This is a genomic window from Peribacillus simplex, assembly GCF_001542915.1.
Lineage (GTDB): Bacteria > Bacillota > Bacilli > Bacillales > DSM-1321 > Peribacillus > Peribacillus simplex_B.
The window spans coordinates 1-57,671 of the sequence record NZ_LNNH01000023.1; the positions used below are offsets into that span (position 1 = coordinate 1).

The following is a 57,671-nucleotide window of genomic DNA, read 5'->3' on the forward strand; positions in this document are numbered from 1 at the left end:
CGTGAAAACCATGGAAAGAAGCCTTTTCCACCAGATAAATTTGATAAGGAAGAAACCAAAGCAATTAAAGAAAGTACTACGGATCCTGAGAGTGGCTACTGAAAGATGAACGAACAAAACAGTTTGCCTATTCATTCCATGCGGCCGCAGACGGCAACGGTTTGTATTGGGAACGATTGTAACACCTGGTAATACACATGACAGTCAGATTTTGGAGCCACTTGTTGAGCAAGTGATTGAGAAAGTTGGAAAACCAGAAGCAGTTGCCGCAGATGCAGCTTATAAAACACCAGCGATTACAAGCTACCTATTTAACAAAGAAATCACACCTGCCTTTACCCTATACACGTCCTCGTACAAAAGAAGGATTCTTTCGCAAACATGACTATGTTTACGATGAACACTTTGATTGTTACCTTGCCCTTCGGGAGAAACTTTAAAGTACTCAACAACAAATAAAGAGGGCTATCGCGAATACAAATCGCCCAAACAAATTTGTGCAACATGCTCATTTTTATCACGGTGTACGGAAAGCAAAGACCATCAAAAAGTAGTGACACGGCATATCTGGCAAGCATATGTGGAAGAAGCAGATCATCTGCGTCATCATCAAGAGGTAAAACCTATATATGCGAAACGCAAAGAAACGATTGAGCGTGTATTCGCAGATGCAAAAGAAAAGCATGGTATGCGTTGGACTACTTTAAGGGGACTTAAAAAATTGTCGATGCAGGCGATGCTTACTTTCGCTGCCATGAATGTAAAGAAGATGGCCACTTGGACATGGCAAGGTCCTAAAATGGCTTAACATAGTGGCTCGAAGAGCCCAAATCTCGTAACCTTTGATCAAAATTTCAAAGGAATTTCAAAAGGGGTTCGGAATTTTTTAATTCCGAACCCCTTTTGTCTACAAACTGGCCTGTCCTCGGTTGAGGGCAGGTTTTTTGGTTTTTATAATAAATTTGAAAGAAAATAGATATATTTAACAACGAAGAGAATCAGGAATCATTGAAAATGTAAAAGGGGATTATAAAAAGGGCCGGGCATGGGTGTAAGGTACGTATCCGGCAGTCGATATGGACTGGGTGCCAATGGGCTAAAAATCGTCCAAATTAGCCGCAAAAAAATAGTTTCTTCCTATTATAATGGAAACAGCCGAAAGGATCGATGTCTGTACGTAATATGTTCCATCGCAAACGCTTATTGACAATCCGTTTGGAAATTCAACCCTGGGATGGATTGAAAAATTCCTTCGTGAAATTTTCGTGACATTTTCGGTGTGTTAAAAAGTAATGAAAAGTAAATAGGATAATTGGATTTATCCTGGAATGATGTCGAAAAAAGGAGGCAGGGGGAAAAAAACATGCCGTTATTATTTTGTTATATTATGGAAGTTGTGAAGAGCGCTGACATATACGAATATAAGGGGGAGTAACAGTTGTAAAGAAATGGAAAACCAGGTGCCGCTGAATGGCCAAGCGAATTTTTACTTGTCGAAATATCTGGAAAGAAAGCGCGGACAATCCAATTGCATGCAAAAGAAACGAAGATTTATATCTTTACATATTTTGTAATGTACTGGTTTTTTTATTAAGAGTCGTTTATAATGGTAAAAGCCTGAAGGAAGTGAACGTAAATTGTGAAAGTCATCCATCGTCCCTGAAAAAGTTACGGTTATATTTATTGGAATAAGATCAGGGAATCTTATATATTTGTTATAGTTGTGTTGAACATTCAAGACGGATCCTGTTATTTTTTCGAAGGCTTGTTCATAAGCTAAAGAAGTGTTACATGAGGATAAGCAAATGAGTGACAAAAAGTGGTTTGTCATAATCTTGACTATCCGAGCGAAAGAATGCTATCATAAGTTCTGCGATTTTCCGTCTAATCCTTATGCAAAAGTTTATATAAATAAACCACTAGATTAATAGAGGTGAAAGCATGAATAATTTTCTTAAAAAAAGCCGGCATTTATTTGCAAATAACATACTAGGCTTTTTCTTTATTGCAGTAGTATTGTTTTGGATAAAAACTTATATTGGATATCGAGTCGAATTTAACTTAGGCCTTGAGAACGGCCTCCAGCAGTTCCTGCTGTTCATAAACCCGATTAGTTCAGCCATTTTATTCTTTGGCTTGGCACTATTGGCGAAAGGCAAAAAGTCGTTTAAATGGATTATCAGGCTGAACTTATTGATGTCTTTATGGTTGTTCTTCAATATCGTTTATTACCGTTCATTTACCGATTTCATCACATTGCCGACTTTGACACAAGTGCAGAATGCCGGGGATTTAGGGCCGAGTATTCTGGAATTATTTAAAGGACATGATGTATTTTATTTCCTTGATACGGTCCTGTTGATCGTGTTGTACCGATTCAGAAACTTTAAAATAGAAGAATTCAGAGTAAAACGCCGTACGATTGGATTGGTTTACTTGGCGGGACTTGCGATCTTTGCGATTAATTTGGGACTTGCCGAAAAGGATCGTCCGCAATTGCTATCAAGGACTTTCGACCGCAACTATATCGTCAAGTACTTGGGAATGTTCAACTATACGGTTTACGATGCTGTTCAAAATACAAAAACGTATGCGCAGCGGGCAACTGCAAATAGTACGGATATCGCAGAAGTGGTCAACTATACGAAGGCAACAAGCGCTGAACCGAATCCTAAGTATTTCGGAAAAGCTGAAGGCAAGAACGTCATTTACTTGCATTTGGAATCCATGCAGAATTTCATGATCGATTATAAATTGAATGGAGAAGAAGTAACGCCATTCTTAAACTCACTTGCACATGATAATTCAGATTTCATGTATTTTGATAACTTCTTCCATCAAGTGGGCCAGGGTAAAACAGCAGATGCCGAATTCATGCTTGAAAATTCCCTATTCGGTTTACCGCAGGGGGCAGCATTCACAAACAGATCGCAAAACACGTATCAAGCTGCACCAGCGATTTTAGGGCAAAAAGGGTATACCTCTGCCGTTTTCCATGGTAATTATAAATCCTTCTGGAACCGGGATAAGATGTATAAGTCCCTAGGCTTCAATCAGTTTTTCGATGCTAACCATTATAATATGGAAAACAAAGAAGAAGTGCTTAGTTATGGTTTGATGGATAAACCGTTCTTCAAAGAATCGATTCCGATGTTAGAAACGCTTAAACAGCCTTTCTATACAAAATTCATAACTGTATCTCATCACTTCCCATATGCGATGGATCAGGAAAAAGCAACAATCGGTAAACAAACGACCGGCGATGCTTCGGTCGATAATTACTTCCAAACAGCACGCTATGCCGATGAAGCATTAAGGGAGTTCTTCGATTATCTGAAAAAATCAGGTCTATATGACAACTCGGTAATCGTTATGTATGGTGATCATTATGGTATTTCCGAAAACCATAAAGAAGCCATGTCAAAAGTGCTTGGCAAGGATGTTGGCGCATTTGAAAATGCCCAATTGCAACGTGTACCATTATTGATTCATGCACCGGGTGTTAAAGGTGGGGAAATGCATCAGTACGGAGGACAGATTGACCTCCTTCCGACCTTATTGCATCTGTTAGGTGTTGAATCCAAGGACTATGTACAATTCGGTTCGGATTTATTGTCAAAAGATCATAATGAAGTAGTGCCTTTCAGGAATGGTGATTTTGTAACACCAGATGTCACCTCCATTAAAGGGAAATACTACGATACGAAAACAGGCGAATTGGTCGAGGAAAATGATGACATCCTCAATTATAAAAAGAGAGCTGAAACGATGCTCAATTTATCCGACCAAGTCGTGAACGGGGACTTACTCCGTTTCTACACGCCGAATGGCTTTAAACCAATAGACCCTACTGATTATGATTATACGTATGAAGAAGATGGTTCAAAGGAAGCCGAAACAGGCAAATAAAGCAAAACAAACGAAACAGGCAGGAAGCCATGGCTTCCTGCCTGTTTTTTTTTTGTTTGCGATCATGCTTTATTGGTCATCAAGGCGATATATTTTCTAATTTCTGCAGGCTTTCCTGCGTACTTTTCGGCCCGTTCCTCATCCTTTTTGATTTTATCTTTTGCGTGTACCAGGATTTCTTCTCCCCTTGCTTGAGGAATGACCACGACCCCATCTGCGTCCCCGACGATGATGTCCCCCGGGAATACGGCAACTCCGCCACAGGAAATGGGGACATTCGTTTCTCCAACGCCTGCCTTGCCACTTGAGGCAATGGTGCTCCCTTTGCAGAACACAGGGAATTTCAGGTCTTTGATCGCCTTAAGATCACGAATGACCCCGTCGACTACGAGCGCACCGATTTCCATCGTCTGCATCATGCCGACGACAAAATCTCCCGCTATCGCCCGGTATGTATCGCCTTTACTATCTACCACGATTATATCTCCAGGCCTTGCCTCAGCGATCGCTTTTAAGACTGCTGAATTATCACCTACAGGCACCTGTACCGTCAAAGCCCGTCCAGCAAAACGATAATCCCCATCCAACGGTTTGATAGCCGAATCCAGATTACTCATGCCCCCCATCGCATCCGAAATGGCCGTAGTGGGTAAATCCCTGAACTGTTGAATTAGCGCATCCATGAATAAGACTCCTCCTTGAAAATGCTTGATATAGCTTCATTATACACAATTTTTATAATTTTCCATTTTATTAGTTTATCAGCATTTCAAGTGGAATTAGGAAGAGGACTTTGGGACAAAATGGAATGTTTCTTACCCACGTCGGTAATGGGTCAATAATAGGAACGTTTTTTCTTTTAGATGAGGCGAATATTAAAGCTCCTTAACCTTCAAATGACGGGGTGCTTTCCATCTAGATGAGAGTACGAATGGGGAAATGGTTGGGGAGAAAGGTACTACTGTGCAGGGCTAATCTTTGTTTAATCAATCGTTTGATTAACCTTTTTTTGCGTGGATATCCATTGGCTCCTAAGCTTTTAACTGGCTGAAGGTCGTTATGTTACTGACGGCAGCCAGTGGAGTGGAGTTTTCCTGCCAGAGGTTTGTCGAGCGCGTCAAAGCAAGATCAATACAAGGACGGAGGCTGCGAGTGTGATCCAAATCGGGCTGAAGATTTCTGGATGAATGATCAAAAAAATGATTCCTGCTATAACGGCAGCCTGTTGTATGGTGATATGCCTGATGAAGTGCATCCCAGCCTTGAAGCAGGCTTTTAGTAGCGGCATCTGATTCATGTTCATTCCTCCTTTTTCTTTTAATAATATGACCAGGCATAGAAGAAAATACATGGGGATTCGTTTTCCGCCTATGATTAAGGGTATAGTAAAGATAAAACATGAAGGAGGAATTTAGGTGGTCATTGTCTACATCAGTCTTGCCCTCTTTATCGGAGCTCTTATTTATTTAGCTTTTTTTGCTTTCAAAACATTCAAGGATTCCAAGCCGACAATCGAGAATGTGAATGAAACGGTAACGCGCATCCAGGCAAAAACGGATCAGATCAAATCCGAAACCGATCAGCTCTCCATGACACAGAAGGAGATCACTGAAGATGTTCAATATAAAAAAGAGGCTGTCCAATATACGGTGGATGCAGCCAAACAATCACCAGAACCATTCAAGAATATTTGGTATACGATAAAAGGCGATAAGCTGAGCATCAGAAAAAGAAGTGATGGGTAATCCGTTAGCACTTTCAAGAGTGGAAGGAAAGCCTGGGAAAAGCAACTTAAAGGAGATACTGTCTGTATTTTGCAGACGGTATTTTTTTGTGTTCCCATTTAAGGGGATATCGAAGGCTAAGTGCCTGCAGTGCAATGAAACGGTCAAATTTTAACGCCGTACGAATGTATCGCACTTGATGATATCGATTTTTTCGAATAATTCACCTCCTCCATGCAAATAGTAACGTTAAACCATTAGAGAGGGGTGTAAGGATGAATTATAAAGCGATAATATCAAGTGCGATGGTGGCATTGGTGATAACAGGCTGTAATTCCAATACTAAAGAAGGAGCAAGTGAGAATCTTGGTCTGAATCGCACGAACCAAAATAATTATGAAAATCCAATGAATGTTAGTGACACGAGGCAAAATGTTAATAACATGCAAAATAATGCTAATGACGTAAGCGATATGAGGGTTTCCGATGATATCTCCAACCGTGTCGAGGCTCTAAAGGAAATAAAGAGCGCCAGGGTCATTGTGACGGATCATCATGCATATGTAGGAGCTGTACTCAATGACAATAGTGGAGCTAAAGATATCTCGAAGGACTTGAAGAATAAAGTGGCAGATGCAGTAAGAGGAGCCGATTCATCGGTGGATAAAGTATATGTATCGACGAATCCTGACTTTGTTCAAAGGATGGATGGGTATGCGAATGACATACAAAATGGAAAACCTGTTGCAGGATTCGCTGATGAATTCCGTGAGCTTGTAACCCGCATTTTTCCAAGTTCAAGGTAAGTAAATCGAGTGCAAGGGCCTATCCGTGATTTCATGCTTTTAAAAAGGCATGAAATCCGGGAGGCCTTTTCCTTTTTTAGGCAGCTTTGAGTAACTTTAGAGAGAGTGGTTACACTAACAGAAAACTGGAGGATCTGTAATTAGGGGGTGGGAGTGTGAGATTTTTTAAGGTCAAAAAAGAAAATGAGGTAGCCGCTTTTCAGGAAACACCCAAGGATTTTCAGCGATTGCGTAAGCTATTTGAAGCATCCAATGATTTTCTAACCTTCCAATTCCCCGATGAGGATGGCTATACGATTTCTTTTTTCGATTCACTGGTCAGTGATCAAAAGCTGCATGAACATATACTGGCTGTTATCAATAATCAGCCAATGAAGAGTCTTCAGCAATTAAAAAGCGACATTCCAATGGAAAATATGAAAGTGACCTCGGATATCGTCATCATCCAACGAATGGTCATGGCAGGATCAGTCATGATTCAATCAAGAAAGGCTGATGATTCGTGTTTGCTCATTCCTTGCGTTCAAAGTGTGAAGAGGCAAACCTCGATACCCGAGTCTGAGTATACGGTGGCTGGACCGAAGGAAGCCTTTGTTGAATCGCTCGATACGAATTTGAATCTGATTCGTAATCGATTACCCTCTCCCGAACTGCGCTCCAGGGAATTTCGGGTGGGGAGCATCTCGCAAACAAAGTTAGTTGTGCTCTATATGGACGGCATCGTTAATCAACAGATTGTAGAAACGGTGATGCAAAGAATCGCTGATATAGATTATGACACGATCGTCGACATTTCGTTTGTGAGCCAGATGATCACGGATAATCGGAATTCCATGTTTCCGCAGCTGATAGATACGGAGCGGCCGGATCATCTCGCCACCGTATTATCGGAAGGGAAAATAGGGATCATGCTTGATGGGTCGCCTCATGCATTGGTCGGTCCCAATACGATCATTTCGTTTTTTTCGTCATTCGAAGATTACTTGCAAATTTGGAACCTCGGCACTTCCTTTCGTTTGATCCGCCTATTTGCCGTTCTTTTTTCCATTTTTTCATCGTCCCTGTATGTTGCCGTCATCACCTATCATTATCAGGTGATACCAACTGATCTTTTGCCGATTTTAATATCGTCAAGGGGAGTGATTCCATTTCCTCCGATCTTGGAGGCGATCGTACTTGAAGGAACGATCGAGCTTCTCAGGGAAGCGGCGGTCAGGCTTCCTGCAAAGGTCGGTTCGACGATCGGCATTGTCGGCGGTATCGTCATTGGCACAGCTGCTGTGGAAGCAGGATTTGTCAGTAACGTCTTGTTGATGCTCGTTGCTTTGGCGGCCCTTGCATCCTTTACGGTACCGATTTATCAAATCAGCAATACGATTCGCCTCATCCGCTTCCCTTTCCTGCTTGCAGCCCAGTTATATGGACTGTTCGGCCTGGTTTTATGCAGTGCCTTCATTTTAAGCCATTTGTTGAAATTGACTTCGCTTGGCAGCCCCTATTTAGAGCCGCTTTACCCGATGCGATTTCATGACTTTAAAGATAGTTTAATTCGCCTGCCTTTTTCAAAGCAGAAAAAACGCCCGCAATTTCTGCGAACGGAAGATCGAGTCAGGATAAGGAAGAAGGTTGAATCCAAAAGTTCACAGAGGGATATTGATGAATAAGGTCCGGAAAGCGGTGAGAGGGTATGGAAATCAAACCAAATGAAACGAAGCTGATATCAACATTTTTTGTTTTCTTCCTTATGCCAGGCATGCAGATTGGCGTAGGGGTTTTGGGATTCGAACGGTTCATCGCGAAAGAGGCTGGCCAGGACGCATGGATTTCGATCATCATTTCAGGATTGACCATCAATATCCTGGTTTGGATGTGCTATAAGATGCTGGGCAGAGGTACACAAACGCTAGATTTGGTTGCCATCCATCACGATTTGTTTGGGAAGTGGGCAGGAAATGCCTTCAATATTATTTTCATCCTCTACTTTACCGCCATTACCATCATCATTGTCAGGACGTATTTGGAGGTGATTCAGGTTTGGATGTTCCCAGGGGTGAATATCCTCATGCTTTTAAGCATCATCCTGATACTCGTGTATAGCTTTGTTGTGGGAGGGTTCAGGGTCATTACTGGTTTATGTTTGATCGGACTCGTAATCACTTCGCCCTTAATCCTTTTGAACTATTTTCCGTTAAAACACGCCCATATTGAAAATTTGGGTCCCGTTTTTGATCATTCCTTTTTGGAAATCATGAAGGCCTGCAAGAATATGACGTTGAATTATCTTGGGTTTGAATTACTCCTGATTTATTATCCATTCATCAAAAAGCGTGACCATTCGCAAAAGTGGGCGCATTTAGGGGTGCTGTTCACCATGGCGGTATATCTAAACTCCTTTATCGTTTCCATTGCCTACTATCATCGGGATCAGCTGAAGGATGTCATTTGGGCAACCTTGACCTTATGGAAAATCGCCGACCTTCCGTTCATTGAGAGGTTTGAATACATCGGCGTTTCTCTATGGCTGTTCATGGTGCTGCCGAATATTTGTCTAGGAATCTGGGCAGCAAGCAGGACGGCAAAAAGGGCATTCGGGGTTAGGCAGAGGAAGTTGTTGGTTATGTTTTTGCTCGTCATTTTAGTTGCCTGCCTTTTCTTGGATAACCGTCATAAGATCGACTTGTTCAACACGATCAGTTCACGTATAGGATTTTATATCATTTATGTGTATCTTCCGCTTTTATTCTTATCACAGACGATCGTTTATAAAGTAAGGGGCCATAAACCATGAACTTCAAATTGCTCTTGATTGCATCATGCTGCATCATACTGTCGGCGTGCGGAGTGGAAAAGCAAATATTGGAGGATATTTTAATCGCTGAAATCGTCGGCTATGACGATGCTGGTGAGGATAAAATCAAAGGTACAGTCGTTGTCAGTGTGCCCCAGCCAGGAGAGGAAGCGGATCTAGGGAAAGAGGTATATGAAGCGATTTCCCATGATATAAACGCCACTCGGCAGCAAGAAAATGCCAAAACGCCATTTCCCATCGTCGGCGGGAGACTGACAGTCATCCTGTACGGTGATGAATTGGCTAGAAGAGGGCTGAATGATTATGTGGATACATATCGGCGTGACCCGATGGTGGGAAGGGACCTGTTTTTGGCGATCGTCGATGGCAAAGCGGAGGATGTCGTAAGGATGGAGCCGAAAATGGTCAGGACTCCAGGCGTTCAAGTAAAAGAGTTGATCGAACAGAATATGAGGACGAATTTGACTGATGTAGATTTACATAAGTATTTATATGCAAGTCATGGTAACGGCATCGATCCGGTCATGCCCTTATTGGAAAAGGCGGACGACCAAATAATCGTGAAAGGGATCGCCCTGTTTAAAAGGGATCAATATATTGGCAAATACATTCCTTATGAGGACGGTTTTTTATTCAAGATCCTTAGTGAAAATTTTAAATTGGGGAGTTATGAAATTAAATGGAAGGAAAATGATTATACAACTATCGATAATGTGGAATCACGTGTCCGTTATCGCATCACGAATGCCAATCGGAACCCGAAGGCCAGGATTGAAGTGGAATTGAAAGCAAATCTGCTGGAGGTTCAAGGCTTCGACTTGAACAAACCCGTCGACGTGAACAAGATAGAAGCCAAAGCGGAACGTATCCTCGGTAAGAAACTGAATGAGATGGTGACCATGTTTCAAAGGTATAATATAGATCCGCTGGCACTTGGTGATCATGCTAAAAGTAAAACGAGGAATTTCAATCGTAAACATTGGGAAGAGGTGTACCCTCATATTCCGATCGAAGTGGATTTGAATATCGAAATGATTCAAACGGGAATCTCGGAATGAACGAAGAATATCCGGAAGTTCCCCCTTTTAATAAGGTATTGCTGGATGGGGTGTGTCGATGCGTTTAAGGAACGGAGGAAGCGTTGGATAAAACATGGTGGAAAAACGCAGTGGTGTATCAAGCGTATCGCATGGGCGATTTAAATCGCTGGAGGGAAGCGGAATCGACCAATGAAATGAGAAAAGGACCCGGCTTCCCCCTAAATGGCGGAGACCGGGTCCTTTATATGGATCATTTCGTTTTAAGATCGCATTCCTCAAGGGGAATGACTTTCGTTTTATGCTTCCATTTATAACCCAACCATAGGGCGAAGAATAAAAACAAGCCGATGTAGGATACGAACATGGAATTCCAGTCGATCCCGTCGCTTGTGAAGGCTTGGTAGCCTTGTCCAATGATAATGATGATGCATAGAACAAGTGCAAAGATGGGACCGAATGGGAATCCTTTGGCCCTATACGGCAATGCATTCAAGTCAAGCCCTTGGGCTGAATATGCTTTGCGGAACCGATAGTGGGCAATCGCGATCCCTACCCATGTAACGAAGCCGGCCATTCCGGAAGCATTCAATAACCAGATATATACGACGCCATCCCCGAAAAATGAAGCAAGGAATGCAAGGCAACCAACTAAAGCAGTGACGATAAGTGCATTGACCGGAACTCCCCGTTTATCCAGCTTGCCAAGGAATTTCGGCGCTTTCCCGTCACGTGCCAAGTCCCAGAGCATACGGGTTGAGGCATACATGCCAGAGTTACCGGCAGAAAGTACGGATGATAAGATGATCGCGTTCATGATGGAGGCTGCAAAGGCAAGACCGGCACGCTCGAAGACTAGCGTGAAAGGACTGACGGCAACATCTTCACTAAGCAGACGTGAATCCGTAAACGGAATGATCATGCCAATGACGAAAATGGCAAGGATGTAGAATAAGATAATCCGCCAGAAAACGGATCTGATCGCTTTGGGAATGTTTTTTTCCGGATCTTCGCTTTCTCCTGCCGTCACTCCAAGCAATTCCGTTCCCTGGAATGAAAAACCGGCAGCCATGAAAACGCCTAAAATCGTGAAAAAGCCTCCATTAAAGGGCCCCTCGCCCATCGTGAAGTTGGAGAAACCGATGGGGTCCTTGCCGCCCATGATTCCAAGAATGATCAGAACACCTGTGATCAGAAAGATGATCACTGTTACGACTTTGATCATGGCAAACCAGAATTCGGCTTCGCCAAAACCTTTAACGGACATGTAGTTGATAAGGAACATCATGATAAGGGCAATGGCACTCCAGATAAACGAAGGCGTATCAGGAAACCAGAACTTCATGATCAGGACAACGGCTGCCAATTCGGCAGCAATGGTGATTGCCCAGTTATACCAATAGTTCCAACCGATTGCAAAACCGAAGGAAGGATCGACGAATTTGGATGCATAGACACGGAACGAACCGGCCACTGGCATGTATGCTGCCATTTCTGCAAGACTTGTCATTAAGTAATAAACCATGATGCCGATGACTGCATATGCCACAAGGGCACCGCCGGGACCGGCCGAATGGATGGCGCCGCCGCTTGCTAAGAATAAACCTGTTCCAATCGTGCCACCTAATGAAATCATCATTAAGTGTCGCGCTTTCAGGCTCCTTTTCAATTCAGTGGGGCTTGATGTTGGCTGAGAATTTGACAATTGATGTTACACTCCTTTTTTATTGGAAGGATACGGAAAAAACAAAAAACAGCAGTCGAAAAAGATCGACGGCTGTTTATAATAAACCCGTTTATCCTTCCGAAGATAGCTCCCCACGCTTTTAAAAAACGTGACAGTGATGTTCCTGTTCGGCAACACCGCCAGCGAGAATATACATGGAATATACCCTAACTTCGGCAACTTACCCTTTTTAACGGAGTCTTCAATTTTCCTGAATCTCGTCCGTTATACTCTTGTAAGCTGCAGCCTCTAACTCATCGGTAAATGAGGAAGTATTCAATTATGATGAATCGTTGCGTCTCTTTAATAGAAAACGTCGTACGATTTTTACTCATGCAATCGTTGATAGATTGCTAGTGCTTGAGTAAACTTTACTATATTGAAATTATAAAATAATCTCAAAGATATAGCAATGGTTAATTTTAGTGGTTATTTTTTCCTAGGTGGGCACAATCAGCTCCCTACTGCCGACATTACACGGTCTTTCTTTTAATAAGGGCGTAGTCCAATTTCACATGTTTAATGATACCGGGATTCTCGAATAGCTCCACCGCCATTTTTCCGATCCATTCCAGGGGTAAGGAAATGGTCGAGATATCGAGCATCTCACTGAGGCTATCATTATTGAAGCCGAGGATGGCTACATCTTCAGGCACCCTTATGCCGGATTTATTGGCGGTAAGGATGAATCCGGCCGCCGTGTCATCATTCGTGATGATGATGGCCTCCGGCTTGTTTGGCAGCGAACTCCAGTGCTGGAACAGCTGGACCCCGTCCTTGATATGGTAACTGCCCTCGAATAGCCACTCTTGATTGTTCATAAGCTGGTGCTTGGTCATGATGTCGTTGAAGGCCTTTGTCCGAAGATAACTGTTCCTGCTTTTCTTACGGCCGAGACTGTAGCCGATCTTCGTATATCCTTTAGCGATCACGTATTCAAGTGCACAGGAAAAGGCTGCATAATGGTCGATGCTGATGGATGACAATTCAGCCTGAGCCGTATCTTCGCATAAGATAATCGGTCCGTATTTTTGATAACTTAGGAGGACTTTCATTTCCGAAATCCGGGAGCAGACGATAATACCATCAAGTTGCTTCATTTGCAGCATATTCAAGGCTTGAATTTCCTTCTCTCTTTCATAATGGGTTTGAAAGATGACGATATGGTATCCGATTGCATTCGCCTGCTTCGTGATTCCATTCACGATAGCCCCGTAATACGGATGATTGGTGAAGGGGAGAATGATGCCCAAAAGGTTCGTTTTCCCCTTTGAAAGATGAATGGCATTGATATTTCGCGTATAATTCAATCGTTCAATCGCTTGTAAGACACTTTCTCTTTTATCTGGGCTAACATACGGATGATTATTCAATACACGAGATACCGTTGAGACGGATACACCGGCAAATTGGGCAATTTCTTTTATATTTGTCATGGGATCACCGTTTTTCTTTTATGATATTGTACCTTATGAAACCCATTTCAGGGCAAGATTGCAGTTGTTTCCGCTGGATATATTTTGGCATGGGGGGTTGTTATGATATGGGTTTCATCCTTTAAGATTGATTTAGGTCTTGAGGGAGGAGGAAATCGAAATGATTCAAACATTAATCACCCTGATCGCGCTTTGCGGAATCGAATTGGGATTGGCGTACTTGGCAATATCCTTGAAACCGGAAAAATGATGATCTTCAAATGCACAGCGCACCTCGGATAATCGGTTTTGAAAAAAGTCCTCTGCTTTATATTCACCTTTCACGCCCCGTTATATAACCCTGTCTCCATCGTTTCGTAAAAACACCATCTTTACTGCTGGGAATGAAGCATTCCGAGCAGTATTTGTGTTGGGGAAAATCATTGGAAAGTAAAAAAGTTGCACTCTTTTCGAATATTTGTGTATAGTATAAAATAAGTTGTGTGAAGGAAACTTTTTAGTATATAGGACAATATAAAAAAATTTACATTAAAATTTGCATTAGGTAAAAACTTTTAGAATGATAAAAAAGGGAGGGTATTTGGATGAGGTTTCTAAAAACGATCGGAGGGGTGCTTGCTGCAGTGCTGATCTTAACAGGATGCGGCAATGACACGGCCAAACAGGATAAAGGCAATGGCAAGTTGAAGGTCGTCGCCACAACAGGAATGATTGGGGACTTGGCTGAGAATATCGGCGGCAAACATGTTGAGGTCACTAGTTTAATGGGACCAGGTGTCGATCCCCATCTATATAAGGCGACTCAAGGTGATGTGAAGACTCTGGATTCGGCCGATATGATTTTTTATAACGGAGTCCATCTGGAGGGGAAGATGACCGATATTTTTGAAATGATGGGCAAGAATAAACCGACGATCGCCGTAACGGAGGATTTTAAGGAAAACCAGCTTCGTAAAGTAAGTGCAACGGAACATGATCCCCATGTTTGGTTTGATGTAAAGTTATGGATCGTTGCTGCAGGGGCGGTGAAGAAGGAATTGATTGCCAATGACCCAGATCATGAAGCGGACTATCTCTCGCATTATGAAAAATATGTTTCGCAGTTGGAGGAGCTGGATCGGTACGTTCAGGACGAAATAAATAAAATTCCGGAAGACCAACGGGTGCTTGTTACAGCGCATGATGCCTTCGGTTACTACGGGCAGTCATATGGTTTGGACGTAAGGGGGCTTCAGGGAATCAACACATTGTCGGAATATGGATCAAAAGATGTGACGGATATGCGGAATTACCTGGTGAAGAACGAAATAAAAGCGATTTTCATAGAGTCCAGCGTTCCGAGGAAGGCGATAGAGGCTGTCATTCAAGGAGCTGCCAAGCAGGGCCATAGCGTGAAAATCGGCGGTGAATTATTCTCGGATGCGATGGGTGAAAAAGGTACGGAGGAAGGAACCTATATAGGAATGGTCCGTCATAATACAGACACGATCGTCCATGCTTTGAAATAAGGGGGAGAAAAAATGGAGCAAGCGGCTTTGAAGGTTGAGAATTTAACGATCGCTTATCATAAAAAACCGGTTGTGGAGGATGTCTCATTCGAGGTGCCGGAAGGGAATTTAATCGGTATCATCGGCCCTAACGGAGCAGGGAAATCGACTTTGATCAAGGGGATACTCGAATTGGTTCCGAAATTATCCGGAGACATCACAATCAAGGGCTCTACGTATAAGTCGATGAGAAAGAGCATCGGCTATGTACCGCAGCGGGAATCAGTGGATTGGGATTTTCCGACCAATGCGCTCGATGTCGTGATGATGGGGAGATATGGCCACCTTGGCTGGCTGAAGCGTCCTGGAAAGGCTGAACGGCAAAAGGCGATGGAATGCCTCGATAAGGTGGGGATGGCCGAATATGCCAACCGTCAGATCAGCCAGCTCTCGGGCGGACAGCAGCAGCGGATTTTCCTGGCTCGTGCGTTGGCCCAGGAAGCGGATATCTACTTTATGGATGAACCGTTCGTGGGGGTCGATGCAGCAACCGAGAAAGCAATCATCCAATTGCTGATGGAATTGAAGGAAAAAGGAAAAACGGTTCTAGTCGTGCACCATGATCTATCGACAGTCAAGGAATATTTCGACTGGACGATGCTATTGAATAAAAGATTGATGAAAATTGGCCCGACTGGAGAAGTGTTCATTCCCGAATATTTGCAGGAAACCTATGGAGGCCGCTTAGCGATATTGCCAGATGCAAAGTCCGGCTTGTTATTGAAATGAGGTGTTCACGATGAATGTACTGGATATCATCACTGATCCAAATACGAGATGGATTTTACTTGGCACGATGTTCCTCGGGTTAAGCAGTGGGGTCATCGGAAGCTTTGCATATCTCAGAAAGCAGTCTTTGCTTGGAGACACGCTGGCGCATGCAGCGTTGCCCGGCATCTGCGTCGCTTTTCTGCTGACTGGGGTGAAATCGACTTCCTTCTTTCTTATTGGTGCGGCATTGGCAGGTTTAGTGGCTGTTTTTTTGATAAGTGTACTCACGAGGTACAGTAAGATTAAGCAGGATGCGGCTTTGGGAATCGTGTTATCCTCCTTCTTTGGCTTTGGGATCGTCATGCTCACGCAAATCCAGCAGAGCGAGTATGGAAACCAGAGCGGGCTGGATACGTTCCTGTTCGGGCAGACGGCCTCGATGGTCATGTCCGATGTATATATGATGATGACGGTTTCCTTTATACTAATTGTCACTTGTACGTTGTTTTTTAAAGAATTCAAATTACTATCCTTTGACCCAGGGTTTGCCAAAGGAATGGGATTACCGGTCGTTTTCCTTGATTATTTCATCATGATGCTGATTGTGGCAGCTGTCGTGATCGGCATCCAAGCCGTCGGTGTCGTATTGATGGCATCCTTACTGATCACACCTGCAGTTTCCGCCAGATATTGGACCGAGCGCCTGCATATCATGGTCATCCTGTCCGGAATATTCGGAATGCTGAGCGGTGTGTCAGGCACGCTTATCAGCACGTCCGTCAATAATTTGCCGACAGGCCCGTTGATCGTCTTATCGGCGACCGCATGGTTTTTCTTTTCCATGCTTTTTGCACCTAAACGTGGAGTGCTTTCATCTGTATGGAGAAGGGTATCCTTGAAAAAGAATTATTCCCTCGAACAGGATAGAAGGAAAGGGAGACATACATCATGAATGATTTTTGGATTATCTTAGTTGGAGCATTGGTGGCGAGCTCCTGCAGTGTTCTAGGTTGTTTTTTAATCGTGAGGAAAATGACTTTGATAGGTGATGCCATCAGTCATTCCGTGTTACCGGGAATCGTATTGGCCTTTTTGATAACCGGGACCCGTGACTCCATTCCGATGCTGATCGGGGCAGCGGCGCTAGGTTTGCTTACAGTATTCTTGATCCAGCTTTTCCAATCTTCCGGCGTTCAATCCGACGCGGCGATCGGCATCGTCTTCACTTCACTCTTCGCAGCGGGAATCGTACTGGTGAGCTTGTATACACAACAAATAGATTTTGACCTTGAGCACGTCCTGTATGGGGAAATCGCCTATACTCCGTGGAACACGATGACAATTGGCGGAATGGAGGCTGGGCCGAAAGCCGTTTGGATTGTGGGAAGCTGCTTTACCCTGAACCTCATCTTGATTTTCGTTTTCTTCAAACAATTCAAGCTTGTATCCTTCGATCCTGCACTTGCCGCCGCCATGGGGATTCCGGTTCTGCTGTTTCATTATTTATTGATGAGCCTCATTTCTATGACTACCGTAGCTTCTTTTGATAGTGTAGGTTCGATTTTAGTGGTTGGAATGCTCATCATTCCCGCTGCGACGGCATATTTATTGTCAGAGCGTTTAAGCGGGATGATCAAAGTCAGTATCGTGATCGGCGTGTTAAGCTCCGTCATCGGTTACTACTCAGCTACCATTTTGGATGCCTCGATATCCGGATGTATGGTGGGCGCAGCCGCTTCCTTATTCGGATTGGCCTTTCTCTTTTCCCCTAGCCATGGATTGGTGAGCAGACTCCTGAAACGAAGGAAATCGAAGGGAATTCATGCTTAATTTTCCTGTCTGAAAGGCTTCATGCGGATTGGCCCGTAAACTATTCTTCGATATAGTTGTGATTTTATTTGTTTAAAGTATAATGAATAAGTGTATTTGAAGATGTATCGCAGGAGCCTTTTTAAGGGAGAGTTAAGTATGGAAGAACAAAATAAATTTTCATCACGAATAGATTTTTCTTTAGTCACGATATTGCTGTTATTATGCGTTGGAAGCTGCTTAGCGATCTACAGTGCCCAAACGACTGGACAGTACGCGGAAAACTTTTTAATTAAACAAATTTTTTGGTATATAGTAGGAATTGGAATCGTTTTGGGTTTTATCACGCTTGATTCAGATCAGTTAAAAAAGATATCCTGGTATGCCTACGGCTTCGGATTGTTTTTGCTGTTTTTGCTGATCCTTATGCCAACCACCATCGTACCTAATATAAATGGTGCAAGAAGCTGGTTCGTCATTCCAGGAATCGGCTCGATTCAGCCCTCGGAATTCATGAAGGTTTTCCTGATTTTAGCCTTGGCGAATGTCATCTCGAACCATCATCTAAAAAACACGCTGAAAACCATTCAAACGGACTTTTGGCTGCTCATCAAGATTGGCATTGTCACCGGTGCCCCGCTCATGTTAATCATGCAACAGCCGGATTTGGGCACTGGACTTGTCATCCTGTCCATCATGATCGGCATGATTTTCATATCAGGGATATCCTGGAAAATCCTGCTGCCAATCATTTCAGGCGGGATCGTCGTCGCTTCGACCATCCTCTACTTTGTCCTTTGGAAGCCGGAGATCCTGGAAAAATACCTAGGGGTAAAAACCTATCAGTTTGGCCGGATCTATTCCTGGCTCGACCCATACAACTATGCGAGCGCGGAAGGGTATCACTTAACCAAGTCCTTATTGGCCATCGGCTCAGGCCAGACAACTGGAAAAGGCATCGGCTCAAGGGAAGTGTATCTGCCCGAGAGTCATTCCGATTTCATTTTCAGTATCATCGGTGAAGAATTTGGCTTCATCGGCTCAAGTATCATAATCTCCTTGTTCTTCCTATTGATATATCACATCACCAAGACGGGGATGGATACGAAAAATAACTTCTATACATATCTCTGTGTTGGAGTCATAAGCATGCTGACGTTCCACGTCTTTCAAAATATCGGCATGACGGTCGGCCTTTTACCGATTACCGGCATCCCGCTTCCATTCATCAGCTACGGAGGAAGCTCGCTAATGGGTAATATGATGGCCATGGGCTTGATATTCAGCATCCGGTATCACTATAAGAAGTACATGTTCTCAACCGATATTTAAAGAAAAAACGGACCATCTTGTGATGCACCCCTTTATAAGGGGTGTTTTTTTTTGAACAGAAGAAAAACTTCGCAAAAAGGTTTTGGGGCGTATCTGGGTTAGTGTGGGTGTTGCCTATATTTTAGAGCGTCTTCTTCTGGACGAAAATGGAGAGTTTACTCGCGGGTTTGGCGGTTTTATTCGCGAAAATGGGGAGCTTATATGCGAAAATGGCGGTTTTACTCGCGAATTTGGAGTGTTTATTCGTGAATTTAGTGGTTTTATTCGCGAAATCGAGGAGTTTACTCGCAAATTCAGAGCTTACCGAAAAAATGCGGCGTTTTCTCAAGAAAATCAAGCGTTCTGGCCGAAAAAGGAGGGAAACCTCGCGAAGAAGGGGAGTTTACTCGCGAGTTTGGCGGTTTTACTCGCGAAAATGGGAAGTTTATTCGCGAATTTGGAGTGTTTATTCGTGAGTTTAGTGGTTTTATTCGCGAAATCGAGGAGTTTACTCGCAAATTCAGGGTTTACCGAAAAAATGCGGCATTTTCTCAAGGAAATCAAGCGTTCTGGCCGAAAAAGGGGGGAAACCTGGCGAAGATGGCGTGCTTACTCGCGGGTTTGGCGGTTTTTCTTACGAAAATGGGGAGTTTATTCGCGAATTTGGAGTGTTTATTCGCGAGATTAGTGGTTTTATTCGCGAAATCGAGGAGTTTACTCGCAAATTCAGAGTTTACCGAAAAAATGCGGCGTTTTCCTCGTGCATTATTGCGGGCCGGCTTTGTTTGCAGAAAGGAAAAAGGAGCTGAAAGCCAGCTCCTGCAGTGATCTTTATTGAATGTTCGAGCCGTATGGGAATTGGCTTTTGTATCCTGAAAATTGCTGATAGGATTGGCTTAAGCTGTCAGGCTGCGCTTTTTCTAAGCCGTACCAGCCTTTTTCGAACATGATGTTATAGAGTTCCCGTTGCATTTCCTGGTTTTCTTTCGAAATGGAGAAAATGTCTTGGAATAACATTTGGTTGCTCATTTCATGCAAGGAAACAGATAAGGAGTTACAGAAGTATTTCTCGGTAGTGAGCATATCATTTATAAAGTCCCTGTCGTTCATTTGCGGGGTTTTTGCCACGGGAGTTTCTGGGTTTTGGACTTTGTTTTGATTGGGCATCAAGAACCCTCCTTTATTGGAATTGTTGTTGACTTTGAGTTTGGTTTGGGTCCAGATGGTTCAAAATCGTATCGTAATGACGCTGATGCATGAGTCCACAGCGATTTAATGCGTCGATGATTTGAGGATCTTTGCATTGTGTGGCAAAGAAATGAGCTTTTTTGATCGCATTGAGATTCCATGAAAGCATATCGCTCAGGTATAAGCTGTCTTTTACCGATACCATTTCCGGCGGCTGCTTCATATAGCCTGTGGACTGCTGTTGGCTGTTAAAAGTATTTTGCTGTTCCATTCATCCTGCCTCCTTTGAGTGTTCATTAAACGCCTTTAATTTTCCCCGGGGGAAACTTTTTATTCTCGCTTCTGAATATTTGGAAATTGAATTAAATGGTAAAATGATCTTGTGCATCGATTTTCCGAAAAATCATTTGGAGGGGAATGCAGATGGAGCGAATGTTGAAGAGACTTTTCTTGTTTTTGTCCAAGAATAAAAGCATGACGAGGGCAGCCAAGAAATATGGACTGCGGTTTGGGGCATCTCGTTTCGTTGCTGGGGAGTCATTGGAAATGGCCATGGCTGTCATTGCCGATTTAAACCGGAAGGGGCTTGCTGTAACCATCGATTATTTAGGGGAATTCATCGAGGACGAACAAGAGGCAAGGCAGATGGCAGATCAGTGTATTGAAGCCATTCGCATGATTGGCAGAGAGAACTTGGATTCACAGCTTTCTTTGAAGTTGACCTCGATGGGCTTGGATGTGTCAAAACGAGTGGTCATGGATAATATGAGGAGGATTTTGGAAGAAGCCAAGGACAATCATGTTTTCGTCACTCTAGATATGGAAGATTTTCCGCGCTGTCAGCCGACTTTGGATGTATTCAAAAGCTTAAAGGCTGAATATAATGAATTAGGGACTGTCATACAGGCTTATTTATATCGGACGGAAAAGGATATTGCCGAGCTGAATGCCTATCATCCGAATCTAAGGCTTGTTAAGGGAGCTTATAAAGAATCTAGGGAAGTGGCGTTTGCCGAGAAAAAAGCTGTCGATGAAAATTTCAAGAAAATCATCAAGCAGCATGTATTGAATGGAAATTACACAGCGGTTGCCACACATGACGATAAGATCATTGATTATACGAAGGAACTGGTAAAGACTCACGGAATCGCGAGTGATTCATTTGAATTTCAAATGTTGTATGGCATCCGTAATGAAAAGCAGCTTGAGCTCGTCGAAGAAGGATACAAGGTAAGGGTTTATGTTCCATATGGAACGGATTGGTATGGATATTTCATGCGCCGTCTTGCGGAGAGACCGGCGAATATGGTTTTCGTTTTAAAGGGGTTATTCAGGAGATAGCAATTGGGAGCCGCCCCGGATGTGGGCCGGCTCCCGTGAAGGACGTTTATTTTTTGAACTGATTGTTCTGGCTGTTCACTTTGTTGATCCCATGCTGACGTTCGCCGCCAGGGCCGGCACTGCCTTTTACGCTTGCTGCACTAACAGCCGCTTTGGAAGGATTATTTTTACGTTTCATTTTATAGGTCACCTCCTGCTCATTATTTTCTGCTGAACAGTGAAGAAATAACCAAAGGAAGATGGATAAAAAAATATTTTTTTCCTGTTTAATCATTGCGGAATTTCCAAATATATTCTATATTAGTAATAAGAAAAAATATTCAAAATTTTTTTGGATTAAAAATGAATGAGCATTCATTCAATACATTGCGTAAGGGGGATATGAACTTGGTTCGACAAATACGAAAGGCTGCTGTTCTAGGGTCAGGAGTTATGGGATCAGGGATTGCTGCACACCTTGCTAACATCGGCATTCCGACTTTATTATTGGATATTGTACCTCGCGAACTTACAGAGGATGAAAAGAAAAAGGGACTAACATTAGAACATAAACAAGTACGTAACCGCATCAGTCAAACTGCGATTACTAAGCTTTTAAAACAAAAGCCGGCACCGCTATCGGCAAAGGGAAATCTTGCGTTGATCGAGGCGGGAAACCTGGAAGATGATATTAGCCGTTTAAAGGATGTCGATTGGGTCATCGAAGTGGTCGTCGAGAAGCTGGAAGTGAAGAAAAGTGTCTTTGCCCAAGTTGATGAGCATCGTAAGCCTGGAAGCATTATTTCGTCGAATACATCCGGAATTTCAATCGAGGCGATGAAGGAAGGCCGTTCAGAGGATTTCCAAAAGCATTTCCTGGGAACACACTTCTTCAATCCGCCGCGCTACCTAAAATTGCTGGAAATCATACCTACTAAAGCAACTTCTCCAGAAGTGCTTGAATATATGAAACAATTTGGCGAGGATGTACTCGGAAAAGGGGTCGTCGAAGCCAAGGATACACCAAACTTCATCGCAAACCGGATTGGCACCTACGGCTTGTTGGTCACTCTCCGGGAAATGCAAAAAGGCGGCTACAGTGTTGGTGAAGTCGATTCCGTAACCGGCCCGCTGATCGGAAGGGCCACTAGCGCGACTTTCCGTACACTCGATGTAGTTGGCTTGGATACTTTCGCCCATGTTGCGAAAAACGTTTATGACCAAGTGGACGGGGAAGAAAAAGAAGTTTTCAGCATTCCTGCTTTCATGAAAGAAATGCTAGAGAAGGGATGGCTTGGAAGCAAGTCAGGCCAAGGCTTCTTCTTGAAAAAAGGCAAGGAGATCCTTGAATTGAATCCCGAGACTCTTGAGTATGAAGCACGAAAGAAACTAAAAACGCCTTCCATTGAAAGTGCTAAACAGGCCAAGGGCTTGGCAAACAAAATGAAAGCGCTTGTTTATAGTGATGACCGAACCGGCCAATTGCTGTGGAACGTGCTGAATCCGGTGCTTGTGTACTCTGCCCAACTGCTTGGCGACATCGCCGATGATATCGTGGCAATCGATCAAGCGATGAAATGGGGCTTCGGATGGTCCACGGGTCCTTTTGAAACTTGGGATGCCATCGGTGTAGAGAAATCTGTGGCAAGGATGGAATCCGAGGGTGTCATGGTCCCTCAATGGGTGAAGGAAATGCTCGCCAAAGGAATCACTTCATTCTATAAAGAGGAAAATGGCGTCAATCATTACTATGATAATGGTGAATATAAAGAGCTTGTCGAAAACCCTAAAGTGATCAATCTTAAAGCGATCAAGAAGCAAAAGGGCGTCATCAAGAAAAACAGCGGTGCAAGCTTGATCGATATCGGCGATGGGGTTGCTCTGCTGGAATTCACATCTCCGAATAATGCAATCGGTCTTGATATCATGCAAATGATCAATGCGGCAGTCGATGAAGCGGAAGCGAATTTCAAAGGCTTGGTAATCGGAAATCAAGGCAAAAACTTCTGCGTAGGTGCCAATATTGCGATGATGCTGATGGAAGCGCAGGATGACAATATTTTCGAACTGGATATGGTCATCAGCCAATTCCAAAAGGCCATGCTGAAAATTAAGTACAGTGCCGTTCCTGTAGTGGTGGCTCCGTTCAATATGACTCTTGGCGGCGGTGCCGAAGTATCGCTTCCTGCTGCACGCATCCAGGCGACGACAGAAACCTATATGGGCCTTGTCGAAGCTGGTGTCGGGTTGATCCCAGGCGGTGGCGGAACGAAGGAGCTTTACGTGAAAACGTTGAAGAATATGCCAAAGGGCGTCGACTTTGACTTGCAGAAAGTCGCCAACCAAGTTTTTGAAACGGTCGCGATGGCAAAAGTTTCGACATCCGCCGAGGAGGCACGCGGGAATAATTTCCTCAATTCCACTGATGGAATCAGCGTGAATGCGGACCATCAGCTGTATGATGCGAAGCAGGCAGTACTTTCCATGCATGAACAAGGGTATACCGCTCCAGTCCGGACGAAGATTCCTGTCGTGGGCGAAACGGGATATGCCGCACTTCTATTGGGGGCGGAATCGATGCGCCTTTCCGGATTCTTATCCGAACATGATCTTGTGATAGCGAAAGAGCTTGCATACGTCCTCTCCGGGGGCAAACTTCCATATGGTACGGAAGTGGATGAACAGTATATCTTGAACCTTGAGAAACAAGCGTTCCTGAAACTGATATCGACTCCGAAATCCCAAGCAAGGATGCAGCACATGCTCGTTAAAGGAAAACCACTTCGCAACTGATGTTTGGCTGGAATAGATGGTGAAAACAAAAAAGAAGCTTAATGGATTGATAGCTTAAAAATGAGTTAGGGGGATCCTCATGAAAGAAGCGGTAATAGTTGCTGGAGCAAGGACTCCGGTAGGAAGAGCGAAGAAAGGTTCTCTTGCTAATGTTCGTCCAGATGACCTAGGAGCATTGGTTGTAAAGGAAACGTTAAAACGTGCAGGGAATTATGAAGGGAACATTGATGATCTGATTATCGGCTGTGCGATGCCCGAGGCGGAACAAGGACTGAACATGGCGCGCAACATCGGCGCATTGGCAGGATTGCCTTACACAGTACCGGCCATAACCATCAATCGTTATTGCTCAAGCGGGCTTCAAAGCATTGCGTATGGAGCGGAGAGAATCATGCTCGGCCAAAGCGATACGGTCATTGCCGGCGGTGCAGAGTCGATGAGCCTTGTACCGATGATGGGACATGTGACACGTCCGAATGCGCAGCTTGCGGAAACCGCCCCTGAATATTATATGGGGATGGGCCACACGGCTGAGGCTGTTGCAAAAAAATATGGCATCTCCCGTGACGATCAAGATGCCTTTGCCGTAAGAAGCCACCAAAGGGCGGCCAAGGCCATTGCCGAAGGGAAATTTAACGACGAAATCGTACCGGTTGATGTAACCCTTCGCTCGGTTGGGCCAGATCTTAAATTGAAGGAACAGTCATTCACATTTGCACAAGATGAAGGCGTGCGTGCAGGAACGACGACGGACGTATTAAAAAAACTGAGACCAGCATTCTCCGTTACCGGATCCGTCACGGCAGGGAATTCATCGCAAACGAGTGATGGAGCTGCCGCGGTCATGGTCATGGATGGGGAGAAGGCATCTTCATTGGGAATGAAGCCGATTGGAAAGTTCCGTTCCTTTGCAGTGGCTGGTGTACCGCCAGAGATTATGGGGATCGGTCCGATCGCTGCCATTCCGAAAGCTTTGAAACTAGCAGGTCTTGAACTATCCGATATTGGTTTGTTTGAATTGAATGAAGCCTTCGCTTCTCAATCGATCCAGATCATTCGTGAGCTCGGATTGAATGAAGAGATTGTCAATGTGAATGGCGGAGCGATTGCCTTAGGACATCCGCTTGGCTGTTCGGGAGCCAAATTGACATTGAGCCTTTTACATGAAATGAAGCGGAGAAACCAGCAATTCGGAGTCGTGACAATGTGTATCGGCGGCGGTATGGGTGCTGCTGGAGTCTTTGAATTATTAGCATAATTCCATCCTCCCGGAAGCCTTCAGCTGCTTCCGGCGGATTCAATGATCATTATTCATTTAGGAGGAAATAATATGTCCAATCAAACAACAGAAAACCTCATTAAAGGTGGAGCCTTTTTAGTAGAAGATATTACGTATGATCAAGTATTCACACCGGAAGATTATACAGATGAACATAAAATGATCGCCAAAACTACGGAAGATTTCGTTTTGAATGAAATTTTGCCGCAAGTTGAACATATAGAAAACCACGAATTCGACCGTTCGGTAAAATTACTGAAAGATGCAGGTGAAATTGGTTTATTGGGTGCTGATGTTCCTGAGGAATATAGCGGGTTGGGACTTGATAAAATCAGCTCTGCGTTAATAACGGAAAAAATGGCTCTTTCAGGCGGCTTCGGCATTACGCATGGTGCACATGTAGGGATCGGCTCATTGCCAATCGTATTATTCGGTAATGAAGACCAAAAGAAAAAATATCTCCCTTTATTGGCAACTGGTGAGAAAATCGCGGCTTATGCTTTAACGGAGCCAAGCTCTGGATCTGATGCTCTAGGAGCGAAAACGACAGCGAAATTGAATGCCGAAGGCACACACTATATTTTAAATGGAGAAAAACAATGGATCACTAATGCAGGCTTTGCAGATGTCTTCGTTGTATACGCCAAAATCGATGGCGAACAATTCTCTGCCTTCATTGTCGAGCGTGAATATAATGGTGTATCCACTGGTGCGGAAGAGAAGAAAATGGGCATCAAAAGCTCTTCTACCCGTACTTTAATCCTTGAAGATGTTCAGGTGCCGGTTGAAAATCTTTTGGGTGTAGCCGGTAAAGGACACGTCATCGCCTTCAATATCTTGAATATCGGCCGTTATAAATTAGGTGTGGGTGCTGTCGGCGGATCTAAACGCGCTCTTGAAATTACAGCAGCTTATACGAATCAACGCCAACAGTTCAAAACGAAAATTTCCGATTTTAATTTGACTAAGGAGAAGCTTGCAACGATGGCTGCAAAAATATATGCAGCGGAAAGCTCGGTATACCGTACTGTCGGTCTTTACGAACAAAGGCAAAGCAAGCTGACGGACGAACAAGTGAAAGATGGCAAATCAATGGCGGCTGCGGTTGCAGAATATGCGATCGAGTGTTCATTGAATAAATTCTTCGCTTCCGAAGTATTGGATTACGTAACGGACGAAGGCGTACAGCTACATGGCGGTTATGGTTTCATGCAGGAATACGAAATTGAAAAAGCGTATCGTGATTCCCGCATTAACCGGATTTTTGAAGGTACGAATGAAATCAATCGCCTGCTTGTTCCGGGGACATTCCTGAAGAAGGCTCTTAAAGGGGAGTTGCCGCTTCTTCAAAAGGCTCAAGGATTGCAGGAAGAATTAATGATGATGATGCCGGAAGAGCCTGGCGACGAGCCTTTGGCACAAGAAAAAATGCTTGTTAGAAACGCCAAGAAAATCGGTATTTTGGCAGCTGGCCTCGCTGCGCAAAAGTTCGGCAAAAAACTTGATCAAGAGCAAGAAATCCTTTCCAACATTGCGGACATCGTATCGCTTGCGTATGCTGCGGAATCGGTCGTATTACGTACGGAAAAAGCGATTGCGGCTACTGGTTTGGAGAAGAACAAACAAAAGGTGCTTTACACTGAAATTTTCGTTCAAGAAGCATTCAATGAACTTGAACAGCATGCAAAGGAAACCTTGATTGCCGTAGAAACGGGTGATACTTTACGCATCATGCTTTCTTCGCTTCGCAAGTTGACAAGACATACCCCAATCAATGTCATTGCGAAAAAACGTGAAGCGTCCGTCAAGGTAATCGAAACGGAAAAATACGCGCTATAAGCAATGAAATGGTTCAATGAAGGGAATGTCCGCAATGGGCATTCCCTTTATTTCCTTTGTTCAAATCCGGTGCATTTCGTTGTATTGCTTGGTGAAAACGGGTATTCTATTGATAGGTGGTGAAACGATGGGCTTAATATTATACTGGTACCCAAAATGCGGCACATGCCGCAATGCGAAGAAGTGGCTGGATCATCATGAACTGCAATATGAAGCGATCCATATAGCGGAAAATCCGCCTTCCCGAACCGAAATCGAACAATTGTATAAAACGAGCGGGTTGGAGTTGAAGAAGTTTTTCAATACTAGCGGACAAAAATATCGCGAGCTGGGCTTGAAGGATAAGCTTAAGGAAGCTACCGAAGCCGAAATGCTTGATATATTGGCGACTGATGGGATGCTTCTGAAAAGGCCGATTGTTACGGATGGTACGAAAGTGACAGTAGGTTTCAAAGAAGAGCAATTCGAACAGGTATGGAACTAAAATTATACAAAAATTTGGTTAATTCCTTACTTAAATAATATTTCTACCTTATAATGTAATAGAAAAATAAGCTATACATATGGAGGGAATTAATAATGACAACAACACCAAAAGAACTTCGTTACACGAAAGAACATGAATGGGTCAAAACGGAAGATGGTACTGTGCGTATCGGGATAACGGCTTTTGCCCAATCAGAGCTAGGGGACATCGTTTTCGTCGAGCTTCCTGAAGTTGGAGACGAGCTTAAAGCCAACGAGCCATTCGGAAGCGTTGAATCGGTAAAGACCGTTTCTGAGCTGTATGCTCCGATCAGCGGCAAGGTTGTCGAAGTGAACGATGAGTTAAGTGACAACCCTGAATATGTGAATGAATCTCCTTTTGAAAAAGCATGGATGATCGTCGTTGAACCAACGAACAGCAGTGATGTTGAAGGACTTATGAGCGCGGAAGAATATGAAAGCTTGATCAACGGGTAAAACGAAGGAGAGGGGGCCCTGAAGAGGGTCTGCTCTCTTTTTCCTTTCGTGCTTGGCGGTTGTCCACATAATTCGTGAAATGGAGTGATGACATGGAATGCGGCGATTTCGATAAGGTGATCATTGTAGAGGGCAGTTCCGACAGAAAAAAGGTTGCCTCCGTTTTAAATGAAGATGTGGAAATAAGATGTACGAATGGAACCATTTCCATCACTAAACTGGATGAATTGGTGGAGGAATTGATGGACCGGGATGTGTATCTCCTTTTTGATGCAGATGAATCGGGAGAAAAACTGCGCAAGCAATTTCGAAGGGAAATGCCGGAGGCGAACCACCTGTACATTCATAAAATGTACAAAGAAGTGGAAAGCTCACCGGAACATCATATTGCAACTGTACTTCTGGCTGCCAACATGAATGTTAAAATGAAATTTTTAAGTTAAAGGGTGAACGACTTAGTGATGCAGGAATGGAATGAGGAAGAATGCCGGGTTGCTATTGAAAGCGGGGAAACCTTTTGCCTATATTTATACACGCCTTTATGTGGCACGTGTCAGGTGGCGTCGAAAATGCTGACGATATCTTTGCAATTATTCCCGGAAATGATGGCAGGCAAAATGAATATGAACTATGTCCAAGGGATGGCCGAAACATATGAAATCGAAAGTGTGCCCTGTTTATTGCTGTTCAAGGAAGGACAACTGTACAAAAAGATATATGCCTTTCAATCCGTTCCGTATCTGTATGGATTGCTTAAGGAAATCAGCTGAGAAACCCAAACGGAAACCGGATTGGGTTTTTGGCTTTATAGCAACTAGGTAGAGAGGCAGAATAAAAAAACAAAGAATATTCTAACAATTGATTGACTGGATAATGGTAAAATGCTATATTTTGAATGTGGAAAACTGTTGCATGTAAAGGTCAAAATTTAATAGTTCTTATCAAGAGTGGCGGAGGGACTGGCCCGACGAAGCCCGGCAACCGGTATACATATATACGGTGCTAATTCCAGCAGAGTGTTGACTCTGGAAGATGAGGTGTGTATGAAAGCCTCTTCTTGTGGAAGTGGTTTTTTTTGTTTAAGTGAAGAACCGTTCCCAAGGCCGCTTATATTTTCAATGAAATCCATATAGGAAGAGGAGAAGGCGTATGTCAGATAAAAAATTGCGTTTCGAAACATTGAGTGTTCATGGTGGCCTGCAAGCAGATGAGACTGGAGCACGTGCCGTTCCGATTTATCAAAGCAATGCATACTTGTTCAAAGATACCGATCATGCAGCCAATTTATTTGGTCTAAAGGAAACGGGATATATATATACACGTCTCCATAATCCAACTGTCAGCGTTTTTGAGGAGAGAATGGCATTATTGGAAGGCGGAATCGGCGGATTGGCCACTGCAAGCGGAATGGCTGCCATTTCACTGTCAATCCTCAATATTGCCGGTGCAGGGGATGAAATCGTTTCGGCCTCCACCTTGTATGGGGGAACATATAACCTTTTCGAAAACACCCTTCCTAAATACGGAATTAAGGTGAAATTCGTTTCTCCTGATGATCCTGAGAATTTTAAAAGGGCAATTACGCCAAGAACAAAGGCCATATTTGCAGAAACGATTGGAAATCCAAGTTTGCGGGTCCTCGATATTGAAGCGGTGGCAAAGATCGCACACGAAGCCCACATCCCATTGATCATCGATAACACCTTCGCTACTCCGTATCTTTGCAGACCGATCGATTTTGGAGCGGATATCGTCATCCATTCCGCAACGAAGTGGCTTTTGGGTAATGGAACGACTTTAGGCGGTGTCATCGTGGATGGAGGCAATTTCAACTGGAACTCGCCGAACTTCCCCGGTTTCACGGAGCCTGACCCAAGCTACGATGGCTTGGTTTATGCCGATGCAGTGGGCCCTGCGGCCTTCATTACCAAAGCCCGGGTGCAATTGCTCCGCGATTTAGGACCTGCGTTAAGCGCCCAAAGTGCTTTCCAATTTACGCTTGGTCTTGAAACGCTTCATGTAAGGATGAAAGAGCATCTTGCTAACACCAAGACCGTCATACAATACTTGAAAAACCACCCTGCCGTGAAATGGGTATCCTATCCGGCCAATGAGGATCATCCAGATAAAGCGCTTGCGGATAAATACCTGCCTAAGGGTGCGGGAGCCGTGGTGACCTTTGGGATTCAAGGAGACCGTGAAGCAGGGGCCAGGCTCATCAATTCGGTGGAGTTATGGTCACATGTGGCGAATGTGGGAGATGCGAAGAGTTTAATCATCCACCCCGCCAGCACCACCCATCAACAGCTGAATGATGCAGGCTTGGCAAAATCCGGAGTGAGCGCCGATCAAGTCCGTCTATCCATCGGAATAGAAAATGTAGATGACTTGATAGAAGATTTGGAGCAGGCAATACAGAAAGCGACGGATATCGTTTCGGTGACATCCCAATCGATTTAAGAAAGTAGTCCTAAACTTTTTTGTGTTAGAAATAATATACATTGCACTCCTTTTTTATCTGTGATAGAATTTCTCCATACTAATGAACGTAATGATGTACAAATATTCTATATATTAGCTCTTATCAAGAGAGGTGGAGGGATGTGCCCGATGAAGCCCGGCAACCGACAAGGAGGTTTTTCCTTGGAAAGGTGCCAATTCACACAAAGTGTAAACACTTTGGAAGATGAGGGGAAGGCCAGCTTTTTTACCTGCCTTTCTGCTCATGCAGAAAGGTTTTTTTATTTTTAAAATTTAGGAAACCATAAGCATGTGCAAGCTTGGTAAAAGATTAAAAGCTGGATAATGTAGATAAATCAACTAAGTTCATAGGTTTTATTGGATAAAAGAGGTGAGCATGAATGATTACATTGACCAACGTCAGTAAGCTGTTTCGAACAGGAAAAGGAAACGGCGGGACGATCAAGGCTGTAAATAACGTGAACGTTGACATAAATAAAGGCGAGATTTTCGGCATCATTGGATACAGTGGGGCAGGGAAAAGTACGCTGATAAGAATGCTCAATGGCTTGGAGGCACCGAGCGAGGGGACGGTTGTCGTAGCGGATAAGGAAATTTCCAAAATTAAAGGGGCTAACCTTCGTAAGGCCCGCCAGGAAATCAGCATGATATTCCAGCATTTCAATTTATTATGGTCCAGAACCGTTCAGGATAATATTTCCTTCCCGTTGGAAATTGCAGGGGTTTCAAAATCGGAACGGATGAAGCGAGTCAATGAATTGATCAAACTGGTCGGACTTGAAGGCAGGGAAAAGGCGTATCCCTCGCAGCTAAGCGGCGGACAAAAGCAAAGGGTCGGAATCGCAAGGGCCCTTGCCAATGATCCGAAAGTTCTATTGTGTGATGAAGCGACTTCCGCTTTGGACCCACAGACCACTGACTCCATCCTTGAATTGCTCGTGGATATCAATCAGCGACTGGGATTAACGATCGTCTTGATCACACATGAAATGCATGTAATCCGTAAAATCTGTCATCGTGTGGCCGTGATGGAAAACGGGCAGGTCGTTGAGCAAGGTCCAGTCCTCGATGTGTTCAGGGACCCGCGGGAAGAGATGACGAAGCGTTTCGTGCAGCAGGTGACGGAACCAGAAGAAACGAAAGAAACGATGGACCATTTGTTCGAACGCTATCCTGCAGGTAAAGTGATTCAGTTGACTTTCGTCGGTGACCATGCCGAAAGCCCGTTGATAACCAAGCTCGTACGCAACTTCGAGTTGGATGTCAACATCGTTCAAGGTAAAATATCCCAAACAAGAAGCGGCTCATATGGAACATTGTTCATTCACCTTGATGGCACAGAGGATGAAATGCTCCGCGCAATCGAATTCGTTAAAGCACAGCAGGTAGGCGTGGAGGTGATCACTCATGCTTGAAGAATTATTGCCGAATGTGGATTGGGAAAAAATGATTGAGGCAACAAAAGAAACACTGTATATGACAAGCATCTCTGTAGTGGCAACCTTCTTTATCGGGATACTATTGGGGTTGGTCCTGTTCTTGACAGGGAAGGGCAATATGTGGCAAAACCGGGCCGCTAACGGGATCATCAGTGCTCTCGTTAATATTTTCCGTTCGATTCCATTCATTATTTTGATCGTACTGCTCATTCCTTTCACCAAAGCGCTAGTCGGTTCCATGATTGGCGAGAATGCGGCACTGCCGGCACTCATTATCGGAGCAGCCCCGTTTTATGCACGGATGGTGGAAATCGGTCTCCGTGAAATCGATAAAGGTGTGATCGAAGCCGCTAAATCGATGGGGGCCAAAACGAGCACCATCATCTGGAAGGTCCTTCTTCCAGAGTCGATGCCCGCCCTCGTTTCAGGGATCACGGTAACATCGATTGCATTAGTCGGCTATACCGCAATGGCTGGGGTCATCGGTGCAGGCGGGCTTGGTAACCTGGCCTATTTGGAAGGCTACCAAAGAAGTCAAAATGACGTTACGCTCGTAGCGACAATCGTTATTCTAATTATCGTCTTCGTAATTCAAATTATCGGAGATGTGATTACATCCAAATTGGACAAAAGATAAAGGGAGATGAAGAGGATGAAGAAATTTTTAGGATTTGCGTTAATCTTAGTGTTATCGATTGCTTTGGCAGCTTGCGGAAGTGATAAGGATAAAAAAAGCGGCAGCGAGACCGAGAAATTGGTCGTAGGGGCATCCAATATTCCGCATGCCGAAATCCTTGAAAAAGCCAAACCGATCCTTAAAGAAAAAGGCATCGACTTGGAAATCAAAACATTCCAGGACTATGTTTTACCGAATAAGGCGCTGAACGATAAAGAATTGGATGCGAACTATTTTCAGCACTTACCTTTCTTAGAGTCGGCAATTAAAGAAAATGGCTATGATTTCGTCAATGCGGGCGGTATTCATATCGAGCCTATCGGTTTATATTCACAAAAATACAAAAGCATCGATAAACTTCCTGAAGGAGCAACGATCATTTTAAGCAGCTCCGTCGCTGACCATGGGCGTGCTTTATCCATGTTGGAAAAGAATGGCCTCATCAAGTTGAAAGAGGGCGTTGATAAAACGACAGCTACAACGAAAGATATCATCGAAAATAAGAAAAACCTTAAATTCGATGCTGAATACGAAGCGGCATTACTTCCGAAAATCTATGAAAGCGGCGAAGGCGATGCGGTTTTGATCAACTCCAACTATGCAATCGATGCAGGCTTGAATCCATTGAAGGATTCGATTGCGATTGAAGATTCCGAATCACCATATGTGAATGTCATTGCTGTAAACAAAGGCGATGAAAATAAAAAAGCGATCAAGACGTTAGTGGAAGTATTGCATTCCAAAGAAATTAAAGATTTCATCCTTAAAGAATACAAAGGTGCAGTTGTACCAGCGGATAAATAATTCAACAAAAAGGTTCCCGAATGATTTCATTCCGGAACCTTTTTTGATTAGGCAAAGTTTTACTCGCGAATTTAGACTTTGCATCGAATTTGAGGCCGTTTCTCGTCAATTTCGTGCTTTTACTCTTCAATTCTGACCGGGTTCTTCGTATAATTGTTGAATTTATTCGTGAGTTTCGGGCTTTTACTCGTGAATTTAGCCGTTTTATTCGTGAATTAGGACCATTTATTCGTGAGTTTGGTTTTTGCATCGAATTTGATGTACAACTCCTCCAAAACTATTTACTTTTCATGTTTAATGATGAAAGTGAAGGGTAAAGGAATAATGAAGGCAATAAATTGATTCACAAATTTGAAAGGATGGTTCACTATCAATACTCTAGATTTGAATGTAACAAGCGAAATGGAAAAGGCGATGCAGTCTTCACATGGGATTGGCTACAGTGAGTACAGTAGAAACTTAGACCTCCGTATCGAGGTTGAGAAAGAACGAGATAGGGAACATGAAAAGTGCAACAAAATGGTCCTGGACCTACAACGCAAAATTCACGGCTAAGCATATAAAAAGAACTCTTTAAAAGATCGGTCTGTAGAGGTAAAATGGTAAGTGGTCCAGAAAATAAGGGTATTCCTTATTTGGTAACTTACATAATGCCTGACAGCCCGATTTTTTTCTTTTTCGAAGCGGAGCGATCATGCCTTACAATCGTAACCTTCCGTTCATATATTAGTAAGGACGAAGATTTCCCGAATAATAAGATAATTTTAACAAAGGATAAAATAAGTCTTATTTTGCTGGAAATGGGCTATAACTGTTAGTATCCTGTCAATAGGACAGGTTTTCACCATGCAAGAAGTGGAAACCCTCTCTATATTAGTTGATTCCAAATTGGATTTGTTATAAAATTGGAATGAGAATAAAGTGAGAATGTTTTTTACGATAATTATAGTTGAGAAAGTAAATTTTACTTTCTGGTAATAAAATAGGAATTAGTTCACGGAGGTATTATTATGTCAGCTTCTACATTAACGGTTAAAGATCTTCACGTATCAATTGAGGGCAAAGAGATTTTAAAAGGGGTAAACCTTGAAGTTAAGGGTGGGGAAATCCATGCAATCATGGGACCTAACGGAACTGGTAAATCCACTTTATCATCAGCAATCATGGGTCACCCAAAATATGAAGTAACAAGCGGAAGCATCACATTTGATGGTGAAGATGTTTTGGAAATGGAAGTCGACGAGCGTGCTCGTGTCGGGCTATTCCTTGCCATGCAATATCCAAGTGAAATCAGCGGGGTTACCAATGCTGACTTCTTACGTTCTTCCATCAACGCTCGCCGTGAAGAAGGCGACGAAATTTCATTGATGAAATTCATCCGTCAAATGGATCAAAAAATGGAATTCCTTGAAATGGATGAAGATATGGCTCAACGTTATTTAAACGAAGGATTCTCCGGCGGAGAGAAAAAACGCAATGAAATTCTTCAATTAATGATGATTCAGCCTAAAATCGCCATTTTGGATGAGATTGACTCAGGGCTTGATATCGATGCACTTAAAGTCGTTTCAAAAGGGATCAACGAAATGCGTGGGGAAGACTTTGGCTGCTTGATCATCACTCATTACCAACGTCTATTAAATTACATCACTCCTGATTTTGTCCATGTCATGATGCAAGGACGCGTCGTGAAATCAGGTGGTCCAGAGCTAGCTGCCCGCTTGGAAGCGGAAGGTTATGATTGGATTAAACAAGAATTGGGCATCGAAGACGAAACTGTTGGCGAAGAAGCGTAAGTAGGAGGATTTGCAATGACTACAGAAACGAAATTACCGTTTGAACAAGAGGATATCAGCTCTTATTCAGCTAAAAATAATGAGCCAGCCTGGCTTTCGGAGCTTCGGATTCAAGCTTTTTCGGAATTGGAAAAGCTGCCGATGCCAAAGCCGGATAAAACGAAAATCGACAAATGGAACTTTACTTCCTTCAAGACTCATGCGGTTCAAAGTGAAGCTTTTGCTTCTTTGGAAGAGCTTCCGGAAGAAATCAAGTCCATCATTGAAGAAAATGGAAACTTATACATTCAACGCAACAACACGCCGGCACATATCAACCTATCTGCCAGCGTGAAGGAACAAGGCGTCATTTTCACGGATATTTTCACGGCGGCTCGTGATCATTCTGACCTCGTGCAAAAATATTTCATGAAGGACGGCGTCAAAGTAGATGAGCATCGTCTAACGGCGCTGCATGCTGCATTAGTCAATGGGGGAGCATTCCTTTATGTTCCGAAAAATGTGGAAATCAAGGAACCGATCCAATCGGTATTCCTGCTGGATGATCCGGATGCTACACTTTTCAACCATGTATTGATCGTAGCGGAAGATAATAGCTCGGTGACATATGTAGAGAACTATTTCTCGACTGTTGAATCTAATGAAGGAATCGCCAATATCGTAACCGAAGTATTTGCCAATGCAAATGCGAAGGTGGAATACGGAGCGGTCGATACGTTATCAAAGGGCTTTACGACCTATGTTAACCGCCGTGGTGTGGCAGCACGTGATGCTCATATCGAATTTGCCCTTGGTCTCATGAATGACGGTAATACGATATCGGATAATATAACGTACCTGATGGGCGATGGCTCACATGGGGATACTAAATCCGTTGTAGTCGGCCGCGGGGAGCAAAAGCAAAACTTCACGACTGCCATCATCCATTATGGCAAGCGTTCCGAGGGACATATCCTTAAGCATGGTGTTGTGAAGGACAGTGCCTCCACGATCTTCAATGGAATCGGGAAAATAGAGTATGGTGCTACTAAAGCCAATGCCGAACAAGAATCACGCGTGCTTATGCTGAGTGATAAAGCACGTGGCGATGCCAATCCGATCCTATTGATTGATGAGGATGACGTAACGGCTGGTCACGCCGCTTCTGTCGGCCGTGTTGATCCGCTTCAACTGTATTATCTAATGAGCCGTGGGATTACGAAGAAAGAAGCCGAACGGCTTGTCATTCACGGATTCTTGGCCCCTGTTGTCAACCAGCTTCCAATTGAGGGAGTTAAAAAGCAATTAGTCGCGGTCATTGAAAGGAAAGTACAGTAATGAACCCATACGAAATTCGTAAGCTTTTTCCAATATTAGATCAAGAAGTCAACGGTCAGCCATTAGTTTATTTGGATAGTGCTGCAACCTCTCAAAAACCGGCTGCAGTGATTGAAGCGATTGAGCAATATTACCGCGGCTACAACTCGAATGTTCACCGCGGAGTGCATACACTAGGAACAAAAGCTACGGATGCGTATGAAGGTGCACGTGAAAAGGTGCGTAAATTCATTAACGCTTCTTCTACTGAAGAAATCATCTTCACGAGAGGTACGACGACTTCTTTAAATACGGTAGCAAGAAGTTACGGTGGAGCCAATGTAAGGGAGGGTGACGAAATCGTCATCTCTTACATGGAGCATCATAGTAATATCATCCCGTGGCAGCAGCTTGCAAAAGAAAAAGGTGCCGTACTGAAGTACCTTCCGCTTCAAGAGGATGGTACGATTTCCATTGATGATGCAAGGGCCACAATTACCGATGCAACGAAAATCGTTTCCATCATGCAGGTTTCGAATGTACTTGGCGTGATCAACCCTGTGAAGGAAATCGCGAAAATTGCCCATGAACACGGTGCAATCATGGTCGTCGACGGGGCACAAAGCACACCTCACTTAAAAGTGGATGTCCGCGATTTGGATTGTGATTTCTTCGCCTTCTCAGGCCATAAAATGGTCGGACCGACGGGCATCGGCGTATTATATGGTAAAAAAGATCTTCTTGAAAAAATGGAGCCGGTCGAATTCGGCGGAGAGATGATCGATTTTGTAGGGCTTCATGAGTCTACATGGAAAGAACTCCCGTGGAAATTCGAAGGCGGTACTCCTATCATTGCCGGTGCCATCGGTCTCGGGGCTGCCATCGATTTCTTGGAAGAAATCGGCTTGGATCATATAGAACGTCATGAACACAAGCTGGCGGCATATGCGATCGAGAAAATGTCTGCAGTTGAAGGCTTGACCATTTACGGTCCAAAGGATGCAGAAAAGCGTGCGGGGGTAGTGACCTTCAATATTGCTGACGTACATCCACATGACGTCGCCACCGTTCTTGATGCAGATGGAATAGCTGTCCGGGCCGGTCATCATTGTGCACAGCCATTAATGAAATGGCTCGACGTGTCATCGACAGCAAGGGCTAGCTTCTATCTCTATAACACGGAAGAAGATATTGATAAGCTTGTATCCGGGCTTGTTAAAACGAAGGAGTATTTCAGCAATGTCTTTTGAAAACTTAGATACACTTTACCGTCAGGTCATCATGGATCACTATAAGAAACCACGTAATAAGGGTATGCTTGAAGATGGAAGCATGACAATCGATATGAACAATCCAACTTGCGGCGATCGGATCCGTTTAACGATGAAGATCGAAGATGGAAAAGTCAGCGATGTTAAATTCGACGGTGACGGCTGTTCCATATCCATGAGTTCAGCTTCCATGATGACACAAGCCATTAAGGGCAAAGATATAGATACGGCTTTGGCCATGTCCGACACTTTTTCTTTAATGATACAAGGAAAAGAATACGATGATGAGATAGACCTTGGGGACATTGAAGCCCTTCAGGGTGTTTCTAAATTCCCTGCCAGAATCAAGTGTGCCACTTTAGCTTGGAAGGCCATGGAAAAGGGATTGAAGGAATAATTAATTGGAAAATGAGCTGTTGTAATTCAGCCATTTGAAATGGAGGAATACGAGCTATGGCAAAGAAAATGCCTGATATTGGCGATTATAAATATGGCTTTGCGGATAAAGATATTTCCATCTTCCGTTCAAAGCGTGGTCTTACAGAAGATATCGTGAAAGAAATCTCGCGAATGAAGGATGAACCGCAATGGATGCTTGATTTCCGCTTGAAATCATTGAAGCACTTCTATAACATGCCTATGCCTCAGTGGGGCGGAGATTTGAATAGCCTGAACTTTGATGAGATCACATACTATGTGAAGCCATCAGAGAAATCAGAAAAATCATGGGATGAAGTTCCTGATGAAATCAAGCAGACTTTTGATAAATTGGGAATCCCTGAAGCGGAACAGAAATATCTTGCAGGGGTATCCGCCCAATATGAATCCGAAGTGGTTTACCACAGCATGAAAGTGGAATTGGAGGATATGGGTATCGTATTTAAAGATACCGATTCAGCACTTCGTGAAAACGAAGATATCTTCCGTGAACATTTCGGCAAAACGATTCCTCCGACTGACAATAAGTTCGCGGCATTGAACTCGGCTGTTTGGTCTGGCGGATCTTTCATCTATGTACCAAAAGGCGTTAAAGTGGATACTCCGCTTCAAGCGTACTTCCGGATTAACTCTGAAAACATGGGTCAATTCGAACGTACACTGATCATCGTGGATGAAGGCGCATCCGTTCACTATGTGGAAGGTTGTACAGCACCTGTCTATACGACGAACTCCCTTCACAGTGCGGTCGTTGAAATCGTCATTAAAAAAGATGCTTACTGCCGTTACACAACGATTCAAAACTGGGCAAACAATGTGTTCAACCTGGTTACGAAACGTGCGGTATGTGATGCCAATGCTACAATGGAATGGATCGATGGCAACATTGGCTCCAAATTGACAATGAAATACCCTGCTGTCATCCTAAAAGGTGAAGGCGCTCGCGGAATGACATTATCGATTGCCATCGCTGGTAAAGGGCAGCACCAAGATGCAGGAGCAAAAATGACGCATCTTGCGCCTAATACATCATCAACGATCGTTTCCAAATCAATATCCAAACAAGGCGGAAAAGTAACCTACCGTGGTATTGTCCACTTCGGACGTAAAGCGGACGGAGCTCGTTCGAATATTGAATGTGATACGCTCATCATGGATAATCAGTCTACATCTGATACAATCCCTTACAATGAAATCCTGAACGATAACATCTCCCTTGAGCATGAAGCGAAGGTATCCAAAGTATCGGAAGAGCAATTGTTCTACCTGATGAGCCGCGGAATCTCTGAGCAAGAAGCAACGGAAATGATCGTAATGGGCTTCATCGAGCCATTTACAAAAGAACTTCCAATGGAATATGCGGTTGAAATGAACCGTCTGATCAAGTTCGAAATGGAAGGCTCCATCGGGTAAATTAAATACAACGATCTTGAAACGTGCTATTTTGTGGCGGTTCAGATTACCTTTAGTGAGGAGACGGACTTTATAGTTCGTCTCCTTTTTATTTGTTATGATTTTTGATGGAATGGTGCAATCCGGACCTTGATTCATAAAACTTGATGCGATTTGAAAAGAGTATTATCATTAGACTAAAAAATAAGGACTTAAAAGGTTGTCAGCTTCAATCGATCAAGTTCGAAATGGAAGGCTCCAACGGAGAATGATCGGATGCCTGTAAGGCGATAGAGCATATCCATTCATACGAAAGCCTGCCGGGGAGACTGGCAGGTTCTTTCTTTTTTAAGTGGGATGAGGTTGGCGTTACACCAAGATTAAATGCGCCTTCTCAGGGTAAAAATATAGTAAGCGAAGCCTGTGTAAAGGGAAGGGATGGTACAGATGATTTATGTGGGTGTGACTGGCTGGGGCGATCATGATCGTTTGTATGAGGGCGGTGTGTCCCAGCGTGATAAACTGAAGGAGTACGGGGCCCATTTTCCTGTTGTGGAGGTGGATGCTTCGTTTTATGCGGTTCAGCCAAAGCGGAACAGTGAAAAGTGGGTAGCCGAGACGCCTGCCTCCTTTCAATTTGTCGTTAAAGCTTATCAGGGGATGACAGGACATCAGCGCGGGGAAATTCCATTTGAAAGTAAAAAGGATATGTTCAAAGCCTTTCGTGATTCCCTTGAGGCTTATGATACGGCAGGTAAGCTCGCGATGGTCCTGTTTCAATTTCCACCATGGTTTGACTGTAAGCGGGAGAATGTCGATTATTTACGGTGGTGCAAGCTTGAGATGGGCGACACGCCAGTGGCTATAGAGTTCCGGAATCAAAGCTGGTACAGACCGGGCATGATCCAGCAAACCTTGGAATTCCTCGAAAAGGAAGGCTGGATTCATACGATATGTGATGAACCGCAGGCTGGGGAGGGCTCGGTTCCTATCGTCCTCCAGGCCACGGATCGCGATAAAACCTTGATACGCTTCCATGGCCGAAACCTGCATGGTTGGCAGAAGAAGCATGCGGGGGACAATTGGCGGGAGGTCAGGTATTTATACCGTTATAATCATCGTGAATTGACTGAATGGGTGGCGAATATCAGGAAGTTGGAAGATCAGTGCAAGGATTTATATGTCCTTTTCAATAATAACTCAGGCGGAGACGCCTCCGATAATGCCAAGCAATTGATCGAGCTGCTTGACATCGAATATGAGGGGCTTGCTCCTAAGCAGCTTGGTTTGTTTTAAGCGGCGATATATAATTAATGAAGATGATAGACAAGCTAGCTAAGGAGCGCTTGACTGACAACAAGGTAAAGGCGGATTTGGACATGGTTTGGTTGATATTGATAAGTATTGGTTTGATAGCGGGAACAATCGGCTCTCTTGTCGGTCTGGGAGGCGGCATCATCATTGTGCCTTCCCTTTTGTATTTTGGTACATCGACGCATATGATCGATGAATTGACACCACAAGTGGCGGTAGGCGTTTCTACCGTGATCATGATTTTCACCGGTTTATCCTCCACTTTAGCCTATGTAAAGCATAAGGTGGTCGATTATAAGGCAGGCTTGATTTTCTTCATTGGCAGCGCCCCTGGCGGCATAATTGGGGCCTATGTAAATAAAAGCCTGAATATCGAAGCCTTCTCCTTATATTTTGGAATGTTCATGGTATTCATGGCCATTGTTTTATTGGTGAAGGACCGCTTGAAGCCGATGGTTTTCAAGCCCGGAAAAGGAAAAATCGTTAAAACACATAAAATGGAAAGTGGACAGGCGTTTACATATGGATACCATCCGTTGGCAGCGGTATTGATTTCATTTGTCGTTGGATTTTGCTCAGGATTATTTGGAATAGGCGGTGGTGCATTGATGGTTCCCGTGATGATGCTGCTTTTCTTCTTCCCGCCGCATATGGCGGTGGCAACTTCCATGTTCATGGTATTTCTATCGTCCATCACGAATTCGATCACCCATATTTCACTTGGGAATATCAATTGGCCCTATGCTTTAGCCCTGATACCGGGAGCGTGGTTCGGAGCGAAATGGGGGGCATGGATCAATACGCGGCTAAAGAGCGCGTCATTGGAAAATATGTTGAAAATAGTTCTGATAATCATTGGTTTACGTCTTATTTACCAAGGGATTACCGGATAAGCGAGGAGGAAGGAAATGATGTCGGAAATCATTCATTTATATCACACTAATGATCTTCATAGTCATTTTGAGAATTGGCCTCGTATCGAGAAGTTTCTTAAGGAAAGAAGGGAACTTCATCAAGAAACGGGTGAAGAAGCGATCATATTCGATATAGGTGATCATGTGGACCGCTGGCATCCTTATACTGAAGGCACCTTAGGTAAGGGGAATATTGAATTGCTCAATGAAGCGGGCTACCAATATGTGACCATCGGCAATAATGAAGGAATCACTTTGCCTCATGAAGGGTTGGATTCCTTATACGATCATGCAAGGTTCAAGGTCTTGGCAGCGAACATCTATTACCGGAATCATCAGAGGCCGGAATGGGCGCTGCCCTATTGGATACATACAACGGCGAAAGGCACGAGGATTGCACTGATTGGTTTGACTGCCTTTTTTCAAAAGTTCTACTCCGCGATGGACTGGGAACTGACTGAACCATTCGAGGAATTAAAAGAACAGCTTGAAGAGATTAAGGCCAAGGCGGATGTCATCATCATCCTTTCACACTTGGGCATCCATGACGATGAAAGGATGGCAGCGGACTTTCCGCAGATTGATGTCATCCTTGGCGCGCATACTCATCATATCCTTCATCAAGGGAAACTGGTCAATGATGTGCTCCTATGCGGTGCAGGAAAATATGGGTTTTACGTAGGGCAGGTCGAAATGACCATTGATCAGGATAAACGAATTTCCAAGAAGAAAGCGATTCTTTATGACACCAATGATTTCTTGGAATTGGAGGATGAACGTTCTTGGGTTGAAGCCATGTACTTGGCAGGCGGGGAAACGCTGGACGAGGTCGTGGTGGACCTGCCGGAAGCGCTGGAAAATGATTGGTTCAGAGTGAGCCCCCTCACGAAAATCCTCGGTGAGGCGCTTAGGGAATGGAGTAAGGCTGATTGTACCTTTTTGAATGCCGGTCTGCTGCTTGATGGATTGCTAAAGGGTCCAGTAACCAAAGGGGATATTCACCGGATCTGTCCGCATCCCATCAATCCTTGTATCGTTGAAGTCAATGGGAATGAATTAAAAGAAATACTCATGCAATCCAGGGATGAGGAATGGCCTGATCTTCAGGTGAAAGGCTTTGGTTTTCGCGGGAAAATCATGGGAGTCATGCATTATGAGCGAATTGAATTCGATGAAATCGAGAACGGGATCGTCAAGACGATCCTGATAGATGGAGAGAAGCTGCGGCCAGATGCATCCTATAAATTGGCCATACCGGATATGTTCACATTCGGGCATTTCTTTCCGAGTATCCAGCGCTCCAATCGCAAGGAGTATCTGTTGCCTGAATTCCTAAGGGATATCCTCGCGTGGAAGCTGAAAAAAATATATAGAGAAGCCTAATGCCAAATCACGGTTTCGCCCTTTTTTTCATATTGTATGAGGAAGAAAGGGGCGAAACCATTTTGATTAACATGATACCAATAATACTTGATAGTCATACCTTCTTAGCCATTTCTGTCCGGCTTCCCAAAACGAACTTGCTTGCTGTGGCTTCCGAAAAAGGGTATATAATGTGCGGTGCGTTGGATGTGGGGCTGTTAAATGAAAAATTAAGTGATCGTAAAATCCTAGCAGGCAGGGCCACCGGTGTAAAGTCGATTGAAGAGCTTTTGGATGCACCGCTTGAATCGGTAACGTGGGAAGCGGAGGCTATGGGCATCTATCCCGGAATGATCGGTAAAGAAGCATTAATCAAAATGATCTAAAAAGGCGGGCTTTCTTTTATCCAGAAGGGGGCCTTTATTTTATTTCACCAAGTTTTTCGGATATTTATCAATAAATATTTTTAAACGGATTCATTTATGAAAATATTTTCCGATAATCCTTATAAAGGAAAGAAACGGTTCGATACCAAATCTTGAATGGGGAAATGGAGTACAAGTATGAGGCTAGCTATTACAAAGTCTTTAAGCCCTGGAGCCAGGCTCGGAAAAAACATCCATAATGAGCGGGGCCATATCCTATTGTGCGAGGGTTTGACATTAACACAGAAAATGATCGATCGACTGGTTTCCTTGAATATTCCCTTTGTCTACATTCAAGATCCAAGGACGGATGACATTATTCCAATGCCACCAGTTTCCGGGAAGCTTAGGAGAGAAGCCATTAATACGATTGAAACCACGTTCCAGGATATGAAGGATAAAATCAACCTCGATGCATCTTTCACGATTGAGCAGGCTAGCGTCAAGTTCACCCAAATAGTCCGCAGCATCATGAAAGAGCTGAAAAGCAATAAAGAATTAATGACGTTACTGGCGGATGTTTATACATACGATGATTATATCTTTACTCATTCCTTTAATGTGACCTTATATACGCTGGCGATTGGGATGGAATTGAATATAAATGAAAAGAACTTGGAGATACTCGGTTTGGGAGCGATCTTGCATGATGTCGGTAAAATGCTTGTCCCCTTGGATATCCTTCGTAAGCCCGGTAAGCTGACGGAACAGGAATTTGAACAAATCCAGAAGCATGCCGATTACGGATTCCATCTAATTAAGAATATTCATACGGTTTCGCTTATCGTTGCCAATTGTGCCTACCAGCACCATGAAAGGTTGGATGGCTCTGGATATCCACGCGGGATAAAAGGGGACGAAATCCACTATTTCTGTAAGATCATTGCCGTTGCGGACGTGTTTGATGCCGTAACTTCCAATCGGGTTTACCGTAAAGCGATGCTGCCTCATGAGGGGTTGGAGGTCCTTTATGCCGGAGTCGGCAAAAAGTTCGATAATACGATCATTGAAGCTTTCCGCAGAGCTGTCGCCATCTACCCGAACGGCCTATCGGTAGAATTGAATGATGGGAGAAAAGGGGTCGTTTGCGCTCAAAATGAAGGAATAGGGGACCGGCCCCTGATAAGGATCCTTGAGGAAAATGGGGAACAGATCAAAGAACCCTATGAGGTGGACATGAATAAGAACCTGCATTTGCTGATCATGAAATGCTTGAATATACAAGAACCAGCCTAACCCTATAAAATATACCCTTTGGTAAGTAAGACATGCTGCCTGCATTTTGCAGACGGCATTTTTTTAGGTGCAGTGAAATGGAAGGTCCGAGACTACTCCTGCGGGACATGCGCGTCTACGTGAGACCTCGCAGGCTGAAAGCAGAGGGCGGACCGCGATTCACCTGCAGTGGATTTGAACGGTCTAAGGTACCGTTACTCGCGAGTTTGAGCTTTGCATCCAATGAGGCGGGTTCTTCAAATTGGCTACTCTATAGGCTTACATTTTACTTTAGGGCAGGCTCGTTTTTTCATTGCTTGTTTTCCTTCATGATGGCTGGCGCGACCGCCCCGTTGCCATTACTGAAATAACTTGGTACATCGCCTTCGATCAATAAGCTGCCGACTGTCACTTCCTGGCTTACCTTTGGTCTCTTTGGTGAAAGAAGGGATGACGATTTGGATGTTGACATCAAAATCCACGATCAATTCATAATAGACATTATTAATGCCCGCGTTCGTCAGTTTTGTTCTTAGGTCCGATTCAACATTGCCGATCACTGACATTTTCACTGGAATTTCAGGTCCATAGTTGGAGAGGAGGTTATTTCCGGTAACGACGCCTAAAGGTATATAATAGACCACGCTTTTATATTGTTCGTCATTTATTTTAGCTGAACCCGTTTTAAAAGGGTTTCCCTGTTTGATGCCAAGCTTCCTTTGAATGTCTTTCGTGATGTTGGCGCGCAACTCACTGTATATGACTGGATTGAAGCTATAGGAAGAACTGGTACCCTCAGTCCCCTTATTGTTGGTGATGATTTCCTTCATATCAATCTTGGAGATATTCTCATCGACCGATTCATGGATCGTTTCCGTGGCAATCCGTTTGATTTCATTTTCGGCGACATTCATGATTACAGGTTCGATGGTTTTATCGACGTACCAAAGTGTCATGATGCTTGATAGGATGAAAAGGATGAAGGAATAAAGAAAAACTTTACGGGTGGGGAGAGGCCCCTTTTTTCGGAATTTCATTGGGCGAAATCTTTTTCGGAACACGCTTTAGCCCCCTTTACTAATACCTATGCGTCAGCTTCAGGGGAATATGTTGAAATCGAAAAAAAGCAGCGCAAAATTCCTCGCTGCTTAGTTTTGCTTTTTGGCTAAATCTTTCCTTTCCCACATTTTTAAGTATGGGTAAGGGTCAAAGCTCCATTCCGTGCGGCCGTTATCTTTGTACATTCCATAATGGAGATGCGGAGGGAATTTACCTGATGTTCCTGGAGGGCCATAACCTGTACTGCCCACTCCTCCGATGACTTGTCCTGGCTCGACAATATGCCCAACCTTCAGCCCTTCGGTAAACCCGCTTAAATGGGCAAAATAATGATACGTATTATTTAAATCCCGTATCCCTATCCGCCAACCGCCGAATTTGTTCCAGCCTTTCATTTCAATGATTCCATAACTGGTCGACCGAACCGGCAGGCTATAATCAGCAAAGATGTCAGTGCCCTCGTGGATCCTCCTGCCTCCCCAGCCGCGAGCGCTCCCCCATGTATTCAAATACGTATAATGAGTCCGAACAGGGACCGGGAAGGCTTTTTCCTGTAAATCCAGTCGGCCATATTTCTTGTAGATTTCTGCATTGCCCATGATGATGCTGACGGCTTTGTCCCGTTTATAATAATCCCAAAGGGCGATCCTGATATTATCTTCATCGGTGCCATAATTCCGGAGGTGCTTGGAAAACGCATATAAACGGTCCGTATCATTCATGATATCCGCCTTGCCATCACCATTTCCATCCACGCCCAAACCATCAAAAAAGGTGATCGTGAGCGGGTTTACATCATTTAAGTTCGGGTTAAGGATGCCTCTCCATTTTGAAGGCTCGATATTGAGGCCAATCAACCCTTTCGCCGGCTCCAGATCCGGCCGTGCAAGCCGTATGCTATGTTCATATTGATCGGCTCCAGCGAGATAATACCATGGAATCTGGAGTGTCGCCTCCATATTTTTATATAGCTCCATCCTCCCTGCATATGCTTCAGGGATATCGACAGCAGCATTAGCCACTTGGCTTGGACCTTTCAAAATGAACAAACAAGCAAGGGTAAGGAAGAATAATCTTTTCAACGGGGCAGCTCCTTTCATGACACTATCCGTATTTATAAAAACATCAGTCCGTTCATCTTTTATAGTTTTGCTGATTTAGCTTCAAACATGAAAAATAAATAATGGGAATCCAACTATAACTTGTATAAATGTATTTTTATTGTTAAAGTAGGGTGTGTTAATTTCTATAGAATGGAGTGACATTTCCGTGTCTTCTACAAATAAAGAAATTCTTCGAAAACCAGATTGGTTAAAAATAAAGCTTAATACTAATGAAAATTACCTTGGTTTGAAAAATATGATGCGAGAGAAAAATCTCCATACGGTATGTGAGGAAGCGAAATGCCCGAATATCCACGAATGCTGGGCAGTAAGAAGAACGGCGACCTTCATGATCTTAGGGGAAATATGTACAAGGGCTTGCCGTTTCTGTGCGGTTACAACCGGACGTCCCAATGAACTGGACTGGGCTGAACCTGAGCGCGTAGCTGATTCCGTTGTGTTAATGAATTTAAAACATGTGGTCATTACGGCTGTCGCCCGTGATGATTTAAAGGATGGAGGCGCCGAGGTGTTTGCTGAAACGGTTCGTGCCATCCGCCGTAAAAATCCATTCACTTCCATTGAGGTATTGCCATCTGATATGGGCGGGGTGCATGAAAACATCAAAATTTTGATGGATGCCAAGCCAGACATCCTCAACCATAATATAGAGACCGTCAGAAGCTTATCTGACCGTGTGCGGGCGCAGGCGAAATACGAGCGTTCATTGGAGCTGTTAAGAAGGGCCAAGGAGCTGTATCCGGAAATCCCGACGAAATCCAGCTTGATGGTCGGTCTAGGCGAAACTCGGGAGGAAATCCTTGAAACGATGGATGACCTAAGGGCGAATAACGTCGATATCATGACGATCGGCCAGTATCTGCAGCCGACCAAAAAGCATTTAAAGGTTCTTAAATACTACACGCCCGAGGAGTTTTCTGAATTAAAAGACCGCGCTTTGGAAAAAGGCTTCAGCCACTGCGAATCCGGTCCGCTTGTCCGTTCTTCCTATCATGCGGATGAACAGGTCAATGCAGCGGCAAAACATAAGCAAAGCAAAGGCGAAGAACTATTGAAATAGAATGAACGAAAGGACCGAAATATTTTCGGTCCTTTCATTTTATTGCCGATTAGAGATTGTCCATCTTTTGCTTGATGTTATCATGATGATCTCTTTTATCGTTGATCATTTCCCCGTTTTCATTTTCCACGTCACTCATCTTGTATCCTTGTGGTGACTTGAGCATGCTTTTGATGGTCTGTTCAATCGTATAGTCAATGCCTCTGCTGCCTGATTTCAAGGTAGCGAAATTCTCGACATTTTGGGCAAGGGTGGGATCATCACTAACATATACATGATAATAACGAGGGACGACGGACATGGCAGTGCGCTTCACTTGGTCGGCGGTATCCGTTCTATCCTTGGTATCCGTATCATAAACGACGAGTACCTCCTCATCGGTCACAAGGGTGGATACATCATTGACATTCGGAATCTGTACACTGAGCTTGGAAATGACATCAGAAAGTTGTTCACGATCAATGGAAGCGGTTTTGTTGGAAACATTGCGCCCATTAATGGTCGTCTTATTTGTCCGGGTAAAGCCAAAATCATCGCTTTTATTATCATGGTTCCGATAATCCTCGTCATAGTACTGAGTGGGATTATTTACATTTGTCGGGTTGCCTGCATGGTTCTTTGCACCGAGTCCCTGCTCTTGTTTATCGGAGCATCCCGTCAGTGCAATGATCGAGCTTAAACCTAACGTCATGATTGTCTTTTTCATCAATAACACCCCCGTAACCTTAGGATGGACATATTTCTCTATTTTTCGCTTAGTAATTGATGGGGAATCAGTTATAATTTAAAGAAAGAATGTATGAATGAGAGGTGAAAGCAATGATTACCATCAATAACCTGACCTATGAAATAATCGAGGATGAAAGGGAAGGCTATAACGAAGAAGCCTTTAAAGCCAGGTACAGTGAGATTTTAACGAAGTATGATTATATTGTGGGGGACTGGGGCTATGGTCAATTAAGGCTGCGGGGCTTTTTTGATGATACGAATCAGAAAGCGACCTTTGACACGAAAATCAGCACACTTAGTGAATATTTATATGAATACTGTAATTTTGGCTGCCCGTATTTCGTCGCGAAGAAAATCAAGAAATAAAAAAGGCCAGAAATGCTCTGGCCTTCCAAGTCATGAGCTTCCGTACCCTTTATAGGGCGGCTGTTCATCTTTTTCAGGATCATCATGTGTCGGATGAGCACCAGGGTATTTTCGTGGCAGATCTTCATGCAGTGATTTGTTTTCATAATTGAAGGCACTTTGGTACCGTTGCCCTTCCTGCCATGGTGTGTTTTTATTCTCGACTGGTTCATCTTTTGCTATGGGTGATCCAAAAGGTCCTTCGGGAAATTCTTCAGGAATCAGATAATCCCGCTGCTTTTCGACATTGGAGAAGTCATGGTACTCTTCTTTGTCCAAAGTAATCCCCCCTCAAGTAATCGTACATTCAGTAGGTTTCCCCTTCGGGAAGAAAACTTCAGCTTTTTAGACAATTTCCATTAAAAAGTGACTTAGTTCTTCCGCCTCCGCTTCTGACAGCTGAAAGGCATGCTCAAGGTAGCCTTCCTCTTCTAAATCATCCGGTCCAATGATGGCGAAACGGTTACTCTGCATATTCAGCACGAGTTTTTTTCCATAAAACCGATCGGTTGTCGTGATCGCCAAATCGTACCTTGATTCCTCTCCCATGAAACTGATGAACCGGGTTTTTGAATCAACGACATCGTTGTATAAATAAAAACGATCTTCCAATAGTATCATCCCCTTGTTATTTATTTGTAGTTACATCATAACAAAGCGACTTTAATAGGGGAACAGTCATTTTCAGATTGGGTTTCCTGCTGCCTTGCGTGGGACAAGGCGGGATCACCAGCATGGTTCAAGGGATTTATGTTAAGAATACAAAGGTACATCATGCGCATTATCCAGTGGTCCATCCATCAAAAGAGCACTCATCCGCCATACGTTGAAGGGAATGGGGCTGAAGGAATTGAGAGTGTGGGAGAAGCTATGGTATCATCAAGTAATGAGGCTGGTTTGGCATAGGAATATGATCAGGCTTGCCAATCAATTATAGCAATGATCCCCATATCACCTTAGATCAGAAAGGATCTGGAAAAAATGTACTTTGTAGACCGTCAAAAGATTGAACAAATATTGGTTTTTCTTGAAAAGCAGCTTGGACTTTTTGAAGGGCTGGATAATCGGAATGGAGACCATTCGGAGCTTATCGCAGAAAGGCTGGTACATACTTCCATCGATTCGGTGCTTGATGCAGGAAATGCGATAATCGATGGTTTCATCATGCGCGACCCAGGCAGCTATGATGATATTATCGATATCCTCCATGATGAAAAAGTCATTTCGGAGGATAAAGCGCTGCAATTTAAAAAAGCGCTGCCATTAAGGAAAATGCTGGTGCAGGATTTCATCGAAGTCGATCACCTAGAACTGCATTCCGTATTCAAGGAAAACATCGAGGCATTCAAGTCATTCCCTGATTCAGTGAGGGACTATTTAACGAATGAATTGGGACCTGTATCAGCTTTTAAAAACTAGCAGTGTTAGGAAGGCGAACGAAATGAAGGCGTATAAAGGATATTTAATTGACTTAGATGGCACGATGTATCGCGGGACCGAACAAATTGCGGAGGCGGCCGGGTTCATCAATGACCTAAGGAAAAGGGAGATCCCTTACCTATTCGTAACGAACAACTCGTCCCGGACCCCGGCACAGGTTGCTGATAAATTGAGGAGCATCGGGATTGCAACGGAAGATGATCAAGTTTTCACGACAAGCATGGCGACTGCGAATTACATAGCCCAACAAAAAAAAGACGCTTCCGTGTATGTGGTGGGTGAAGAAGGGATCATCGAGGCCATCAAGGAAAAAGGAATGGAGCTGGTCGATGACAACCCGGACTTCCTCGTGATGGGCATCGACCGCGGCGTCAACTATGAGAAGCTCTCAAAGGCCTGCCTGGCAGTCCGGAATGGCGCTGTCTTCATCTCGACCAATGGGGATATCGCCATTCCTACCGAACAAGGCCTCTTACCCGGGAATGGTGCGTTGACATCCGTTGTTTCCGTTTCGACCCAGGTACAGCCGATTTTCATCGGTAAGCCTGAATCGGTCATCGTCGAGCAAGCGCTTCAAGTTTTAGGGGTACCTAAAGAAGATACGATCATGGTCGGAGATAATTATGATACGGATATCATGGCCGGCATCAATGCTGGCATCGATACCTTGCTTGTCCATACTGGCGTTACGAATGCAGAACGCCTGAAGGAATATGAGCAGCAGCCAACCTATGTGGTCAACACCCTCGACCTCTGGCACTTTGAATGAAAAAAACCAGGTCTGCCCTTGGCAGCCCTGGTTTTTTTTGTCCTTGTTGCCTGATCATTCTACATTCTTGGTTCGATGGGCAAGCCGGCTCGAAGCGGCAGCGGCGATGGCCCCGACGATATCATCTAAAAAGGTGTTGACCTTGCCTGTGCTTTTATCATTTAAATATTTTAGGATACCCGGTTTTTGTTTATCGATGAAACCATAATTGGTAAAGCCGATCGATCCGTAAACATTGACGATCGATAAGGCCAATATCTCGTCGACTCCATATAGCCCTTCATCTATTTCAATGATGCTCTGTAAAGGTTCCTCAAGTAATTTTTTCTCAGCCAGTATATCCAGCTGGATGCCGGTCAGGATGGCATTCTGGACCTCTCGTTTTGAAAGGACCCGTTCGACATTGTGAAGGCAATCGGACATTTGGAGATTTTCATGATAGCTAGATTGTAAATACATGACAAGCTCCGCGATATCCTCCAATTTAACTCCTCGTTCACTTAGCCATCTGCGAGCTGTTTTTTCAGACATTGATTGTTCGATATTAGCCATGTCATCACCCATTTCTCTATAGTATTAGGGATAAGTTCTAGTGTGAATCCAGGAAGTGCTTCGTTTTTCCAAAAGGTTTCGATAATCATTCAGAAAACGGGTTATTCCACATATATATATAAGTATATGATGTCCACTATTTCTATTATATCCATTCAATGAAGGGGGCCATTCCATGATAGAAGAAATCATTTTCAATAATTACGGAATCCAAGTGGAGCGGGAAGAGGCTAATAGCCGGTTTCCGAGTTTTCGGTCAGGGAACATGTTTTACAGCATCGTTCCAATAGAGAATATGGAGCAGGAGGAATTGGTCGAACGCCATAAAATGTCACAACATATGATTTCCCAAGGCGATCGTCACGTTTCGGCGTTCGTCTTGGCCAATCATGGCAGTTATGTTTCAGAAGCCGATGAACAATTATTCATCCTTCTTGGCAACCAGGCGTTGGATGGTCCGAAAAATTTCAACCCAGGAAGACGACTGGCAAGATTTCATCAGCGTGGGAGAGGGATTAATGAAACGATTTCCGCCTGCTCGAGAATCGGTAAATGGAAAGAGCTCTGGGAGAAAAGGATCGATCAACTGGAACGGATTTGGAGGGATAAGCTGACAGCCCATCCCGATAACCAGTTTGAAAAATTATTTATAGAAACCTTTCCCTATTATATGGTGCTAGGGGAAAATGCGATTCAATATTTGGTCGACACGGAAATTGATGATACGCCGCAAATTGTCGATAGCGGCACGGTTTGTTACGAACGTTTTTTGCACGATACTTGGAAAAGTAATAAATGGGTGAAAAATCCGTTTGATTGGGTATTCGATCACGGTACGAGGGATGTGGCAGAATGGGTGAGGGAACACTACTTTACGAATGTGCATACGCACCAGCGCGGCATCGGCCGCTTTTTTCACGAATATCAAACCATTGAACCGTTCTCTAGTTTTTCGGCACGATTGTTATATTCGAGAATGCTATTTCCGATTCATTATTTCGAAACGGTAGAAGAATATTTCTCCAAGACAACGGAAGCAAGATCGAATGAGCTGGAAGATAAAATCGCACAAATCACGAAATCATCCCAGCAATATGAATCCTTCCTTAAACACTTTTATGATTTGGCCGAAGTTCCGGCCAAACAATATGATTTGCCTAAAATTGATTGGATTTAGCTGAAAACTGGAAAGAAATATGATTCATCCAGATTGACTATGTTATGATGATAACAAGATTTTTTTGAATAGTTTGATTTTATCCGCGAATTCAACCAAGATGGGAAAGGAAGAGTCGATGAAAAAAGTGATGATGGCAGGCCTTTTACTTCTGTTGGGCCTTCAAGTGACCTTGCCTGCGCAGGCTGAAACGAAAACGGGCTGTGAAGCGCCACGATTCAAAATCGTCATGAAGACGGCTGCTGATGTGAAAGAAAAGGCTTCCGCTTCAAGTAAAACCTTAAAAACGTACAAGAAAAATGATGAATTATCGGTCAGTGGCAGAAGCGGAAGCTGGTATAAAGTTTGTCACGCGAAAAAGACCGCCTATATTAGCATGAAGCATGCAAGGGAGGTTTTCAGCACCGGTGAAAAATCCCTGCTGAAGAAGATCGAAACGAGAAAAGGCGTCAACCAGGTTGTATCCGTGACGGCTAAATCGATGGGTGATGTGAGGGTTTCGATCCAGCCATATGAAAAGAAAGACGGCGAGTGGCGACGGACCTTGAATAAGATGAAGGGCGTCATCGGGAAAAAAGGCTTCACGAAGAGCAAGAAGGAGGGAGATGGGAAATCCCCGGTAGGAATCTACTCATTCGGGACGGCGTTCGGAAGCGAAACGAAGCCGGACGGCCTAAAAATGGACTATAGGAAAACGACGAAATACGACTATTGGATTGATGATCAATCATCCCAGGATTATAACAAGTGGAAGACCTATAAGGGGGACCCTGATCAAAAGTGGAAGTCCTTTGAAAAGATGAATCATGAACTTTATAAGTATGGGGCGGTCATCAATTATAATACGAATCCCATCGTGAAAGGAAAAGGCAGTGCAATCTTCCTTCATGTTTGGCGAGGGGAAACGAAGCCGACTGCTGGCTGCGTGGCAACTGCGGAAAAGAACGTCCTCGATTTGCTGAAATGGCTGGACCCCGCGCAAAAGCCACACATCATCATGGGTACGGAGGAATCATTGAAACCCGTTAAGTAGCAATGGGGGAAAGGGTTTTCCGTTAAAAATATTCACCACATCCGTGCTTACTGCATCAAGGGTTGAATCCTAAAAGTTCGGCAATGCTTTTTTTCTAACTATTGATAATTATGAGAATTGAACTTATAATGTCTACTATACAAATACAAATGTTTTCTGTAGATAAACAGTTTCTAAGGGGGAGCCAAATATGAAAGTCATCTCGATCGGTTTATTGGGGTTAGGTACAGTCGGATCAGGAGTCGTGCAAATCATTGAAAGCCATCAGGACAAGCTGATGCATCAAGTGGGCTGTTCCATATCCATCAAGAAGATACTAGTCAAAGATACGACCAAGGAGCGGCTTGTCGAGATTGATAAAGGCATGCTAACGGAAAATCCCGAGGATATCCTTTCCAATCCCGAAATCGATGTCGTGATCGAGGTTATGGGTGGAATTGAGGAAACACGCGGTTATCTGACAAAAGCGATAAAAAATAAAAAGCATATCGTCACGGCCAATAAGGACTTAATGGCCTTATACGGACCGGAACTGCTGGAATTGGCCACTGAAAATCAATGTGATTTATTCTATGAAGCAAGCGTTGCCGGGGGAATCCCGATTTTACGAGGACTTGTAGATGGGTTATCTTCGGACCGGATCACGAAAATGATGGGGATCGTCAATGGAACGACGAACTTCATCTTAACGAAAATGAGCAAAGAAGGCAGAGCTTATGATGACGTATTGAAGGAAGCCCAGGAGCTCGGATTTGCCGAAGCCGATCCGACAGCTGATGTAGGGGGACTGGATGCAGCCCGTAAAATGGCGATACTATCCACACTCGGATTCTCGATGAACATCGGCTTGAATGATGTGGAGGTACAGGGAATCACCGAGATATCCGAAGAGGATTTGAAATATAGCAAAAAGCTTGGATATACAATGAAATTGATCGGTGTAGCCTCAAGGGCTGGGGAAAGGGTGGAAGTGAGCGTCCAACCGGCACTGCTTCCGGAAGCACACCCATTGGCCTCGGTAAACAACGAATATAATGCAGTCTATGTGTATGGCGAGGCTGTAGGGGAAACGATGTTTTACGGACCAGGAGCGGGGAGTCTCCCGACTGCCACTGCCGTCGTCTCGGATATGGTGACGGTCATCAAGAATATGAGGCTTGGGGTGAATGGGCGCAGTGCCGTTTCACCACAGTACCCGAAGCAATTAAAAGATGCCACGGAGATTTTCGCGAAGTTCTTCCTTCGATTACATGTCCAGGATGAAGTGGGCGTATTAGCCAGAATTACGAATTTATTCGCAGAGCATGGGGTGGGGTTCGACAAAATCCTTCAATTGCCGCTTGATGAAAAGGAATCCTCTGAAATCGTATTGGTGACGCATACGGCCACTTTGGCCGCATTTGAGCAAATAAAACAGAAACTGCATGACTACAATATGGTACGTGAAGTGAAAAGCACATATAGAGTTGAAGGAGAGGACAGTAAATGAGCTGGCAAGGACTGATAAGCACGTATAAGGATTTTTTACCTGTTAATGAAAACACACCCGCACTATCCCTTTTGGAAGGCAATACGCCTTTAATAAGACTGGATCGCTTATCCGAAGAGTGGGGCATCGACCTGCATGTCAAATATGAAGGAGCGAATCCCACGGGTTCGTTTAAGGACCGCGGAATGGTGATGGCTGTCGCCAAAGCCATCGAGGCTGGCAGCGATACGATCATCTGCGCCTCGACTGGCAATACGTCAGCCGCTGCAGCCGCCTATGCCGCCCGCGCCAACCTTCGCTGCATCGTGGTCATCCCCGAGGGGAAAATAGCCATGGGCAAGCTTGCCCAAGCCGTTATGTACGGAGCGGAAATCATCTCGATTGAAGGAAACTTCGACCACGCTTTGAAAATCGTCCGTTCGCTTAGTGAGAGCTCACCGATAACGCTTGTGAATTCGGTCAACCCGTTCCGGATCGAAGGGCAGAAGACGGCAGCCTTTGAAATTTGTGACGCGCTTGGCTCAGCGCCGGATATATTGGCGCTTCCAGTCGGAAATGCAGGGAATATAACGGCGTACTGGAAAGGCTTTAAGGAGTATAATGAAGCGAAACAAACGGGCCTTCCTGAAATGAGGGGCTTCGAAGCGGAAGGAGCAGCTGCGATTGTCAGGGATAGCATCATCGAGAACCCCGAAACGATTGCAACGGCGATTAGAATCGGTAATCCTGCAAGCTGGGACTTTGCGGTCGAAGCTGCAGAAGAATCCAAAGGTAAAATCGATGAGGTGACGGACGATGAAATTCTCGAAGCCTATCATTTCCTGGCCAAAAAAGAAGGTGTCTTTGCAGAACCGGCGTCGTGCGCTTCCATCGCTGGGATCTATAAACAGTTAAAAAGCGGTGAAATCAAAAAAGGAAGTAAAATCGTTGCGGTACTGACAGGGAATGGGCTGAAGGATCCGAATGTGGCAGTCGATACAAGCACGATTCAACCGACGTTGCTGCCAATGGATGAAGAAGTCATTTTAGAGCATTTGCAAGGTGTGAAGCAGGCATGAGCGCAGAATCAGAGATGTTCTTGATCCGTGTACCGGCAAGTACGGCCAACTTGGGACCGGGATTCGATTCCATCGGTCTGGCGCTGGGGCTTTACTTGGAAATACACGGATCTTCATCAGATCATTGGGAAATCATCCCGCTTTCAGAAGAGATGTCTGTTTTTCCAAGGGACGAACGAAATTATATCATTCAAATTGCCAAGAAAACGGCTGCCGCATATGGGAAGGAGCTATCTCCATGCCGGCTTTTCGTCTCCAGCGAAATCCCATTGGCAAGAGGTCTGGGGAGCAGTGCCTCTGCCATTGTGGCCGGCATCGAATTGGCAAACATCGTAGGTGAACTCCAATTGACCGATGATGAAAAGAATCGACATGCCTCCCTTTTTGAAGGGCATCCCGATAATGCCGGAGCATCCGTATATGGCGGCTTGGTTGTCGGCCTGCATACACAGCAAAAGACGGATGTCGTTTCGTTTCCAATTGAGGGAGTCAAGGTAATTGCTGTCATTCCCGATTTCGAATTGCTGACTGAGGATTCTAGAAATGTCCTTCCCGCATCTCTGCCTTATAAAGATGCGATAGCCGGAAGTGCGGCTGCCAATGTGTTCCTTGCCGGCGTCATGACGAAGGATTGGAAGCTTGTTGGCGAAATGATGCAAAGCGATCGTTTCCATCAGCCCTATAGAGCAGAGTTGGTTCCTCATCTAGCCCATATCGAAGAGGTTGTTCTTCAGGAAGGCGGATTT

The 57,671-nt window shown here is 44.1% G+C and carries 58 protein-coding genes, 1 pseudogene and 3 riboswitches (1 of these 62 running past the window's edge); of the genes and pseudogenes, 46 read left to right on the plus strand and 13 right to left on the minus strand.

Annotated elements, in window-relative coordinates; genetic code table 11:
* Window positions 1-808: pseudogene (locus tag AS888_RS11950) on the plus strand (transposase); the annotation flags it as partial.
* Window positions 809-1,941: 1,133 nt separating this feature from the next.
* Window positions 1,942-3,909 (plus strand): lipoteichoic acid synthase, encoded by a 1,968-nt coding sequence (gene ltaS / locus AS888_RS11960; RefSeq protein ID WP_061142383.1) that lies wholly within the window; start codon window positions 1,942-1,944, stop codon window positions 3,907-3,909.
* Window positions 3,910-3,971: 62 nt separating this feature from the next.
* On the opposite strand, the gene AS888_RS11965 is transcribed toward ltaS, so the two are convergent.
* Both AS888_RS11965 and AS888_RS11970 read right to left on the minus strand, forming a co-directional pair.
* Entirely contained in the window at window positions 3,972-4,592 is a 621-nt protein-coding gene (locus AS888_RS11965) for an RraA family protein (RefSeq protein ID WP_061142384.1), read from the minus strand.
* Between the two features lie 434 nt (window positions 4,593-5,026).
* Window positions 5,027-5,206, minus strand: a complete 180-nt coding sequence (locus AS888_RS11970; RefSeq protein WP_061142385.1) for a hypothetical protein — start codon at window positions 5,204-5,206, stop codon at window positions 5,027-5,029.
* Between the two features lie 118 nt (window positions 5,207-5,324).
* On the opposite strand from AS888_RS11970, the gene AS888_RS11975 reads away from it, so the two are divergent.
* The 5 genes from AS888_RS11975 to AS888_RS11995 all read left to right on the plus strand — a co-directional run bounded on the left by AS888_RS11975 (window position 5,325) and on the right by AS888_RS11995 (window position 10,306).
* Window positions 5,325-5,654: a DUF948 domain-containing protein gene (locus AS888_RS11975; protein ID WP_061142386.1), complete on the plus strand. Its 330-nt coding sequence runs from the start codon at window positions 5,325-5,327 to the stop codon at window positions 5,652-5,654.
* A gap of 254 nt (window positions 5,655-5,908) precedes the next feature.
* Window positions 5,909-6,439: a YhcN/YlaJ family sporulation lipoprotein gene (locus AS888_RS11980; RefSeq protein WP_061142387.1), complete on the plus strand. Its 531-nt coding sequence runs from the start codon at window positions 5,909-5,911 to the stop codon at window positions 6,437-6,439.
* A 155-nt stretch (window positions 6,440-6,594) separates the two neighbouring features.
* Window positions 6,595-8,103: a spore germination protein gene (locus AS888_RS11985; protein WP_081092417.1), complete on the plus strand. Its 1,509-nt coding sequence runs from the start codon at window positions 6,595-6,597 to the stop codon at window positions 8,101-8,103.
* 23 nt (window positions 8,104-8,126) lie between these two features.
* On the plus strand, window positions 8,127-9,227 hold the full coding sequence (locus AS888_RS11990; RefSeq protein WP_061142388.1) for a GerAB/ArcD/ProY family transporter: 1,101 nt from the start codon (window positions 8,127-8,129) through the stop codon (window positions 9,225-9,227).
* Window positions 9,224-10,306, plus strand: a complete 1,083-nt coding sequence (locus tag AS888_RS11995) for a Ger(x)C family spore germination protein (protein ID WP_061142389.1) — start codon at window positions 9,224-9,226, stop codon at window positions 10,304-10,306. Before AS888_RS11990 ends, AS888_RS11995 begins: the two co-directional genes overlap by 4 nt.
* A gap of 232 nt (window positions 10,307-10,538) precedes the next feature.
* Here AS888_RS11995 and AS888_RS12000 read toward each other — a convergent pair whose 3' ends face one another.
* Both AS888_RS12000 and AS888_RS12005 read right to left on the minus strand, forming a co-directional pair.
* Window positions 10,539-11,990, minus strand: coding sequence for an amino acid permease (locus AS888_RS12000; protein WP_061142390.1), 1,452 nt, complete (start codon window positions 11,988-11,990; stop codon window positions 10,539-10,541).
* A gap of 98 nt (window positions 11,991-12,088) precedes the next feature.
* Window positions 12,089-12,271: riboswitch (Lysine riboswitch) on the minus strand.
* A gap of 213 nt (window positions 12,272-12,484) precedes the next feature.
* A complete protein-coding gene (locus AS888_RS12005) occupies window positions 12,485-13,447 on the minus strand; it encodes a LacI family DNA-binding transcriptional regulator (RefSeq protein ID WP_061142391.1) in 963 nt (320 codons plus the stop codon).
* Between the two features lie 584 nt (window positions 13,448-14,031).
* Here AS888_RS12005 and AS888_RS12010 point away from each other — a divergent pair.
* From AS888_RS12010 to AS888_RS12035, 6 genes are all read left to right on the plus strand, one after another.
* Window positions 14,032-14,955, plus strand: a complete 924-nt coding sequence (locus AS888_RS12010) for a metal ABC transporter solute-binding protein, Zn/Mn family (protein WP_061142392.1) — start codon at window positions 14,032-14,034, stop codon at window positions 14,953-14,955.
* Between the two features lie 12 nt (window positions 14,956-14,967).
* Window positions 14,968-15,723, plus strand: a complete 756-nt coding sequence (locus tag AS888_RS12015) for a metal ABC transporter ATP-binding protein (protein ID WP_061142393.1) — start codon at window positions 14,968-14,970, stop codon at window positions 15,721-15,723.
* Between the two features lie 10 nt (window positions 15,724-15,733).
* Window positions 15,734-16,657, plus strand: coding sequence for a metal ABC transporter permease (locus AS888_RS12020; protein ID WP_061142394.1), 924 nt, complete (start codon window positions 15,734-15,736; stop codon window positions 16,655-16,657).
* The gene (locus AS888_RS12025) at window positions 16,654-17,535 is read left to right on the plus strand and encodes a metal ABC transporter permease (RefSeq protein ID WP_061142395.1); all 882 of its coding nucleotides are present in this window, start codon (window positions 16,654-16,656) and stop codon (window positions 17,533-17,535) included. The genes AS888_RS12020 and AS888_RS12025 overlap by 4 nt, the downstream gene beginning before the upstream one ends.
* Window positions 17,536-17,673: 138 nt before the next feature.
* Window positions 17,674-18,846, plus strand: a complete 1,173-nt coding sequence (locus AS888_RS12030; RefSeq protein WP_061142396.1) for an FtsW/RodA/SpoVE family cell cycle protein — start codon at window positions 17,674-17,676, stop codon at window positions 18,844-18,846.
* 82 nt (window positions 18,847-18,928) lie between these two features.
* Window positions 18,929-19,513 (plus strand): hypothetical protein, encoded by a 585-nt coding sequence (locus AS888_RS12035; RefSeq protein WP_221408600.1) that lies wholly within the window; start codon window positions 18,929-18,931, stop codon window positions 19,511-19,513.
* Between the two features lie 143 nt (window positions 19,514-19,656).
* On the opposite strand, the gene AS888_RS12040 is transcribed toward AS888_RS12035, so the two are convergent.
* Together AS888_RS12040 and AS888_RS12045 are read right to left on the minus strand one after the other, a co-directional pair.
* Window positions 19,657-19,992 (minus strand): spore coat protein, encoded by a 336-nt coding sequence (locus AS888_RS12040; RefSeq protein ID WP_061142398.1) that lies wholly within the window; start codon window positions 19,990-19,992, stop codon window positions 19,657-19,659.
* 13 nt (window positions 19,993-20,005) lie between these two features.
* Window positions 20,006-20,284 carry a hypothetical protein gene (locus AS888_RS12045; protein ID WP_061142399.1) on the minus strand — a complete coding sequence of 93 codons (279 nt, stop codon included), beginning with the start codon at window positions 20,282-20,284 and terminating at the stop codon, window positions 20,006-20,008.
* A 152-nt stretch (window positions 20,285-20,436) separates the two neighbouring features.
* Here AS888_RS12045 and AS888_RS12050 point away from each other — a divergent pair, with 152 nt between their 5' ends.
* Entirely contained in the window at window positions 20,437-21,354 is a 918-nt protein-coding gene (locus tag AS888_RS12050; RefSeq protein WP_061142400.1) for a proline dehydrogenase family protein, read from the plus strand.
* Window positions 21,355-21,400: 46 nt separating this feature from the next.
* Here the strand turns inward: AS888_RS12050 and AS888_RS25065 are convergent, their stop codons facing one another.
* The gene (locus AS888_RS25065; RefSeq protein ID WP_081092425.1) at window positions 21,401-21,532 is read right to left on the minus strand and encodes a YuzL family protein; all 132 of its coding nucleotides are present in this window, start codon (window positions 21,530-21,532) and stop codon (window positions 21,401-21,403) included.
* 203 nt (window positions 21,533-21,735) lie between these two features.
* On the opposite strand from AS888_RS25065, the gene AS888_RS12060 reads away from it, so the two are divergent.
* From AS888_RS12060 to AS888_RS12165, 22 genes are all read left to right on the plus strand, one after another.
* Entirely contained in the window at window positions 21,736-24,126 is a 2,391-nt protein-coding gene (locus tag AS888_RS12060; RefSeq protein ID WP_061142514.1) for a 3-hydroxyacyl-CoA dehydrogenase/enoyl-CoA hydratase family protein, read from the plus strand.
* 79 nt (window positions 24,127-24,205) lie between these two features.
* A complete protein-coding gene (locus AS888_RS12065) occupies window positions 24,206-25,384 on the plus strand; it encodes an acetyl-CoA C-acetyltransferase (RefSeq protein ID WP_061142402.1) in 1,179 nt (392 codons plus the stop codon).
* Window positions 25,385-25,456: 72 nt separating this feature from the next.
* Window positions 25,457-27,244: an acyl-CoA dehydrogenase family protein gene (locus tag AS888_RS12070; protein WP_061142403.1), complete on the plus strand. Its 1,788-nt coding sequence runs from the start codon at window positions 25,457-25,459 to the stop codon at window positions 27,242-27,244.
* A gap of 127 nt (window positions 27,245-27,371) precedes the next feature.
* Window positions 27,372-27,728 (plus strand): arsenate reductase family protein, encoded by a 357-nt coding sequence (locus AS888_RS12075; protein WP_061142515.1) that lies wholly within the window; start codon window positions 27,372-27,374, stop codon window positions 27,726-27,728.
* A gap of 95 nt (window positions 27,729-27,823) precedes the next feature.
* Window positions 27,824-28,207, plus strand: coding sequence for a glycine cleavage system protein GcvH (gene gcvH, locus AS888_RS12080; RefSeq protein ID WP_061142404.1), 384 nt, complete (start codon window positions 27,824-27,826; stop codon window positions 28,205-28,207).
* Window positions 28,208-28,299: 92 nt separating this feature from the next.
* Window positions 28,300-28,650, plus strand: coding sequence for a toprim domain-containing protein (locus tag AS888_RS12085; protein WP_061142405.1), 351 nt, complete (start codon window positions 28,300-28,302; stop codon window positions 28,648-28,650).
* An 18-nt stretch (window positions 28,651-28,668) separates the two neighbouring features.
* Window positions 28,669-28,977, plus strand: coding sequence for a thioredoxin family protein (locus AS888_RS12090; protein WP_061142516.1), 309 nt, complete (start codon window positions 28,669-28,671; stop codon window positions 28,975-28,977).
* Between the two features lie 165 nt (window positions 28,978-29,142).
* Window positions 29,143-29,246, plus strand: a riboswitch (SAM riboswitch).
* 110 nt (window positions 29,247-29,356) lie between these two features.
* On the plus strand, window positions 29,357-30,667 hold the full coding sequence (locus tag AS888_RS12095) for an O-acetylhomoserine aminocarboxypropyltransferase/cysteine synthase family protein (protein ID WP_185113080.1): 1,311 nt from the start codon (window positions 29,357-29,359) through the stop codon (window positions 30,665-30,667).
* A 118-nt stretch (window positions 30,668-30,785) separates the two neighbouring features.
* A riboswitch (SAM riboswitch) is annotated at window positions 30,786-30,900 on the plus strand.
* Window positions 30,901-31,068: 168 nt separating this feature from the next.
* Complete coding sequence (locus AS888_RS12100; RefSeq protein ID WP_061142406.1) at window positions 31,069-32,103, plus strand: methionine ABC transporter ATP-binding protein; 1,035 nt, start codon at window positions 31,069-31,071, stop codon at window positions 32,101-32,103.
* Window positions 32,096-32,764 (plus strand): methionine ABC transporter permease, encoded by a 669-nt coding sequence (locus tag AS888_RS12105; RefSeq protein WP_061142407.1) that lies wholly within the window; start codon window positions 32,096-32,098, stop codon window positions 32,762-32,764. The genes AS888_RS12100 and AS888_RS12105 overlap by 8 nt, the downstream gene beginning before the upstream one ends.
* 15 nt (window positions 32,765-32,779) lie before the next feature.
* Window positions 32,780-33,607 (plus strand): MetQ/NlpA family ABC transporter substrate-binding protein, encoded by an 828-nt coding sequence (locus AS888_RS12110; protein ID WP_061142408.1) that lies wholly within the window; start codon window positions 32,780-32,782, stop codon window positions 33,605-33,607.
* Between the two features lie 384 nt (window positions 33,608-33,991).
* Entirely contained in the window at window positions 33,992-34,162 is a 171-nt protein-coding gene (locus AS888_RS26435) for a hypothetical protein (protein ID WP_221408603.1), read from the plus strand.
* A 455-nt stretch (window positions 34,163-34,617) separates the two neighbouring features.
* Entirely contained in the window at window positions 34,618-35,403 is a 786-nt protein-coding gene (gene sufC / locus AS888_RS12120) for a Fe-S cluster assembly ATPase SufC (protein ID WP_034310141.1), read from the plus strand.
* Window positions 35,404-35,418: 15 nt separating this feature from the next.
* Entirely contained in the window at window positions 35,419-36,720 is a 1,302-nt protein-coding gene (gene sufD / locus AS888_RS12125) for a Fe-S cluster assembly protein SufD (RefSeq protein WP_061142410.1), read from the plus strand.
* On the plus strand, window positions 36,720-37,949 hold the full coding sequence (locus AS888_RS12130; RefSeq protein ID WP_061142411.1) for a cysteine desulfurase: 1,230 nt from the start codon (window positions 36,720-36,722) through the stop codon (window positions 37,947-37,949). Before sufD ends, AS888_RS12130 begins: the two co-directional genes overlap by 1 nt.
* A complete protein-coding gene (gene sufU / locus AS888_RS12135) occupies window positions 37,939-38,367 on the plus strand; it encodes a Fe-S cluster assembly sulfur transfer protein SufU (protein WP_061142412.1) in 429 nt (142 codons plus the stop codon). The genes AS888_RS12130 and sufU overlap by 11 nt, the downstream gene beginning before the upstream one ends.
* A gap of 56 nt (window positions 38,368-38,423) precedes the next feature.
* Window positions 38,424-39,821, plus strand: a complete 1,398-nt coding sequence (gene sufB, locus AS888_RS12140; protein ID WP_061142413.1) for a Fe-S cluster assembly protein SufB — start codon at window positions 38,424-38,426, stop codon at window positions 39,819-39,821.
* A 426-nt stretch (window positions 39,822-40,247) separates the two neighbouring features.
* Window positions 40,248-41,096, plus strand: a complete 849-nt coding sequence (locus AS888_RS12145; protein WP_061142414.1) for a DUF72 domain-containing protein — start codon at window positions 40,248-40,250, stop codon at window positions 41,094-41,096.
* Window positions 41,097-41,179: 83 nt separating this feature from the next.
* A complete protein-coding gene (locus tag AS888_RS12150) occupies window positions 41,180-42,007 on the plus strand; it encodes a sulfite exporter TauE/SafE family protein (RefSeq protein ID WP_061142415.1) in 828 nt (275 codons plus the stop codon).
* A gap of 18 nt (window positions 42,008-42,025) precedes the next feature.
* A complete protein-coding gene (locus tag AS888_RS12155) occupies window positions 42,026-43,411 on the plus strand; it encodes a bifunctional metallophosphatase/5'-nucleotidase (protein ID WP_061142416.1) in 1,386 nt (461 codons plus the stop codon).
* A gap of 62 nt (window positions 43,412-43,473) precedes the next feature.
* Window positions 43,474-43,776: a YunC family protein gene (locus AS888_RS12160; protein ID WP_061142518.1), complete on the plus strand. Its 303-nt coding sequence runs from the start codon at window positions 43,474-43,476 to the stop codon at window positions 43,774-43,776.
* Between the two features lie 156 nt (window positions 43,777-43,932).
* Complete coding sequence (locus AS888_RS12165; protein ID WP_311316478.1) at window positions 43,933-45,051, plus strand: HD-GYP domain-containing protein; 1,119 nt, start codon at window positions 43,933-43,935, stop codon at window positions 45,049-45,051.
* 338 nt (window positions 45,052-45,389) lie between these two features.
* On the opposite strand, the gene yunB is transcribed toward AS888_RS12165, so the two are convergent.
* Complete coding sequence (gene yunB / locus AS888_RS12170; protein ID WP_221408601.1) at window positions 45,390-46,067, minus strand: sporulation protein YunB; 678 nt, start codon at window positions 46,065-46,067, stop codon at window positions 45,390-45,392.
* Window positions 46,068-46,178: 111 nt separating this feature from the next.
* The gene (locus AS888_RS12175) at window positions 46,179-47,189 is read right to left on the minus strand and encodes a M23 family metallopeptidase (RefSeq protein ID WP_081092420.1); all 1,011 of its coding nucleotides are present in this window, start codon (window positions 47,187-47,189) and stop codon (window positions 46,179-46,181) included.
* Between the two features lie 169 nt (window positions 47,190-47,358).
* Between AS888_RS12175 and lipA the strand changes: the two genes are divergently transcribed.
* Entirely contained in the window at window positions 47,359-48,273 is a 915-nt protein-coding gene (gene lipA, locus AS888_RS12180) for a lipoyl synthase (RefSeq protein ID WP_061142420.1), read from the plus strand.
* Between the two features lie 49 nt (window positions 48,274-48,322).
* Here lipA and AS888_RS12185 read toward each other — a convergent pair whose 3' ends face one another.
* Window positions 48,323-48,979, minus strand: a complete 657-nt coding sequence (locus AS888_RS12185; RefSeq protein WP_061142421.1) for a YhcN/YlaJ family sporulation lipoprotein — start codon at window positions 48,977-48,979, stop codon at window positions 48,323-48,325.
* Between the two features lie 113 nt (window positions 48,980-49,092).
* On the opposite strand from AS888_RS12185, the gene AS888_RS12190 reads away from it, so the two are divergent.
* The gene (locus AS888_RS12190) at window positions 49,093-49,368 is read left to right on the plus strand and encodes a YutD family protein (RefSeq protein ID WP_061142422.1); all 276 of its coding nucleotides are present in this window, start codon (window positions 49,093-49,095) and stop codon (window positions 49,366-49,368) included.
* Window positions 49,369-49,398: 30 nt separating this feature from the next.
* On the opposite strand, the gene AS888_RS12195 is transcribed toward AS888_RS12190, so the two are convergent.
* Window positions 49,399-49,686 (minus strand): hypothetical protein, encoded by a 288-nt coding sequence (locus AS888_RS12195; RefSeq protein ID WP_061142423.1) that lies wholly within the window; start codon window positions 49,684-49,686, stop codon window positions 49,399-49,401.
* 66 nt (window positions 49,687-49,752) lie between these two features.
* Complete coding sequence (locus tag AS888_RS12200) at window positions 49,753-50,019, minus strand: DUF3055 domain-containing protein (protein ID WP_061142424.1); 267 nt, start codon at window positions 50,017-50,019, stop codon at window positions 49,753-49,755.
* A 138-nt stretch (window positions 50,020-50,157) separates the two neighbouring features.
* Here AS888_RS12200 and AS888_RS26440 point away from each other — a divergent pair, with 138 nt between their 5' ends.
* From AS888_RS26440 to AS888_RS12210, 3 genes are all read left to right on the plus strand, one after another.
* Entirely contained in the window at window positions 50,158-50,313 is a 156-nt protein-coding gene (locus AS888_RS26440) for a hypothetical protein (RefSeq protein WP_155645470.1), read from the plus strand.
* Between the two features lie 75 nt (window positions 50,314-50,388).
* The gene (locus AS888_RS12205) at window positions 50,389-50,826 is read left to right on the plus strand and encodes a DUF86 domain-containing protein (protein WP_061142425.1); all 438 of its coding nucleotides are present in this window, start codon (window positions 50,389-50,391) and stop codon (window positions 50,824-50,826) included.
* A 22-nt stretch (window positions 50,827-50,848) separates the two neighbouring features.
* Window positions 50,849-51,616: a TIGR01457 family HAD-type hydrolase gene (locus tag AS888_RS12210; protein ID WP_061142426.1), complete on the plus strand. Its 768-nt coding sequence runs from the start codon at window positions 50,849-50,851 to the stop codon at window positions 51,614-51,616.
* Window positions 51,617-51,670: 54 nt separating this feature from the next.
* Here AS888_RS12210 and AS888_RS12215 read toward each other — a convergent pair whose 3' ends face one another.
* Window positions 51,671-52,147: a phosphatidylglycerophosphatase A family protein gene (locus tag AS888_RS12215; RefSeq protein WP_397251665.1), complete on the minus strand. Its 477-nt coding sequence runs from the start codon at window positions 52,145-52,147 to the stop codon at window positions 51,671-51,673.
* 196 nt (window positions 52,148-52,343) lie between these two features.
* On the opposite strand from AS888_RS12215, the gene yutH reads away from it, so the two are divergent.
* The 5 genes from yutH to thrB form a co-directional block, all read left to right on the plus strand.
* Window positions 52,344-53,345 carry a spore coat putative kinase YutH gene (gene yutH, locus AS888_RS12220; RefSeq protein ID WP_061142428.1) on the plus strand — a complete coding sequence of 334 codons (1,002 nt, stop codon included), beginning with the start codon at window positions 52,344-52,346 and terminating at the stop codon, window positions 53,343-53,345.
* A 118-nt stretch (window positions 53,346-53,463) separates the two neighbouring features.
* A complete protein-coding gene (locus AS888_RS26810; RefSeq protein WP_260320192.1) occupies window positions 53,464-54,378 on the plus strand; it encodes a L,D-transpeptidase family protein in 915 nt (304 codons plus the stop codon).
* Between the two features lie 190 nt (window positions 54,379-54,568).
* Window positions 54,569-55,867: a homoserine dehydrogenase gene (locus AS888_RS12230; RefSeq protein WP_061142429.1), complete on the plus strand. Its 1,299-nt coding sequence runs from the start codon at window positions 54,569-54,571 to the stop codon at window positions 55,865-55,867.
* On the plus strand, window positions 55,864-56,925 hold the full coding sequence (gene thrC, locus AS888_RS12235) for a threonine synthase (RefSeq protein WP_061142430.1): 1,062 nt from the start codon (window positions 55,864-55,866) through the stop codon (window positions 56,923-56,925). The genes AS888_RS12230 and thrC overlap by 4 nt, the downstream gene beginning before the upstream one ends.
* Window positions 56,922-57,671, plus strand: the 5' portion of a protein-coding gene (gene thrB / locus AS888_RS12240) for a homoserine kinase (RefSeq protein ID WP_061142431.1). It continues 189 nt past the right edge of the window; the window shows 750 of its 939 coding nt (coding positions 1-750); its start codon is at window positions 56,922-56,924; its stop codon lies beyond the right edge, outside the window. The genes thrC and thrB overlap by 4 nt, the downstream gene beginning before the upstream one ends.

Coding starts and splice junctions, on each gene's coding strand:
- ltaS (WP_061142383.1), top strand. CDS start 1,942: ATGAATAATTTTCTTAAAAAAAGCCGGCATTTATTTGCAAATAACATA.
- AS888_RS11965 (WP_061142384.1), bottom strand. CDS start 4,592: ATGGATGCGCTAATTCAACAGTTCAGGGATTTACCCACTACGGCCATT.
- AS888_RS11970 (WP_061142385.1), bottom strand. CDS start 5,206: ATGAATCAGATGCCGCTACTAAAAGCCTGCTTCAAGGCTGGGATGCAC.
- AS888_RS11980 (WP_061142387.1), top strand. CDS start 5,909: ATGAATTATAAAGCGATAATATCAAGTGCGATGGTGGCATTGGTGATA.
- AS888_RS11990 (WP_061142388.1), top strand. CDS start 8,127: ATGGAAATCAAACCAAATGAAACGAAGCTGATATCAACATTTTTTGTT.
- AS888_RS11995 (WP_061142389.1), top strand. CDS start 9,224: ATGAACTTCAAATTGCTCTTGATTGCATCATGCTGCATCATACTGTCG.
- AS888_RS12005 (WP_061142391.1), bottom strand. CDS start 13,447: ATGACAAATATAAAAGAAATTGCCCAATTTGCCGGTGTATCCGTCTCA.
- AS888_RS12010 (WP_061142392.1), top strand. CDS start 14,032: ATGAGGTTTCTAAAAACGATCGGAGGGGTGCTTGCTGCAGTGCTGATC.
- AS888_RS12015 (WP_061142393.1), top strand. CDS start 14,968: ATGGAGCAAGCGGCTTTGAAGGTTGAGAATTTAACGATCGCTTATCAT.
- AS888_RS12020 (WP_061142394.1), top strand. CDS start 15,734: ATGAATGTACTGGATATCATCACTGATCCAAATACGAGATGGATTTTA.
- AS888_RS12025 (WP_061142395.1), top strand. CDS start 16,654: ATGAATGATTTTTGGATTATCTTAGTTGGAGCATTGGTGGCGAGCTCC.
- AS888_RS12030 (WP_061142396.1), top strand. CDS start 17,674: ATGGAAGAACAAAATAAATTTTCATCACGAATAGATTTTTCTTTAGTC.
- AS888_RS12040 (WP_061142398.1), bottom strand. CDS start 19,992: ATGCCCAATCAAAACAAAGTCCAAAACCCAGAAACTCCCGTGGCAAAA.
- AS888_RS12045 (WP_061142399.1), bottom strand. CDS start 20,284: ATGGAACAGCAAAATACTTTTAACAGCCAACAGCAGTCCACAGGCTAT.
- AS888_RS12050 (WP_061142400.1), top strand. CDS start 20,437: ATGGAGCGAATGTTGAAGAGACTTTTCTTGTTTTTGTCCAAGAATAAA.
- AS888_RS25065 (WP_081092425.1), bottom strand. CDS start 21,532: ATGAAACGTAAAAATAATCCTTCCAAAGCGGCTGTTAGTGCAGCAAGC.
- AS888_RS12060 (WP_061142514.1), top strand. CDS start 21,736: ATGAACTTGGTTCGACAAATACGAAAGGCTGCTGTTCTAGGGTCAGGA.
- AS888_RS12065 (WP_061142402.1), top strand. CDS start 24,206: ATGAAAGAAGCGGTAATAGTTGCTGGAGCAAGGACTCCGGTAGGAAGA.
- AS888_RS12070 (WP_061142403.1), top strand. CDS start 25,457: ATGTCCAATCAAACAACAGAAAACCTCATTAAAGGTGGAGCCTTTTTA.
- AS888_RS12075 (WP_061142515.1), top strand. CDS start 27,372: ATGGGCTTAATATTATACTGGTACCCAAAATGCGGCACATGCCGCAAT.
- gcvH (WP_061142404.1), top strand. CDS start 27,824: ATGACAACAACACCAAAAGAACTTCGTTACACGAAAGAACATGAATGG.
- AS888_RS12085 (WP_061142405.1), top strand. CDS start 28,300: ATGGAATGCGGCGATTTCGATAAGGTGATCATTGTAGAGGGCAGTTCC.
- AS888_RS12090 (WP_061142516.1), top strand. CDS start 28,669: ATGCAGGAATGGAATGAGGAAGAATGCCGGGTTGCTATTGAAAGCGGG.
- AS888_RS12095 (WP_185113080.1), top strand. CDS start 29,357: ATGTCAGATAAAAAATTGCGTTTCGAAACATTGAGTGTTCATGGTGGC.
- AS888_RS12100 (WP_061142406.1), top strand. CDS start 31,069: ATGATTACATTGACCAACGTCAGTAAGCTGTTTCGAACAGGAAAAGGA.
- AS888_RS12105 (WP_061142407.1), top strand. CDS start 32,096: ATGCTTGAAGAATTATTGCCGAATGTGGATTGGGAAAAAATGATTGAG.
- AS888_RS12110 (WP_061142408.1), top strand. CDS start 32,780: ATGAAGAAATTTTTAGGATTTGCGTTAATCTTAGTGTTATCGATTGCT.
- sufC (WP_034310141.1), top strand. CDS start 34,618: ATGTCAGCTTCTACATTAACGGTTAAAGATCTTCACGTATCAATTGAG.
- sufD (WP_061142410.1), top strand. CDS start 35,419: ATGACTACAGAAACGAAATTACCGTTTGAACAAGAGGATATCAGCTCT.
- AS888_RS12130 (WP_061142411.1), top strand. CDS start 36,720: ATGAACCCATACGAAATTCGTAAGCTTTTTCCAATATTAGATCAAGAA.
- sufU (WP_061142412.1), top strand. CDS start 37,939: ATGTCTTTTGAAAACTTAGATACACTTTACCGTCAGGTCATCATGGAT.
- sufB (WP_061142413.1), top strand. CDS start 38,424: ATGGCAAAGAAAATGCCTGATATTGGCGATTATAAATATGGCTTTGCG.
- AS888_RS12145 (WP_061142414.1), top strand. CDS start 40,248: ATGATTTATGTGGGTGTGACTGGCTGGGGCGATCATGATCGTTTGTAT.
- AS888_RS12150 (WP_061142415.1), top strand. CDS start 41,180: ATGGTTTGGTTGATATTGATAAGTATTGGTTTGATAGCGGGAACAATC.
- AS888_RS12155 (WP_061142416.1), top strand. CDS start 42,026: ATGTCGGAAATCATTCATTTATATCACACTAATGATCTTCATAGTCAT.
- AS888_RS12165 (WP_311316478.1), top strand. CDS start 43,933: ATGGGGAAATGGAGTACAAGTATGAGGCTAGCTATTACAAAGTCTTTA.
- yunB (WP_221408601.1), bottom strand. CDS start 46,067: ATGAAATTCCGAAAAAAGGGGCCTCTCCCCACCCGTAAAGTTTTTCTT.
- AS888_RS12175 (WP_081092420.1), bottom strand. CDS start 47,189: ATGAAAGGAGCTGCCCCGTTGAAAAGATTATTCTTCCTTACCCTTGCT.
- AS888_RS12185 (WP_061142421.1), bottom strand. CDS start 48,979: ATGAAAAAGACAATCATGACGTTAGGTTTAAGCTCGATCATTGCACTG.
- AS888_RS12190 (WP_061142422.1), top strand. CDS start 49,093: ATGATTACCATCAATAACCTGACCTATGAAATAATCGAGGATGAAAGG.
- AS888_RS26440 (WP_155645470.1), top strand. CDS start 50,158: ATGTTAAGAATACAAAGGTACATCATGCGCATTATCCAGTGGTCCATC.
- AS888_RS12205 (WP_061142425.1), top strand. CDS start 50,389: ATGTACTTTGTAGACCGTCAAAAGATTGAACAAATATTGGTTTTTCTT.
- AS888_RS12210 (WP_061142426.1), top strand. CDS start 50,849: ATGAAGGCGTATAAAGGATATTTAATTGACTTAGATGGCACGATGTAT.
- AS888_RS12215 (WP_397251665.1), bottom strand. CDS start 52,147: ATGTCTGAAAAAACAGCTCGCAGATGGCTAAGTGAACGAGGAGTTAAA.
- yutH (WP_061142428.1), top strand. CDS start 52,344: ATGATAGAAGAAATCATTTTCAATAATTACGGAATCCAAGTGGAGCGG.
- AS888_RS26810 (WP_260320192.1), top strand. CDS start 53,464: ATGAAAAAAGTGATGATGGCAGGCCTTTTACTTCTGTTGGGCCTTCAA.
- AS888_RS12230 (WP_061142429.1), top strand. CDS start 54,569: ATGAAAGTCATCTCGATCGGTTTATTGGGGTTAGGTACAGTCGGATCA.
- thrC (WP_061142430.1), top strand. CDS start 55,864: ATGAGCTGGCAAGGACTGATAAGCACGTATAAGGATTTTTTACCTGTT.